This window comes from Rhodobacter sp. Har01 (assembly GCF_020564565.1).
In the GTDB taxonomy this organism is placed as follows: Bacteria; Pseudomonadota; Alphaproteobacteria; order Rhodobacterales; family Rhodobacteraceae; genus Pseudogemmobacter.
The window spans coordinates 221,585-275,875 of the sequence record NZ_JAJCTD010000004.1; the positions used below are offsets into that span (position 1 = coordinate 221,585).

The window sequence follows — 54,291 nt, forward strand, 5'->3', positions numbered from 1 at the left end:
TGAAACCCGGCACGGGCCGCTGGAATACGCCGAGGCGGGGCAAGGTCCGGCCGTCCTGATGCTGCACGGCACCGGCGGCGGCTATGACCAGGGCCTGCTGTTTGCCCGCCGGCTGATCGCGGCCGGGTTCCGCGTCATCGCGCCGTCGCGCTTCGGCTATCTCGGCACGCCCTTCCCGGCCGATCCGGGCCCGGAAGCCCAGGCCGACGCCCTGGCCGACCTGATGCAGACGCTGAAGCTGCCGCGCGCGGCGGTGATCGGAGGGTCCGCCGGGGCGATTCCGGCGCTGGCCTTCGCCCTGCGGCATCCGGGCCGCACAACCGCGCTGGTGCCCGTCGTGCCGGCCAGCTTCGTGCCCGGACGGCCGTCGCCGCCGCCGCCCAATGCCTTTGCGACATGGATGATCGACCGCGGGCTGCGGTCGGACCTGCTGGTCTGGGCCGGGCTGAGGCTGGCCGAAGACCGGATGATCGCCACCCTGCTGGCCACCGACCCCGCATTGGTCCGGGCCGCCTCGCCGGAGGAACAGGCCCGGGTGCGGGCGATCCTGAACGGCATCCTGCCGGTCAGCCTGAAAGTCCAGGGCCTGCTCAACGACGCCCGCTGGGCCGCCGCCCCGCCGGACTTTCCGCTGGCCGCGATCACCGCGCCGACGCTGGCGATTTCGGCCAGGGACGACCGCTTCGGCACCGCCGCAGCGGCCGGGCACATTGCCGCAACGGTGCCGCAGGCCGAGTTGATGATGCTGGAGACCGGCGGTCACGTCTGGGTTGGCCATGACGAACAGGTCATGGCCCGCATCGCCGGCTTCCTGCGGGCGCAAGCCTGAGCTTCAGGCCGGCACCACCATGCCCTTGCCGCGCGCCAGTTCCCGCATCTTGGCCTGCAACTTCTCGAACGCCCGCACCTCGATCTGGCGGATGCGTTCGCGCGACACGCCATAGGCTTCGGACAACTGCTCCAGCGTCACCGGATCGTCGGCCAGGCGGCGCTGCATCAGAACGTCCTTTTCGCGGTCGTTCAGCACGCCCATTGCCTGCGCCAAGAGGGCGCGGCGGGTGTCGAGTTCGTTCTTCTCGGCATAGGCGCCGGCCTGGTCGCTGTCTTCGTCTTCCAGCCAGTCCTGCCACTGCGTCGCGCCTTCGCCGTCGCCGCCCACGGTGGCGTTCAGGCTGGCATCGCCGCCCGACAGACGGCGGTTCATCTCGGTCACTTCGGTTTCCGTCACCGAAAGGTCCTTGGCGATCTGGGCCAGGTTCTCGGGGCGCAGGTCCCCCTCTTCCAGCGCGCCGACCTTGGCCTTGGCCTTGCGCAGGTTGAAGAACAGCTTCTTCTGCGCGCTGGTGGTGCCCAGCTTGACCAGCGACCACGAGCGCAGGATGTATTCCTGGATCGCCGCCCTGATCCACCACATCGCATAGGTCGCCAGGCGGAAGCCCTTTTCGGGGTCGAACCGCTTGACCGCCTGCATCAGGCCGACATTGGCCTCTGAGATCACCTCGGCCTGCGGCAGGCCGTAGCCGCGGTAGCCCATGGCGATCTTGGCGGCCAGACGCAGGTGGCTGGTCACCAGCCGGTGCGCGGCGGCCGGGTCCTGGCGTTCCACCCAGGCCTTGGCCAGCATGTATTCTTCTTCCGGCTCAAGCAGCGGAAACTTCCGGATTTCCTGCATGTAGCGGTTGAGACCCTGCTCCGGGCTTGGTGCGGGAAGATTTGCGTAGGTGCTCATTCGTGCCCCCTTTCAGGCCCCGGTGCCATCAGCCCCCGGGACGCGCGGACCGCGTTACCTATGAATCGCGCCGCCTCATTGCAAGAGGCATCGCACACGCGGCTTAACGCAAGATGACCCATCAGGGTTCCGCTGCAAGCCTGTGTCACCCGTTTCACGCGAATGTCAGAAAGCCTGAGCGTTTTTGTCAGAATGTTTCAGATCGCCACCCGCTCGCCCAGTTCCACCACCCGGTCGCGCGGCAGGTGGTAGAAATCCGTCGGATCGGCCGCAAAGCGGGTCAGCGCGACGTAGAAGCGGTCCATCAGCAGTTCCAGCCCCCGGCCCGTTGCCACCGCCCGCCTGCGGCCCAGGAAGAAGGTCGAGGTCATCACGTCGAACCGCAGGCCCGCCTTGCGCGCATGTCCCATGGCGCGGCTGACATTCGGCGTCTCCATGAAGCCGAAACGCAGGGTCAGGCGCAGGAACGCGCCACCCAGGGCCTCGACGCTGGCGCGCTCCTCGGCGGTGGCATAGGGCACCCGCAGCGTCTCGACCGTCAGGAACACGGTCTGCTCGTGCAGCACCCGGTTGTGCTTGAGGTTGTGCAGCAGCGCCGAGGGCACGATGTCGGGGTCGCCGGTCAGGAAAAACCCGGTGCCGGGGATCACGTTCACCGAGGACCCACGCATCGACCGCACGAAGCTGGCCACCGGCACCGCCAGCTTGTGCACCCGCGCCTTGACCAGTTGCGTGCCGCGCCACCAGGCCCACATCACCAGGCCTACCACCAACGCCGCCAGCACCGGCACATAGCCGCCGTCCATCAGCTTGGTCAGGTTTGACGCCAGGAACACCCACTCGATCACCGCCACCGGCGCGGCCAGCAGCAGCGCCGCCGGCACCGACAGCCGCCCCGAACGCACCAGATACAGCACGCCCAGCACCGTGGTCAGCACCATCGTTCCGGTCACCGCAATGCCGTAAGCCGAGGCCAGCGCCCCCGAGGACCGGAACCCCAGCACCAGCCACAGCACGCCGCCCAAGAGCAGCCAGTTCACCGAGGGAATGTAGATCTGCCCGCTTTGCCCCTCGGCTGTATGCACGATCCGCAGCCTCGGCAGAAAGCCCAGTTGTGCCGCCCCGCGCGCCATCGAGAAGGCGCCCGAGATCACCGCCTGGCTGGCGATCACCGTGGCCGCCGTGGCCAGACCCACCAGCAAGGGCAGCAGGGCGGCGGGGGCCATGGCAAAGAACGAATCCGAAGCTGCCTCGGGATGCGCCAGCACCAGCGCGCCCTGGCCGAGGTAGTTCAGCACCAGCGCCGGGAACACCAGCGCGAACCAGGCCGTCATGATCGGCTTGCGGCCGAAATGGCCCAGGTCGGCGTAAAGCGCCTCGCCTCCGGTCACCGCCAGGAACACCGCCCCCAGCACCACGAAGGCCACGCCGGTGTGGTGGACCAGGAACTGCCCGCCCCAGACCGGGCTGAAGGCCGAGATCACCCAGGGGGTCTCGGCCATGTGCCACAGGCCAAGGCCCGCCAGCGCCAGGAACCAGACCACCGTGACCGGCCCGAACAGCCGCGCCACGCTGGCCGTGCCGCGCCGTTGCCCGAAGAACAGCGCCACCAGGATGCCGATGGTGATCGGCAGGACGTAGCTTTCCATGGCCGGCAGGATCAGTTCCGTCCCCTCGACCGCCGACAAGACCGAGATCGCCGGCGTGATCGCCGCGTCGCCGGCAAACAGCGCCGCCCCGGCGATCGCCAGCAGCAGCACCGGAATCGACCGCTTTCCGGCCGCCAGCCGCACCAGCGTATACAACGCCAGAATGCCGCCCTCGCCCCGGTTGTCGGCGCGCAGCAGGGCGAAGACATACTTGACCGTGACGATCAGGAGCAGCGTCCAGATCAGCAGCGACAGGATGCCCAGCACCTCGGGCGGGCCGGGCTGGGCCACGCCGGTTGCCCGCAGGGCCTCGCGGAAGGCATAGATCGGCGAGGTGCCGATGTCGCCATAAACCACGCCGATGGCGCCCAGCGTCAGCGCAAGATGGCCCTGATGCGCGGCCTCGTCCTGGTGAATGTCGGTCGGTGCTTCGGCTTCGGCCTTCAGGTAGTCGGCAATGTCAAGTGCCTCTTCGTCGAACAGCGGCAGCGACATCTGGTCCGCGATGCGGACAGGGTCGTGAATCATGGAAATCCACCATGAAAGGGAATGGGCAGGGATTGTGTGGGGGGGGGCCGGACCTGCCATGCCCGCCATGAACGGGCGTCCGCAGGCACTGCGTCATCCGGCCATGCCCCCGGGGCAGCAGGGGCGATCGGAAACTCCGACTCCATCACCGGCCGCGCCGGCACAAAGGCATATTGCGACTCTCGCGATACGCTTGCAAGCCAAGGCCCCGAAGGCGTGCCTTTGCGGCCCCCGCGACGCCGAACGGAAAGCCTTAGCCCGCCCCCCGCAAGGCCGCGATCAGCCCCGCCATGTCGGCCGGCAAGGGGGCGGCAAAGTCCAGCCGGGCGCCGGTCACCGGGTGGTGGAACCCCAGCGTCGCCGCATGCAGCGCCTGCCGCGGAAAGCCCATGCCCGCGGCCGCCCCGTCGCCCAGAACCCGCACCGACAGGGTGCGCTTCCCGCCATAGACCGGGTCGCCCAGCAGCCCGTGCCCGGCATGCGCTAGATGCACCCGGATCTGGTGCGTCCGCCCGGTCTCAAGCCAGCACTCGACCAGCGCCGCCTGGTCGGCAAAGCCTTCCACCACCCGCAGCCGCGTTACCGCGTGCCGGCCATCGGGCGGCCAGACCACCGCCTGCCGCTGCCGGTCGGTGCGGTGCCGCGCCAGGTTTGTCGCGATGCGCAGGATGCCCCCCGCCTCGGCGCTGACCCCGCGGGTGCCGCGCAGCCGAGGATCGGTCGCCGTGGGCACGCCATGCACCACCGCCAGATAGTGCCGCGTCACCGAATGCGCCGCGAACTGCGCCGCCAGCCCCTGATGCGCCCGGTCGGTCTTGGCCACCACCAGCAAGCCACTGGTATCCTTGTCGATCCGGTGCACGATCCCCGGCCGCCTGGCCCCGCCGATGCCCGACAGGCTGTCGCCGCAGTGGTGCAGCAGCGCGTTCACCAGCGTCCCGGACGGAGACCCCGGCGCCGGATGCACCACCATGCCCGCCGGCTTGTCGATCACGATCAGATCGGCGTCCTCGTGGACCACCACCAGCGGGATCGCCTCCGGCTGCGCCTCGATCTCGACCGCCGCCGTCCGGCGGATCGTCCAGACCTGCCCCGGCGCCGCCTTTGCCTTCTGGTCGCGCACCACCGCGCCGTCCCGGCTGACCGCGCCCTCTTCGATCAGCCGCGCGATCTGCGACCGCGACAGCGCCGCTGCCTCTGGCACCGCGGCCGCAAGCGCCTTATCAAGGCGGGCAGGCGCGTCGGGGCCCAGCGTCACCGTCACCACAGTCGGCGCCACCCGGGCGTCGTCGTCATCGTCGAAAGGTTCGTCCGCCATGGCCGCTCCCGAAGAGGGCTCGCTTCCGCCCTCGCTCCGCATCCTGAAAGGACTGGTGATCCTGCTCACCGTTTCCATGATCGTCGCCGTCTTAACGGTGGTGTTCCTGCTTGTCACCCGGATGCCGAAGGCCTTCACCAGCCTGCCGAAGCTGCCCGAAAGCGTGGTGCTGCCCGCGGGCGAGACGGCCGAGGCGATCACCTTCGGCAAGACCTGGTTCGCCGTGGTCACCACATCGGGGCGGCTGCTGGTCTATTCCGACACCGGAAAACTTCGTCAGGATGTGACGCCATCCCCTTCGGAAGACTGAGTTTTCCGCTTGGCGTCGCGCCAGCGCCGCCAGTCGGCGGCCGACCGCGCCACCACCTCGCGCACCGCCGCCCCCACCGCCTCGCCCACCGCCGTGTGCAGCCCGGCATAGCGCGCCTCGCCCGGCGGGCAGGCCAGCGCAGTGCAATCGGTGCCGGTGCCGCTGGCAAGGCCGGTCGCCAGCGGCAGGCCCAGTTCGACCAGCGCCGCCGTCCGGGCCTGCACGGCGATGGTCAACGCCTCAAGCTGCGCGGCTTCGGTCAGGGCGGCATCCACCGCCACCAGCAGGTTGATCGTGCCATAGTCCGCCGGGTGCCAGGGCAGCCGCCGCCCCACGCTTTCGGCATTCGAAAGGCCCAGCGTCACCATCGCCTGTGCGGTGACTCCCTCCACCGTGCTGCGGGCCTGATCCCAGGTGCCGACATCGCGAGAGGTCAGCATCCCCACCGCCCCCGGCGCCCGCTGCATCTGCCCGGCGAACCAGCTTTCGGCATCGAACCCGGGGGTCAGATCGGCATTCCGCACCTCGCGCCACAGGACGTGGTCGGTCAGCCGATACCCCGCGCCAAAGGGCGCATGCGACAGCACGCGCATCGGCCGGGCCAGCCGGGCAATCAGCCAGGGCCGCTCAAGCGTGACCGCGATCACCGCACCAGCCCCATCGGCTGGAACACCGGCCCGTCCTCAGTTTCGGCGTGGAAGCCCCTGATTCCGAATACTTCCGCCAGAGTCTCATCGGTCAGCACCGCGCGCGGCGGGCCATCGGCCACCAGCCGCCCCCGATGCATCAGGATCAACCGCGAACAGTGCCGCGCCGCCAGCCCCAGGTCGTGGATCGAGGCGACCACGCCCCGCCCCTCGGCCGCCAGGTCGGCAAAGACCTGCATGGTGCGGATCTGCGCCTCGGGGTCCAGCCCGGCCACCGGCTCATCCGCCAGGAGCAGCGGAGTCTCCTGCGCCAGGGCCCGGGCGATCAGCACCCGCGCCTGTTCGCCCCCCGACAGTGCGGTGGCGCTGCGGTCGCGAAAACTGGTCAGACCCATGCGGACCAGCGCCCGCGTCACCGCCGGGTCGGCGGGGTCGGCCGTGCCGTGCGGGCTGCGGCCCAGCGCCACCAGAACCTCGACGCTGACCGGCCAGGCGATCTCGCGTCCCTGCGGCAGGAAGGCGGCGGCCTTGGCCCGGGCCAGCGGCGGCAGGGCGGCGAGCGACGAATGGCCGGTGCCCGGCAGCAGCCCCAGCGCACCGCGCAGCAGGCTGGTCTTGCCGGCCCCGTTGGGGCCGAGGAGGCCGATGAACTCGCCCGCGCCGATGGTCAGGCTGACGTCGTCGACCACCGGGCACGCGCCGCGACGGATGGTTAGGTTTTCTAACGAAAGCAGGGTCATGCCTCGACCCTCCGCATCCGCCAGATCAGGTGCAGAAAGAACGGAGCACCCACCAGCGCGGTCAGGACGCCCAGCTTGAGGTCTTGATCCGGCGCGACAAGCCGGGTGGCGATATCGGCGGCCAGCAGCATGGCGGCCCCACCCAGGGCCGATGCCGGCAGCAGGCGCGAGGGGCGGGCACCGACCAGCGGGCGCAAGAGGTGGGGCACCACGAGGCCGACGAAGCCGACCGCCCCGGCAACGGCAACGGCGGCGCCAACGCTGGCGGCGGTGCCCAGGATCAGCGTCAGGCGCAGGCGGGGCAGGTTCACGCCCAGCGACTGCGCGGCGTCCTCGCCCAGGGTCAGCGCGTCAAGGCCACGGCCAAGGGTCAGAAGCGCGGCCATCCCGGCGGCCATGAAGGGCGCGGCCAGCCAGACATGGGTCATCGAGCGGTCGGCCAGCGAGCCCATCATCCAGTAGACGATTTCCATCGCCGCAAAGGGGTTTGGCGACAGGTTCAGCACCAGCGAGGTCAGCGCCGAGGTCAGCGCCGACAGCGCGATACCGGCCAGGATCAGCGCCAGCGCCCCGCCACGCGGACCGGCAAGAAGCAGGATCAGCAGCACCGAAAGCCCCGCGCCGGTCAACGCAGACAACGGCAGCGCCAGCGGCAGGGCGGCGGCAAGGCCGGTCTGCAGGGCCAGAACCGCGCCCAGGGCGGCGGATGAAGACACGCCGATAAGGCCCGGTTCTGCAAGGGGATTTCGCAAGTACCCCTGCATCGCCGCGCCGGACAGCCCCAGCACCGCCCCGGCCAGCAGGCCCAGGATCGCGCGCGGCAGACGGATCTCTCGCATCACCAGAACCACGGCGTCGCCGTCGCCCCGGAACAGGGCGCGGAGCGAGTCCCCCAGGCCCAGGCCGGCCGGGCCGATCAGCAGCGAGGCCGCAAAAAGCGCCGCCACCAGCAAGGCCAGGGCCGGCAGGACCGGCTTCATTCCAGCGCCTCGCGGGCGGCCTTCATGCCGGCCACGGCGCGCAGGATATGCGGCGTGCCGCAGACCCAGTCGGCATCGGAACTGGCTGATATTCCAGCCTTTTCGCGAACCTTGGCCAGCGCGGGATGATCCAGGATCTCCTCGGACCGCGAGGCGCCGGGATAGGGCACCGAGGTCACCACCACCTGCGGGCGGGCCATCACCAGACGCTCAAGCGGCAGGATGCCGCCGCCGGTCAGCCCCGCCGTGGCGCCGACGTTCGAGAACCCGGTGTGGGCCAGAACGTCGTTCGCCAGCGTCCCATCTCCGGTGGTGTAGCCGTTCGGATAATACAGCGCGGCGGTCGCCGGGGGCAGGTCGACGGCCAGCGCGGCCAGCCCGGCGGCGAAGTCGGCGGCCAGCTTGCGGGCGGCGTCTTCGCGGCCAAGAGCTTGGCCGACAATGAGAATCTGTTCAGGCACCTGATCCAGCGAGGTCACCGGCGGCACCTGCACGACCCTGACCCCCAGCCGCCGCAGCAGGTCAACCGAGCCAAGCGCGGTGTAGGTTCCGGCCAACACCAGATCGGGGCGCATCAGGAACACCTCTTCGGCGCCGCCGCGGTTGGCAGGGTAGGCCGCGGCCTGATCCACCATCGACGACGACAGCGGGTCCGAGGCCAGCACGCTGACCGAGACCAGTTGCCCGGGGGCGGCCAGCAGCATTGCCAACTGGTCGGTGCAGAGGTTCATCGACACGACGCGGGCGGGGGCCTCGGCCAGCGCCGGGGGTGCCCCGCAAACCATTGCGAGCACTGCGGTCATGGCCAGGACGCCAGGCATCGCCCAGGTCGGCACGGCGTCTTGCAGACGCGGGACAAACGTCAGGCTGTGGCAGCCGCCGTGCCTTGCGTTGGTCATTTTGCCGCCCCCCTGATTCGGCGCCGGGCGAGGCCAGTCCCCGCCCGGCCGCAAATGCCTAGAACTTCGCCTCGACGCCCAGATAGACCGCCCGGCCCGAGGCGGCGTAGCCGTTGACCATCTGATAATCGGCGTCCAGCAGGTTCTCGACCCGCAGGTAGGCCTGGGTCGTGTCGGTCAGGTCATAGGAGACCTGGCCGTTCAGCACGGTGTAGTCGGGCATCGCCACGGCGAGGAAGGTGTTGGCGTCGTTGTCGATGCGCCCCGCCACATGGGTCAGCGTCAGGCCGCCCGAGAGCCGGTCGGACATCTGCGCATCCACCGACAGCGCCAGGTCGTGGTAGGGGACCTGGATCAACCGGCTGCCGTCAGGGCGCCGGCCGTCGGTGTAGGTATAGGCAAGGCCCAGGGTCACGGCGTCCGACACCGGCACGGCCGCGGCCAGTTCCACCCCCTGCCGGGTCGAGACCCCGGGCAGGTTCACCAGCGTCGAGGGTGCGCCGAACTGGTAGGTGATGAGGTTGTCCACATCCAGCCGGAACAGGGTGGCCGACAGGGTGGCCGCGCCGACCTGCTGCTCGATGCCGACCTCGATGCTTTCGCTTTCCTCGGGCTGCAGATCGGGATTGCCGACGAAGGGGAAGAAGCCGGGGTAGTCGCCGAAACGCTCGTCGATCGAAGGGGCGCGGAAGCCGGTGGCATAGGCGGCGCGCAGGGTGGTGCCGTCCGCGGGGCGCCAGGCCAGGGCCAGCCGGCCGGTGGCAAAGTCGCCGAAGCCAGAGTTGTGGTCGCTGCGCAGGGTGGCCGCGATGTCCAGCGTCTCGGATGGGGCCCAGATCGCCTGGGCGAAGACCCCGGCGATGTCGGTCGAGGCGCTGCCGCCGGGCAGGTTGGAATACTCGGCCGTCTCTTCCGACCAGTCGGCGCCGTAGACGAAGCTGAGCGCCGGCGAGACCTGGGTGGTGCCCTGCCACGAGAAGGTGACGCGCCGGCCGCCATATGTGGCGATGTCGCCGGCCTGGTCGTAGCTGCGGTCGGTGTCATAGAGGGCCAGGTCGAAGACGTGGTCGGTGTTGCCGGTCGCCCATTCGGCAAAGACGCGGGCGCCGGTTTCACGGCGGGTCTGGCTGTAGCCGATCAGGTCGCCCAGAACGAAGGCGGGGGTGTAGCCGTCATAATCCTGCGTGGTGTCCTGCGCGAAGACGGCGCCGCCCAGGGTCAGCACGTCGCTGGCCTGGTAGCGGGCCGAGAACGACAGCCGGGTCGCTTCGGCGCCGTCATCCTCGGCGCCGCCGTCGAAGGCGGAATAGCCGTCGGTGCGCAGGCGGGTGGCCGCAAAGGCCAGGTCCAGCCGGTCGGTCTTTTGCGTCAGGCCGTAGGACAGCCTTGCGGTGCCGAAGCTGCCGGCTTCGACCGTGGCGGTCTGGTGCAGGCCCTCCTCGGTTGCGCCCAGCGTGGTGATGGCGATCACGCCGCCGACCGCACTGCCGCCCCAGAGCGCGGATTGCGAGCCGCGCAGAACCTCGATCCGGGAAACGTCGGCGGTCATCAGGCTGCCGAAGTCGAAGGACACATTGGTGCCCGAGGGGTCGGACACGCGGATGCCATCGACATAGACCGCCAGATAGCGGCCGTCGGCGCCGCGCACCCGCAGCGCGGCGGTCGATCCGAAGGGGCCGGACTGCGACAGGCTGACACCAGGCAGGCGCGACAGCGCGGCGGCGACGGTGGTGTCGCGCGACTTCCGCAGATCCTCGGCATCGACGACATCGACCGAGACGCCGGTGCGCAGCCGCTCGACCGCGGTGCGCAGGGCCGAGACGACGATTTCGGCCAGTTCGATGTCCTGTGCCGGGGCGGGGGTGGCAGCAAGTAGGGCAATCAGCGAAACGGCAAGGCGTTTCATCGGGTCTTTCCTTTCCCTTGGGCCGGGTGCGGCCCTGCAAGCGTGGTGTCTTGGGAAAGGGAACCTTTCCGCCGACGGGTGAAGCGTCACCTCTGGCGGACGTCCGCCTGCCGTGGCGCGCCCCGCGCCCCGGAAAGGGTGATCACCTCGGCAGGTCTCCTGGCTATGCGGGTCGTTGCTTTGACGGGCCTTCCCGGTTTCCCAGTGGCGTAGTCCGTCATCGCTCGCCGCTTACAGTTGCGGGGGCAGCCGCGGATTTGCACCGCGTTCCCTTTTCGTCCGGGGTTTGACGCCCGGAACCGAAGGCGCCCTTTGCATAGACCGATGGGCCGCGGTGTCAAGCGGCTGCGCGGCGCCGGCGGGGCGTTTGCGACATGCGCCGTGGCGCGGCGGGGATGGACCCATGGCGCGGGGGCGGCCAGCATGGGGGCGGGTGCAGGGAGAATCGGGATGATCGGCGATCTGGGCGCGACGGATGCCACCGAGCTGGCGGGGCTGGTGGCAAAGGGCGCGGTGACGGCGGATGAGTTGCTGGATGCCGCCCTGGCGGCGGTCGAGGCGCGCAATGGGGCGTTGAACGCGGTGGTGCTGGTGCAGGAGGCGGTCGCCCGGCGGTCGATCCGGGAGGGCTTGCCGGCGGGGCCGTTCCGCGGGGTTCCCTTCCTGATCAAGGACCTGGGGGTTGAGGCCAAGGATTTCCCCTCGCACAACGGATCACGGTTGCTGGCGGACACGCGCTATCCGGGGGATTCGGCGATCTTCGCCCGCATCAAGGCGACCGGGGTGGTGACCTTTGGCCGCACGACCAGCCCCGAGGGCGGGATCGGGGCGGCGACCGAGGCGGCGGTCTATGGCGGGCCGACGCGGAACCCCTGGAACCTTGACCACACGCCGGGCGGGTCTTCGGGCGGCGCGGGGGCGGCGGTTGCGGCGGGGATCGTGGCCTTTGCGCATGGCTCGGATGGCGGCGGGTCGGTGCGGATACCGGCCTCAAGCTGCGGGTTGTTCGGGTTCAAGCCGACGCGGGCGCGGTTGCCGGACGGGCCTTATGCCGGCGAAGGCTGGGCGGGAATGGCGATCGACGGGTTCCTGACCCGGTCGGTGCGCGACACGGCGGTGATGCTGGACGCCTGCGAAGGCGCCGATCCGGGCGCGCCCTACTGGGCGCCGCCGCTGGCGCGCGGCCATGCGGCGGCGATCAGCCGCCCGCCGCGGCGGCTGCGGGTGGGGATCTGCGACACCACGCTGACCGGTGGGCCGATCGACCCGCAGGTGGCCGAGGCGGTGCGGGCGACGGGGCGGCTGCTGGAGGGGCTGGGGCATCAGGTTGTACCGGTTTTGCCCAAGGCCGACGTTCCCGGCATGATGCGGGCCTGGACGGATATCGTCGCGGTGGGCACCGCCCTGGGGATTCGCAGCGCCCTGAAGGGGCGGGCGTTGACGGCCGATCTGGTGGAGGGCGTCGGGCGCGGGGCGGTGGCCCATGCCGAAACCCTGCATCCGACGCGGTATCTCCAGGCGGTGGGGCAGATCCATGCCTTCGGGCGGCAGATGGCGGCTGAGTTCGATCAGATCGACGTGCTGCTTAGCGCGACGCTGGCCGAGCCTCCGGCCAGCGTCGGGCGCTTCGGTCACGCGACCGAGGACTATGTCGCCTATCGCACCGGACCGCAGGGGATTTTCGCCTATTCGCCGTTCTGCGCGGTGTTCAATGCCAGCGGCCAGCCCGCCGCGAGCCTGCCGCTGGGGTGGTCGGCCGATGGGTTGCCCATCGGCGTGCATCTGGCCGCCGCTTTCGGCCAGGATGAACTGCTGATCGCCCTGTGCGCAGAGGTTGAGCGGGCGGCACCCTGGGCGGCGAAAAGGGCGCCGATGGCGGGATGAACGGAAGGAATCGCTTGTAAACAGACAACTGGCCCGCCCAATATGATCAAAAGACATAAGACAGGGGGGTGCGACCGTGGCCGATGAGGTGACGATCTCTGCCCGGAACGTGGTGAAGGCCTTCGGCCAGGGCGCCGCCGCCGTGCGGGCGCTGGACGATGTCAGCGTCGACATCCGGCGGGGCGAGTTCTTCACCCTTCTCGGCCCCTCGGGCTGCGGCAAGACCACGCTTCTGCGGCTGATCGCGGGGTTCGAGATGCCCACCGGGGGCACCATCCTGCTGGATGGCGCCGACATCACCACCCTGCCCCCGAACAAGCGGCCGGTGAACACGGTGTTCCAGAGCTATGCGCTGTTTCCACACCTGACGGTGGCACAGAACGTGGCCTTCGGGCTGGAGATGCTGGGCAAGCCCTCGGCCGAGGTGAAGGCGCGGACGGCGAAGATGCTGGAACTGGTCAAGCTGGACGCGCTGGCAGGCCGCAAGGTGGCGCAATTGTCGGGCGGGCAGCAGCAGCGGGTGGCATTGGCGCGCGCGCTGGCGCCGCAGCCGAAGGTGCTGCTGCTGGACGAGCCGCTGTCGGCCTTGGACCTGAAGCTGCGCAAGGAGATGCAGATCGAGCTGAAGCGGCTGCAGCTTGAGACCGGCATCACCTTCGTCTTCGTCACCCATGACCAGGAAGAAGCCCTGACCATGTCCGACCGGATCGGCGTGATGAGCCAGGGCAAGCTGCAGCAGGTGGGCAGCGCGCAGGACATCTACACAAGGCCGATCAACCGCTTCGTGGCGGATTTCATCGGCGAGACCAATTTCCTGACCGGCACGGCTGAGGCCGGCGGCGTGCGCCTTGCCACCGGCGACGTGATCGCGGTGCAGGGGCTGAAGCCCGCCGATATCGGCCGCCCGCATACGGTGATCGTGCGGCCCGAGCAGTTGCGGCTGGGGCCGGTGGAACCGGGCGCCCTGCCCGCCACCGTCTCGGTGCTGGTCTATTTCGGCACCGACACGCATTGCCACCTGCACCTGAAGGACGGCACCGAGGTCGTCGCCCGGCTGCAAAGCCCGGCCGATGGCGAGGCGGGGCTGAAGCAGGGCGATCAGGTGGGCATCCGCTTCGCCCCCGGCGCGGTGCAGGCGGTGGAGGACTGAGAGATGAGCGCCGCCGAGGAGAACGCCGTCAGACGCAGCGCCCGCAACGGCTGGCTGCTGTCGGCGCCGGCGCTGGTATTGCTGCTTGCGGCGGCGGCGGGGCCGCTCTTGATCGTGCTGGTCTATTCCTTCCTGTCCCCCGGCCAGCACGGCAACGTGGTCTGGGATTTCTCGACCGGGGGCTGGACCGGCATCCTGTGGTCGAAGGACATCTTCACCGACGAATGGGTGCTGGCGGATGCGCATCTGACGATCTTCTGGCGGTCGGTCAGCCTGTCCTTGATGACCACCGCCTTCACCTTCATCCTGGGCTTTCCGACCGCCTGGTTCATCGCCACGCGGCCGCCCCGGCAGCGGGCGCTGTGGCTGTTCCTGATCACCATTCCGTTCTGGACCAACCTCTTGATCCGCACCTATGCGATCAACGAGGTGCTGCGGAAGGAAGGCCTGATCAACGCGGTGCTGCTGAAGCTGGGGGTGATCGAGGCGCCGCTCGACATGCTCTACGGCCCCTTCGCGATCTTTGTCGGCATGACCTATGTCTACCTGCCGCTGATGGTGCTGCCGCTGTTCGCCGCCATCGACCGCTTCGACATGAAGCTTCTGGAGGCGGGCTATGACCTTTATGCCAGCCGGGGCCAGGTGCTGCGCCGGGTGATCCTGCCGATCGTCAAGCCCGGCATCATCGCCGGGTCGATCCTGGTCTTCGTGCCCAGCCTTGGCGCCTATGTCACGCCGCGCGTGCTGGGCGGCGGCAAGCAGATGATGATCGGCAACTTCATCGAGCTGCAGTTCCTGGCCGGGAAGAACTGGCCGCTGGGGGCGGCGCTGTCGATGATGCTGCTGATCATCGTGACCGTCGCCCTGCTGGTCTATGTGCGCTATGCCAACCGGGATGCCGGCCATGGCTGAGCGGTCGTTCCATGTCGCCCGGCTGCCCGGCTTTGCCACCATGGCGGTGCTGGTCTTCATCGCCCTTTACCTGCCGATCTTCACGCTGGTGGCCTATTCCTTCAACGCCTCGAACGCGGTCGGCGTCTGGGGCGGGTTCTCGCTGGACTGGTATGCCAAGGCCTGGGCGAACCAGCAGGTGAAGGATGCGACGGTGCGGTCGCTGATGATCGCCTGTTTCGCGGCCCTGATCTCGACCGTGGTGGCGACCATGGCCGCGCTGGGCACGACACGGCGGCAGGCGTTCCGGGGCCAGACCTTCATCTATGTGATGATCAACCAGCCGCTGATGGTGCCGGAAATCGTGACCGCGGTGGCGTTGATGATCCTGTTCGGGCTGGTCAAGCAGGCGACCGGCATCCATGGCCTGGGCTATCTGGTGCTGGCCCATGCGGCCTTTTGCGTGCCTTTCGCCTATCTGCCGATCCGGGCGCGGCTGGAAGGCATGGACCTGACGCTGGAGACGGCGGCGGCGGACCTTTACGCGACGCCCTGGCAGACCTTCCGCCGGGTCACCCTGCCCTTGCTGGCGCCGGGCATGATCGCCGGGGCGATGCTGGCCTTTGTCATCAGCCTGGACGACGTGGTGATTACCGAGTTCGTGAAGTCGGGCGGGCAGGATACGCTGCCCACCTACATGCTGGGCCAGCTGCGCCGCCAGCTGACCCCCGAGATCAACGCGGTTTCCACCATGCTGCTGGCGGTGACCGTGGTTCTGCTGACCGCGTTCTTCCTGCTGACGCGAAAGAAAGACTGAAAAACCAACCGGGAGAAAGACGATGAAAAGACTTCTGACCGCGACCGCGCTCTTGACGGCGACGACCGGGCTTGCCTCGGCCGAGGGGGTTCTGCAGCTGTACAACTGGGGCAACTACACCAGCCCCGAGTTGCTGGCCAAGTTCGAGTCGGAGACCGGAATCAAGGTCACCGTGACCGACTATGACAGCAACGACACCGCGCTGGCCAAGATCGAGGCCGGCGGGCATGGCTTCGACCTGGTGGTGCCCTCGGCCAACTATGTGCCGATCTTCGCCGAGAAGGGGCTGACGGTCGAGCTGGACCTGTCGAAACTGCCGAACCACGCCAACATCGCGCCGGAATGGATGACCGTGCCGTGGGATGAGGGCCGCAAGAACTCGATCCCGTGGCAGTGGGGCTCGACCGGGGTCGCCGTGAACACATCGGTCTATGGCGGCGACATCAACACGTCAGCGGTCTGGCTGGAAGTGCCAGACGAGTTGAAGGGCAAGATCAACGTCGTGCCCGAGATGATGGATGTGGTCTCGCTGGCGACCTTCTACTACGGCGGCGAGGCCTGTTCGGAAGACCTGGAAGTGCTGAAGAAGGTGCGCGACGGGCTGATCGCGGCCAAGCCGAACTGGATTTCCATGGACTATGGTGCGACCGAGAAGCTGTCGAACAACGACTGGGCGGCGAGCGTGAACTGGAACGGCAGCTCGATGCGGGCGCGGCTGGCGAACCCGGACGTGGCCTATGGCTATCCGAAGGAAGGCTATGTGCTGTGGATGGACAGCGCGATGCTGCTGAAGGACGCGCAGAACGTCGAGGAGGCCTACACGTTCCTGAACTTCATCATGGTGCCGGAGAATGCGGCGATGATCAGCGCCTTTGCCCGCTATGCCAACGGGATTTCGGGGTCGGACGCCTTCATGCCGGACGACATGAAGACGGCGCCCGAGGTCGTGGTGCCGGAAGAGTTCAAGGCGGCGGGGCATTTCCTGCCGACCTGTTCGGAGAAGTCGCGCGAATACATGACCGCGATCTGGACCGAGCTGCAGAAGTGACCGGGCCAATCTGAATGAGTCCCGGGGCCGCGAGCGGCCCCGGGACGTTCCCTTGAGTGGCGCGGGCCTTCGCCCGCGCGCGGCGGGGGCGCTTCGCCCCCCGCACCCCCAGAGAGTATTTGAAAAAGGGCAAGCCATGCTGGAGTGGTCTGCGTCCGAGCTGTCGCGTGCCATCCATGCGCGGAAGGTGGCGCCGTCGGAGGTGATGGCGGTTCATCTGGATCGGGTGGCGGCGGTCAACGGCGCGGTGAACGCGCTGGTGTCGCGGCGTGATCCGGACGAGGTGATGGCCGAGGCGAGGGCGCTGGACGGGCAGGAGCCGAAGGGCTGGCTGCACGGGATTCCGCTGGCGTTGAAGGATCTGGTGGCCACCAGGGGCTTGCGGACGACCTGGGGGTCGCCGCTGTTTGCCGATTTCGTTCCGGCGGCGGACGACATTCTGGCGGCGCGGATGCGGGCGGCGGGGGCGGTCATCACGGCCAAGACCAATGTGCCGGAATGGGGGCAGGGCTCGCACAGCTTCAACCCGGTGTTCGGGGTGACACGCAATCCCTATGACTTGTCGCGCAGCGCGGGCGGGTCTTCGGGCGGGGCGGCGGCGGCGCTGGCGGCCCGGATGCTGTGGGTGGCGGACGGCAGCGACATGATGGGGTCTTTGCGCAACCCGGCGGCGTTCTGCAACGTCTACGGCTTTCGGCCGAGCTGGGGGCTGGTGCCCTCGGACGCCGAGGGGGACACCTATCTTTCGACGCTGGCGACCGAGGGGCCGATGGCGCGGACGGTGGAAGACCTGGCGCGTTTCCTGGGGGTGATGGCGGGCGAGAACCCCGAGGTGCCGTTTCCGCGCGCGGTGCCGGACCTGTTGACGGGCCTGGACGCCGGCGTGAAGGGCTTGCGCATCGGCTGGCTGGCCGACTGGGGCGGCGCCTACCCGATGGAGCCGGGGATTCTGGACCTCTGCGAGGCGGCCTTGCGGGGCCTTGAAGACATGGGCGCGGTGGTCGAGGTGCTGGCGCCGCCGTTTCCGGCCGAGGCGCTGTGGTCGTCCTGGGTGACCTTGCGGGCGATGCTGAATGCGGGCGGCAAGCGGGCGCTGGCGGAAGACCCGGTGAAGCGGGCGCAGACCAAGCCCGAGACGATCTGGGAGATCGAGCAGGGGATGGGGCTGAGCGCGCAGGCGGTCTACGAGGCCAGCGTGATCCGCAGCCGCTGGCACGCCCATGCGGCGCGGCTGTTTTCCCGCTTCGACGCGGTGGTGCTGCCCAGCGCACAGGTCTGGCCTTTTCCGGCAGACTGGCGCTGGCCGCAGGAGATTGCCGGGCGGACGATGGACACCTACCACCGCTGGATGGAGGTCGTCGTCCCGGCCAGCCTGATCGGCCTGCCGGCGCTGTCGGTGCCGGTGGGGTTCGGGCCAGAGGGCCTGCCGATGGGCCTGCAGATCATCGGCCGGTCGGGCGCCGATGCGCGGGTGCTGGCCATCGGCCAGGCCTGGCACCGCGCGTCCGGCTGGCCACAACGCCGGCCGCCGCCGTTGGCGGCAGGCTGACTGGGCCTTGGCCGGGCCTCAGGTCGGCACCCAGAAGTTGCGGGTCGCCGCGGTGTCGAAGTCGAAGCCAAAGGCGTCGATGTCGGCGGCATACCAGTCGGCCACGATCTGGATCGTCTGCGGCGTGTACACCGCGCGCCAGTCGAACCGCCCCGACGTGTTGCGCCGCGGCGGCGGCGCGGTGCCCAGGTAGGCGGTAAGGTCCTGGTCCAGGTGTTCAAGCCGCAGCACGTCGGCACGGATCGCCCCGTCGGCATCGGTCACGTAGTCGAATTGCGGATACCAGCCGCGGATCGCCCGGTGCCAGTAGAACGGCCGGCCACCCCAGACATGCCGCTCTTCCAGAAAGCCCTCGAAGGTCTCGGCGCAATAGCCCGCGGGCGAGTTGCCCTGTTCAACCGCCAGCCGGCCGAAGCGCCAGCGCGAGACGGTGCGGGCCCAGGGGTTGCGCACCACGGCGAAGGCACGCAGCCGGGCGGTCACCTTGGGGGCGACATCGCGCCAGCGGGCATGCTGGTAGCCGTGGTGTTCGCCGTTGGCGTCCATCGTCGCGCGCAGCGCCCGCACATAGGCGCGGCTTTGCAGGAGCCAGGGGTCGGCGGGCAGGATGCGGCCTTGCAGGCCGGGATGCTTGCGCAGGCTGACCCCGGCGTTCTTGGGGATGTGCAGGAACAGATGCGTCGGATGGCCGAACTGCCAGGTCAGGACGTTGCGGACTTCGCGCAGCGAGGTCATGCCGGGCCTTTCTCTGCGCCGGCCGGGCGCAGTTCGATCCGCCGGGTACCGGGGCGCAAGGCGGCCAGCCCCATCCAAAGCTGCCGGGCGACCCGCCGCAGCCGATGCCGCAGGCTGCCGCGGGCCGGCCTCGGGACCGAGGAAATCGCGCTGGCCACCGCGATCGGTGGGGTCAGACCGTAGCGCGCCGCCATGTCGATCTGGATCGCCTGCGCCGGCGCCGCCTGCCAGCGCAGAAGGCCCGGCGTCTCGACCGGGACGGCATCGGCCAGGGCGGGAACGCGGTCGGCCCGCGCCAGCAGCTTGCGCGCGCCCTCGGGCCACAGCAGGCAGGCCGCGGCACCGGTGCGATCCAGCCACAACCGCCGCAGCCCCGGCACCTGCGGATGCGTAGCGCCCAGCAGCTTTCGTCGGCCGCGGGTTTCAAGGCTGAGGTGTTCGATCCCCGCCAGTGCCGCCGCCTGCGCCGCAAGCGCCGCCGCGCCGGGCATCAGCCAGGCGTCGTCCTCCAGCACCAGCACCGGCTGGCCCAGGGCGATCACCCGCCGCCAGGCCGCGCGATGCGACATCAGCGTCGCCATCTCGACCGCGCGCAGCGGGCGCTGCCAGCGGTTCCAGCAAGGATCGTCGGCGGGCGGCGACAGGTCGGCCACGGTGACGGCGGGGACCACCTCAAGCTCCAGCCCCAGCCGGGCGGCCTGATCGCGCTGAAACGCCAGGCGGGCGGTCTCGGCCGGCAGGTTGATGACCAGAGCCCGCAGCGGCATCGGCCTAGCCGCCGAAATCGCCGGAGAAGACGCGCAGATAGGCATCGACCACGGCGTCCTTGCTGAAATACGCGGCCAGCCGGTCGCGGGCATTGGCGACGAAGCCGGCGGCCAGCGCAGCGTCGTCGCGGATGCGGGCCAGCCCGGCGGCAATGGCGACATCGTCGTCCAGCGCGGTCACGATGCCGTCGATGCCGTCGCGCATGTACCAGTCGGGGCCTTCCGATCGGGTCGCGACCGAGGGCACCCCGGCGGCCCAGGCTTCAAGCAGGGTATTGCCCAAGGGTTCGTGGCGCGACGGCATGACGAAGGCATCCGCGGCGGCGATCAGGTGGATCGGCTCGGCCACCCAGCCGGCAAAGCGCACCCGGTCGGCAATGCCCAGATCGCGCGCCAGCGTTTCGAGCGCGGCGCGTTCGCGTCCCTCGCCCAACAGCCAGAGCCAGGCACCGGGCAACCGGGCAACCGCGCGGATCAGCACGTCAAAGCCCTTGCGCTGCACGAAGCGGCCGCTGGCCGCCACCAGGAAGGCGCCCTCGGGCGTGGTCAGGCTGGCGCGCGACACCGGCACCGCCGCCACCTCTCGGGCAAAGTTCGAGATCGTCAGCACTGGCTTTTTCCAGCCCAGGTCGCGGCAGCGGCGGGCGATGCCGGGAACATTGCCGACCAGCACGTCGCATTGCCCGAAATGCTTGAGGTTCTCTGGAAAATCACCCATGCGGGCAAGTTTCACCACGCCCGGCCAGGGGTGCATCAGCCGCCCGGCCCGTGGCATCCAGGCCATTGCGGCATCGGGGCGCCAGCGCCGCACCAGCGCATTCACCTGCAGATGCGCCAGCAGCGACACCGGCGAGATGCGGCTGAAGTTGTTGCGGATCACCGGGCCCAGGGCGGCAATGTCGGCCTCCCAGCTGCGACCGGGGCGGATCACGAAGCGCTGTTCCACCCCGCGCGCGGCCAGCGCCTGGGCAAGATTGACGAAGAACCGCTCGGCCCCGCCTTCCTTGCCGAAATGGAAATGCAGCACACGGGGCGCAGTCATGCCTGCCAGCCCTCGGCGCGGCGGTGGCGGGCCAGCGCCCGACGGTAGCGCAGCCCGTAAAGCAACCGGTGCAACGCCTGCCCCAGGCCGCCGCGGCGCCCGTCGCGCCGGGCCCGGCCGATGGTGCCGGTCACCGTCTGCTGATCGCCCAGCACCACCGGCGGCGGCAGCACCAGCGCTACCCGCAGGCCGGTCTCCCAGACGAATTTCTGGTCTTCGTCCACCGGGCGGAAGAACGGCCGTGCGCGGGCCGCAAGGCGGGCAGCGGCGGCGCGGGTCAGGCCATAGCCGATCAGGCAGGTCGGCACCCGGTACGGAATGCCGATCCGCACCCCCGGCGCCAGGTCGCGCGCCGCCCCCAGCGGCACCGCAGGATCAAGGGTGAAGAGCTTGACCATGTCCCAGTCGCCGGTGGCATCGGTGGACAGCGCGGTCATCACCCGGGCCAGGTCAGAGGTGGCGTCGAAGTCATCCTCGAAGACAAAGCCGCCCGGCGCGTCGCCGGCGGCGATCTGCTCCCAGGCGGCGATGTGCGACAGATAGCAGCCGATCTCGGCCGGGACCAGCGGCTGGCGGCCGTCGCGGGCATTGCGGGCGGCGTCGTAGGCGGCGGCGATCTCGGCCGGGCCCAGCTTCCAGCCATTCACCGCGTCGATCCGCCGGAAGGCCACGCCCTGCCCGCCCAGCACGCCGCTGACCGCCGCAAGGCGCGCGGTGTTGTCGGCCAGGTTGATGACATAGGCCGGCCACATCGCCTAACCCGTCCGGCTGAGGCGGATGTTCTTGTGGATGCGCCCGGCGTCCCGAAAGCCGCGCGCGCAGACGCTGTCGATCATCGCCCGGGTCGCCGCTTCGCCCACGATGTGGGGGTGCAGCTCGACGATGATCTCGCGCAGGCCCGAGAGGTTGGCCGCCTGCAGCAGGTCGATCTCGGCGCCTTCCACGTCCATCACCAGGACGGTGGCCTGCTCGTCCTTCAGCACCCGGTCGATCGCGTCGCTTTCGACCGTCACCTTCTGGGCCTGCAGCCCACGGTCGTAGATCGACGACGAAACCACGTTCTCGTTGCGGAAGAAGCTTATCGGAGCGCCGTCCACCGTCACCGCGCGCAGGCGCAGCCGGGGCTCCATGCCGTTCAGGGCGAAGTTCTCCCGGATCACCGGCTCCAGCGCGGCGTTGGCCTCGAACGAGGTGACGTTGCCGGCGCCGGCCAGCTTGTTGCACAACAGGCTGACCACGCCGACGCCGGTGCCCACCTCGACCACCTTGTCGCCGGGGCGCAGCGCGGCGCGCACCAGCACCCGCTCGGGCGCCTCGTACGAACCCTTGATGATCGCGGTGGCGACCGAGCGGTGCATCTTCGCGGGGTCGCAGACCAGGCGCAGCCCGTCCAGCGTGGTGGTCTTGCGCCCTGCCAGGCGGTGCCAGAACAGCCGCAGGCTGCGCAGCGGCGACTTCGGGGCCTCGGGGGTCTGGCTGGTTTCGGTCATCATTTGGCTCCGATCATGAACCAGCCCGGCGAGGTGCCGCAGATGCTTTCGCCGCGGCGACCCGAGATGGTGTCGCCTTTCAGCAGCAGCTTGGCGGTCAACACGTCCAGCAGCATGGCCAGGTGAAGCCGCGCCCGCGGAAATGGGCCATACAGGCCCGGCACCACGGCCACGGTGGTGCGGCGGCCCCAGACCAGCGGCATCAGCCGCAGCGCCGAGAATCCGGCACGGGAAAACGTCTCGCGCCACCAGCTGGGCGTGGCGCGGGTATAGTCGTCGGGGTGGCCATGGATGCGGAACATGAAGGGCACGATGACATGCATCTTGCCGCCCGGTTTCACCACCCGGAACAGTTCGCGCACCACGGCGATGGGATCGTAGATATGCTCCAGCGTATTGAAGCAGATCACCGCGTCGAAGCTGTCGTCGGGAAACGGCAGCGGCTGGCCGGGCTGGACCAGATGCGTCGGCTCGATCTTGGGGTCGATGTTGACGGATTCGATTGTGGCCCCCGGTGGCAGCACCTTGAGGTAGTTGGCCCGCTGGCCGCCGCCCATGTCCAGCACGCGGCCCGAAAGCTGCAGGGTGGACAGCAGTTCGTATTCCATCATCCGCAGCACCGACAGCCCGGGGAAAGCCGTGGTGATGTGCCGCCAGCGCGCCAGCGTGGGTACCGGGGGGGGCACGTAGGTGTAATCCATCGCGACAGGACTTCCGGAACGGGATGCGGTCGCCCTCTACTAGCGGCCTGACCCGGCCCCGCCAAGGCAAAACATGCCGGTCTCGGGGTCGGGCGGATGTCGGGCGCGGGGATGTCGGGCGCGGGGATGTCGGGGGGATCAGGCGCCAGGGGCGGCCAGCAGCTTGCGGTAAAGGCCGATCAGCGCCTCGGCCTCGGCGTGGATGTCGAAGTGCCGCTCGACATGCCTGCGGGCGGCCTGGCGAAAACGGTCCAGCCGGGCCGGATCGGCCAGCAGCGCCGCAACCGCCTGTTCCAGCGGTGCGGCCGAGCCGGCGGCGACGACGAAGCCGGTCTCGGCCTCGGCCACCAGTTCGCGAAAGGCGCCGACGTCGGCGGCGACCACCGGCACGCCGCAGGCCATCGCTTCGAGCGGGGTCAGGCCGAAACCTTCCCAGCGTTGCGGCGCAACATAGACGTCCAGCGCGCGAAAGCAGTCCGGCATGTCCCAGACCGGCACCTCTTCGCGAAACAGGATGCGGGATGCAAGCCCGGCGGTGCGGACCTGGTCCTTCAGCCCGGCCAGAAAGTCCTGGTCCTTGGGCAGGGCGCGGCCGATCACCACGGCGTTCAGCGCCGGGAAGGTTCGGCTCAGCGCAATGGCGGCGGCAACGAAAAGATCCGTGCCCTTTTGCGCCCGGATCCTGCCGTAGCAGCCGATCAGCAGCCCCTCGGGCGGCAGGTCCAACCGCGCGCGCAGGTCGGCACGAGCGGCGCGGTCGGCGGCAGGGGTGAAGGTGGCATTGTCGATGCCATGGTAGATCACCTGCGCCGGTCGCTCGAGATAGGCCGCGGTCTTTTCCGAGGTTGCCACGACCACATCCATCCGCCGGATCAGCCAGCGGGTCAGCCCGGTGTGCCGACGCTGCGAGGCCGAGGTGAAGACGAACCGCAGCCGCTTGCGCAAGAGCCGCGCCAGCGCCAGCCCCGCCAGCATCTCGACATTGCGCCGCGCATGCCAGACCCGCCAGCCCGAGGGTCCCCGCCGCGACATCGTCAGCAGCGCCCGAAGCGGAACTTGCGGAATCCCGGGCGGCAGCGCCGGAGCCACCGCAGCGATGCGGATCGCCTGCGCCTGCAGCGGCACCAGCCGGACCACGGTGGCCGTCACCCCCGAGAGCCGGCGCTTGAAGTTCGGCACCAACACGTCGATGTCATCGACCGATACCGGCGGCCGGGGCTGCGCGGCAGCGGGCGCAGCGGCGGGCGTTGCCAAGAGCGGCGGCGGCGCCAGCAGCGCCCGGATCGCCGCCAAAACCGCCGCGGTGGCCGAATCTCCCTCGGCCAGCACCGCCCGCGCGGCCTGCACCTGGCGGATACGCCTCGGCTCGTCCTGCAACTGGCGCAGCGCCGTGGCGATCTGGTCCTCGGTGGTGGCCGCCAGCGCCGCGCCCGCCGCGTCAAGCCGCGCATAGATGCCGGCAAAGTTGAACACATGCGGCCCGTGGATCACCGCACAGTCCAGCAACGCCGGCTCATAGGGGTTGTGGCCGCCGACCGGCGTCAAAGAGCCGCCGACAAAGGCCACGGGGCACAGCCGGTACCACAGGCCCATCTCGCCCAGGGTATCGGCGATATAGACTTGCGTCCGCGGCCCCGGCAGCCCGCCGGCCGAGCGCAGCGCGACCGAGTGTCCACCGGCCACCAGCGCCGCCGCGAGCGCAGGGCCGCGGTCGGGGTGACGCGGCGCGATCACCAGAAGCGGCGCCTGCGGACCAGAGCCGAAGGCGCGGGCCTGGGCCTCGACCAGCAGCGTCTCTTCGTCCGCATGGGTCGAGGCGGCCAGCCAGCACGGACGGTCACCCAGCCGCGCCCGCAGATCGGCCAGCGCCTCGGGTGCGGTCGCGGGGGGGGGCAGGTCTTCCTTGAGCGATCCGGTCACGGCCAGCCGGTCCGCGAGCACGCCGATTTCTCGCATCAGCGCGGCGGCGGGCTCTTCCTGCACCAGGATCGCCCGGAACGGCGACAGCAGCGCCCGCGCCAGCCGCGGCCAGCGCCGCCAGCGCGCCGCGGTCTTGTCCGAGACGCGGGCATTGACCAAGAGCATCGGGATGCCGCGGCGGCTGGTCTGCTGCAGCAGACGCGGCCACAGCTCGCTTTCGGTCCAGACCGCCAGATCGGGGCGCCAGTGGTCCAGGAAGCGGCCCACGCCCGGGCCGGCGTCGTAGGGCGCGAACTGGTGCCGCACGCGGTCGGGCAGCCGGTCTGCCAGCAGCCGGGCCGAGGTGACGGTGGTGGTGGTCAACAGGACCTGCACCTCTGGCTCGGCGTCCAGCAAGCTCCGGATCAGACCCTGCAGGGACAGGCTTTCGCCCACGCTGGCGGCGTGGAACCAGATCAGCCTGCCGGGCGGGCGGGGTGCCGAGGCGGTGCCGAAGCGTTCCTCGCGCCGGGTGGGGTCTTCCTTGCCGGCTTTCAACCGCCGGGCCTGAATCCAGCGATAGGCCGGCGTCGCCACCGCGCTGGCGGCAAGATAGGCCCACAGGATCGGGGTTCCGGCCGTCATGCCCGCCGGCTCCGTATCAGCATCGCCTGGCCCCGCCCGTTGTGCATTGCCCAAGGCTATCGGGATGGACGGGCGGCCTCAAGGGTGGGGAGGGCCGGCATCGCCTGAGCGTCGGAAATTGCGCCTTGGCCCCCGGATCGGTTTCGGCTTCGGGTTCTGCTTCAGGGTCGAACGGACGCTGGTGTCGCCGGGCGTTCCAGCGCCCGGAACGACGGCCCTATCGGCTGGCGGACGGCAAGGATCGGCAACGGCAGCGCGTCGTGGAGCAGCGCCGCGTCCGCGGCAGTCAGCGCGGCACCGGCCGGCTGGCCCAGGAACCGCAGCCGGCCGTCGCGCAGGATCAAACCGGCACGGAACACCTCGCCAGGGCCGAAATGGTCCGGGATCAGGATGACCGCCCGGCGCTCGGCCCGTGCCAGGTCCGGCGCGGCCAGGACGGTTCGTTCGAACGGGGCCCTGGCGGAGACCCGCTGCAGGTCGGCCATGAGAAAAGGTCGATGAACAGAGCCGCCCCAAGTCGTCATGCACCTTGCGCACGCTCCGGGCCGAAGGGGGACGAGGACCGGCTTTGGTTGGCCGCAAGGGACGGGCCCGGCACGGCGAGTGCCGGCCGAGGGGGGCTTCGGAAACGCGGGAAGCGGCTTTCTCAGTCCGGCCCCATCTCGGCCCCAACCTGGCCCGGCCTCGGGCCAGGCGCGAAGGGATAGCGCGCCAGTTCGTCGTGGCGCGCGCCGCGCGGGCCGAGGTGGCTGCGCCACAGCACCATGTCCTGCACCATCCAGGGGCCGGCAGAGAAGGCGAACCCTTCGGCGACGGCGCGTTCCAGCCGCGCGGTCGCGGCAAAGTCGGGCGGCGGGAAGCGGCCCAGGGTGACGTGAGGGACAAAGCGGCGGTGCTCGAGCCTGATGCCGGCCAGATGGGCGGCCCGTTCGGCGGTGGCCTGCAGGCCGATCAGCGGCCCGGACGGTGCCACCCCGGCCCAGGCGGCCCGGGGCCGGGCGCCGCCGAACAGGCCAAGGCCTTGCAGAGAAAGCGGAAAAGCGGCGACCCTCAGGGTGGCGAAGGCGTCGTGCGCGGCCTCCAGCGCGGCATCCGGCTGCTCGCCCAGGAACACCAGCGTCAGGTGAAGGGTCTCGGGTGCCACCCGGCGCGGCAAGGGCAGCAGGGCCTGCTGCAGCGCCAGCGCCGACCGCACCGCTTCGGGCAGAGCAAGGCCGAGAAAGGCACGGATCATCGTTGCCTCAGCCAACCCAGGCGATCCGCGATCTCGGGGCGGATCGGGCCTTCGCGGGGGTCGTCCAGCAGCCGGTCCAGCAGCGAAGGGTCGGGGTCGGGGCGGCCCGGGCGGCCCCAGGACAGCGCCGCAAGCACCTCGCGCCCGTCGGGCGGCAGGCGGTCGGGAAGGTCCTGACCCGACAGCCAGCCCCAGATCGCCGTCCAGAGCCGGCCGACCGACCAGGGGTTGTAGCCACCGCCACCCAGCAGCAACAGGCGCGGCGACAGCGGGCGCAGGCCGGCCAGCGCCTCAAGATAGGCCCGGTTCGACAGGCACAGGCGCGACAGCGGGTCCTCGTCCAGGCTGTCGGCGCCGCATTGCACGACCAGCGCTTCGGGGGCGAATTCGGCCACCCGCGGCAGGATCAGGCCGTGGAGCACGGCGCGGGCTTCACTGTCGTTATAGCCGTTCGGCACCGGCAGGAAGAAGCCCGAGCCGCCGGCCGTGTCGGTGAGACGGCCGGAAAACGGCCAGCGCCCCTCTTCATGCACGCTGATCATGCGGACGCGAGCGTCGCCGGCGAAGGCCGCCTCGACCCCGTCGCAGTGATGCGCGTCAAGGTCGACATAGGCCACACGCGACAGGCCCGCGCCCAGCATCGCCTTGATCCCCAGCACCACGTCGTTGAGGTAGCAAAAGCCGTTGGCGCGGTCGGGCAGGCCGTGGTGGGTGCCGCCGCCCGGCACATGGACGGCTCCGGTGGCGGCACGGGCCAGCGCCTCGGCCGCCCAGAGGGTGCCGCCGGCCCCGGTGGCGGGGCGACGGAACATCTGCGCGAAGACCGGGTTCGACAGCGTGCCCAGGCCATGGCGGGCGCGGACTTCGTCGCTGACCCGGCCCTCGGCTTCGGCGGCCTGCAAGGCGGCGAGGTAGTCGTCGCTGTGGAACGCGCGCAGCGCCGCCGGCCTGGCGCGCGGGCTGGGCTGGAAACGCTCTGGCGGCAGCCAGCCCAAGGCGCGCGCCAGGTCGATGACCGTCGAGACTCGGGGCACCCGTAGGGGATGCGCCGGCCCGTAGGACGAGCCGCGGTAGATGTCAGAGCCGACTAAGACCGGCCCGACCGCCGACTGCCCGACCGGCCGCCCGGGTTTCAAGGCAGCAGCGCTTCGATCCGGCGGCGGATCGCACCTTGCGGATTGGCGCCGGCCCCCCAGGTGTCGACGACCTGACCCGCGGGACCGAGCAGGACCTTGTTGAAGTTCCACCCCGGTTCGAAACCGTGGTCGTCCTTCAGCCAGGCATAGAACGGATGCGCCTTGGCGCCCGTCACATGGGTGATCTCGGTCATCGGCAGCGTCAGGTCGAAGTTCGCCACACAGTAGTCCTTCACGGCGGCCTCGCTGTCCAGTTCCTGCGCGAAGTCGTCAGAGGGAACGGCAAGGATGCGAAGGCCCTGCGGCCCCAGTTCGTCATGCAGGTTCTGCAGATCATCGAATTGTCCGGCAAAGCCGCAGAGCGAGGCGGTGTTGACCACCAGGACCGGGTGGCCGGCCCAGTCGTCCAGGTCGATGGTGCCACCGTCGATCGCGGCAAAGGTGAAGCCGGCCGAGGCGACGGCGGGCAGGGTCAGGGCGGTCACGGCGGTCAGGGCACCGAGCAGGGCGAGGCGGGGCATGGCGGATCTCCTTTCGGGGGATGAACAGAAGATAAGCCGCGCAACAACTGCGTCAAATCCCCGCGAATCGCGTGCAACAGGCTTGTCGCAGCCAGCAAGGGCATGAGACACTGGCAAACAGGGCAGAGCATCCCCGCGCGTCGGGGCCAAAGAGAAGACAGCGTGGACATGACCGACCAGAGTGCCATCGAAGCCGCCGGAAGCGCGGCGGCGGTCCCGCAATACGGCGCGCTCTGCTGGCGCATGCACGGCGGCAAGGCGCGGGTGCTCTTGGTGACGAGCCGGGACACCGGGCGCTGGATCATCCCGAAGGGCTGGCCGATGGCGGGCTTTGTCCCGGCGATGGCGGCGGCGCAGGAGGCCTGGGAAGAGGCCGGCGTCGAGGGCCGGGTCGATGGGGCGAGTCTGGGCGTCTACAGTTACCTCAAGCTGCGGCCCGCGGCCAAGGACGTGACCTGTGCAGTCGAGGTGTTTCCGTTGCGGGTGGACCGGCTGCAGCGCCGCTACCCGGAACGCGGCGAGCGGCGGCGCAAGTGGTTCGCACCGGAAAAGGCGGCACGCAAGGTCGGCGAGCCGGAGCTGCGGGCGCTGATCCTGGCCTTCGGCGAAGCGGCAGAGCAAGCGGCCGCCGGGGCTTGAACGCGGCGGCCGAACCCCTGGGCGCGCTGCGTCGCGCCCGCAGCGAGACGACGGAACGGACGAGGCGATGATCCGATACGCGCTGACCTGCAAGGCCGGCCACGGTTTTGAAAGCTGGTTTGCTTCTGCCGAGGCCTATGCGGCACTGGCCGGCACCGGCCAGCTGGCCTGCCCGGTCTGCGGCCTGCGGCAGATCGAGAAGGCGCTGATGGCGCCCTCGGTGCGACCGGCACGGACCGCCGAGTCGGCAGCGGAAGAGCGGCCGAAGCTGGGCCTGCCGGCCACCGAGCTGGAGACCGCGCTGGCCGAATTGCGGCGGCAGGTCGAGGCGAACTCGGAATATGTCGGGATGAACTTCGTCGCCGAGGCCCGCGCGATTCATGACGGTGCGGCGCCGGAACGCTCGATCTACGGCGAGGCACGGCCCGATGAGGCGAAGCGGCTTATCGAGGACGGCGTGCCGGTCGCCCCCCTGCCCTTCCGCCCCGCCCGCAAGACCAACTGACCGGCGGTGAAGCAGCGGAGCGGCGCAAGGGCGCCGCAAGCCCTTTGCCTCGTCGTCGCCTTGCAGGCTCCTCCTCGGGCGCGGGGGCGCTGCCCCCGTCTTCGCGTGCCGCGAAGACTCCCCCGGAGTATTTGTCAAAGGGCAATTGCAGCTTGCCCTTTTTGAAATACTCCCGCCGGAGGCATGCCCGGCCGATGCAGGGAGCCACGCCACAGCAGAAGCGTCGCGTCGATGCTGGGCGGCCGAGCCGGTTGCGCGCTTGCGCGCAGAGGCGAGAGGAAAGGCCTGCGGCCGCGCCCTCTTTGGGGCGCGACCGCTCCATTTGAAAACGCCGGGTTGGTGCCGGGTCAGTAGATGTAGCGGATCTGTTCGGTCCAGAACCGCTCCATCCGCTTCAGCGACCGGTTGATCTCATCCATGCCGCTGGCATCGACCAGCCCGCGTTTCTCGATCCCTTCCGAGTGGCGGGCGAACAGCTCGCCCACCAGGCCGCGCACCCGGCGGCCCTTTTCCGTTAGCCGCACCCGCACCGACCGGCGGTCGATCTCGGACCGCTGGTGGTGCATGTAGCCCAGTTCGACCAGCTTCTTCAGGTTGTAGCTGACGTTCGAGCCCTGGTAGTAGCCGCGCGACTTCAGCTCGCCCGCGGTCACCTCGTTCTCGCCGATGTTGAACAGCAGCAGCGCCTGGACCGAGTTGATCTCGAGGATCTGCAGCCGTTCGAATTCGTCCTTGATCACGTCAAGGAGCAATCTGTGCAGGCGTTCCACCAGCGACAGGTTGTCAAGATAGCAGGAGAGGAACGCTTTCTGCGACCCGTCGAGTACTGGTTGATGGATGGACATTCCATGCTCCGCCTGTGTCAGACAGGAGCAGAATCAGCACAAACCAGAAACATTCCGTAAACTCGCGAGAGTTTCGCTTCAATTGCCTTGCGTCAGGCGGGTTGTCGCAAAGACGGTGATCCGCTTCAACAGCGGTGCGATCCAATCGGGCGGCACAGCCGAACCCATGGTCCAGGCCATCAGGTCCTGGTCGTTCTCCTGCAGCAGCCGGTCGAAGAGATCCAGTTCCTCGAGCGTCATCGCGGCCAGATGGGCATCGGCCCAGGGCCCCAGGACCAGGTCCATCTCCTTGGTGCCGCGGCGCCAGCTGCGCATGGCCATCCGCTTGAGGCGTGCCTCCGCCGTCTCGACCATGCCGCACCCCTTCCTGCTTGCCCCGCCTGACCCGTCACCCTAAGACAGGGCGCCACCCTTGACCACCGCCCGAAAGGACGCAACCCATGGCCTTCCTCTCCGACACGCTGGCCCGTGTGAAACCCTCGCCCACCATCGCGGTCACCTCGAAGGCGGCGGCGCTGAAGGCAGAGGGTCGCGACGTCATCGGCCTGGGCGCGGGCGAGCCGGATTTCGACACCCCCGAGCATATCCGCGAAGCGGCGAAGCGCGCCATCGACGCCGGGAAGACGCGCTATACCGCGGTGGACGGCATCCCCGAGTTGAAGGCCGCGATCTGCTCGAAATTCCTCAGCGAGAACGGGCTGACCTACACGCCGGCGCAGGTCTCGGTCGGCACCGGCGGCAAGCAGATCCTCTACAACGCGCTGATGGCGACCTGCAATCCGGGCGACGAGGTGATCATCCCCGCGCCCTACTGGGTCAGCTACCCCGACATGGTGCTGCTGGCGGGCGGCACCCCGGTGCCGGTGGTGGCGACGCTGGAGACCGCCTTCAAGATCACCCCCGACCAGCTTGAGGCCGCGATCACCCCGCGCACCAAGTGGTTCATCTTCAACTCGCCGTCGAACCCCACCGGGGCAGGCTATTCGCGCAGCGAGCTGAAGGCGCTGACCGAGGTGCTGATGCGCCACCCGCAGGTCTGGGTGATGTCGGACGACATGTACGAACACCTGGTGTTCGATGATTTCACCTTCTGCACCCCGGCCGAGGTGGAACCGGGCCTTTATGACCGCACGCTGACCTGCAACGGCGTCTCCAAGGCCTTCGCGATGACCGGCTGGCGGATCGGCTATGCCGCCGGTCCGGTGTCGCTGATCAAGGCGATGGGGACGATCCAGTCGCAATCGACCTCGAACCCCTGCTCGATCAGCCAGTGGGCGGCGCTCGAGGCCTTGTCCGGTCCGCAGGACTTCCTGCCCGGCTGGCGCGCGGCCTTCCAGGCCCGACGCGACCTGGTGGTGTCGATGCTGAACCAGGCCGCAGGGGTCACCTGCCCGAAACCGGAAGGGGCGTTCTACGTCTATCCCGACATCTCGGGGGTGATCGGCAAGGCGACGCCGGGCGGCACCGTGCTTACCAACGACGAGGTCTTCGCCACGGCCCTGCTGGAGGAAACCGGCGTCGCCGTGGTGTTCGGCGCGGCCTTCGGTCTTTCGCCGAACTTCCGCGTCAGCTACGCTACCGGCGACGAGGTGCTGCGCGAGGCCTGCGCCCGCATCCAGCGGTTCTGCGCCTCGCTGGTCTGAAAGGGCGGCGATGGCGGGCGATCTGCCGGACTATTACTTCCGCATCCGCGAGAATGGCGCGGCCGTATTCAAGGTCGATACCGAGAACCGCCAGCGCCGGATCGAACTGGTCGAGATCGCGGCGGTGAACGTCAGGAACGGCAACGTCAAGCCGCATGGCGAGACCAAGCTTGCGGCCGCGGACCTGGCGGCGATCGAGGACTGGCTGACCCGGCGGCGCAAGCTGCTGGAGGCACGGGATGTCGATGACATCCTGCGCGCGGTGGATCACCTGAACCTGACCACGCAATGGGTGCAGGCGAAGGCAACCAATGCGCAACTGGACCAGGTGACCGACGCGCTCTTGCTGGCGATGCACGACCTGCGCTCGGTTCTGGTCCGCAAGAAGGCCGAGCGTCTGACCCGGGACGAGGCGTCCGGGTAGGCTTGTCAAGCGGAGCGGCGCAAGAATGCGCCGCAAGCCTTTCCTCTCGCCTCTGCGCGCAAGCGCGCAACCGGCTCGGCCGCCCGGCATCGACGCGACGCTTCTTCCGGGGCGTGGCTCCCGGCATCGGCCGGGCATGCCTCCGGCGGGAGTATTTCAGAAAGGGCAAGCTGCAATTGCCCTTTGACAAATACTCCGGGGGTGCGGGGGCTGGCCCCCGCGTCCTGGCGGGATCGCAATCGGCGTTGGCTCAGATCTGCTTTTCGGGCATCTGGACGACCAGGCCGTCCAGCGCCGGAGTCACCTTGAGCTGGCAGGTCAGGCGCGAGCGGACGGGGTCGGGCTGCCAGGCGAAGTCGAGCATGTCCTGCTCCATCGCGTCCTTCTTGGGCAGTTTGTCCACCCAGGCCGGGTCGACATAGACGTGGCAGGTCGAGCAGGCGCAGGCGCCGCCGCAATCGGCCTCGATCCCCGGGATGCCGTTGTCGCGGGCGCCTTCCATCACGGTCAGGCCGTTGCGGACCTCGACCTCGTGCCGTTTGCCGCCGTATTCCACGTAGGTGATCTTCGCCATCGCCGTTCCTTCAGGTCCTGCCTCGCCGCGCCGACATAGGACGATTCCGCGCGCTTTGCCAAGGCCCGGAAATGTTCTACATCTGTTCGCATGACCCGTGACGCGCCCCGCTTTGCCGACTGGATGGCCCCGCTGCCCTTGCCGGGCAGCTGGCCGCGCCCGCCCGCCGCGCTGCCCGCCGAGCGGCTGGTCGAACCACCCGCCGGCGCCAGGGTCTGCGTGGCCGGGCTGGTGCTGGTGCGCCAGCGGCCCGGCACCGCCAAGGGCGTCATCTTCCTGACGCTGGAGGATGAGACCGGGGTCGCCAACGTGGTGGTCTGGGCCAATGTCTACGAACGCTTCCGCCGTGCCGTCATCGCCGGGCGGCTGTTGCGCGTCACCGGCAAGCTGCAGCGCGAGGCCGGCGTGGTGCATGTCGTGGCCGAATTGATCGAGGACCTGTCGCCGATGCTGGACCGGCTGCTCGACCCCGGCTTCCGGCCCGACGGCACCCGGGCGGGTGATCAGCCTTGAGGACCGCCGTTTCGTGCCCCGAAAGCCACGCCCAACCCTGACGTGTGCCACCCCGGCTTTCGCTGGCCCGGCCCTGCCGCTATCCTGGCTGCAACGGACCCGGACCAACCCGGGCCTCGACAGGCCGATGACCCAGATCCGACGCTTCCTTGCCGCGACCCTGCCGCTGGCGCTGGCCGCCTGCGTCGGCGGTGCTGCGCCGCAGGCCCCCAGCCGCGGCGATTTCACCGCCGAACTGATCGACCTCAAAGGCGATCCCGGCCCGCCCCCGGGGCCGAAAGGCGCCTGCTGGCAGGCCGACATCCGCCCGGCGGTCATCGAGACGATCAGCGAACAGGTCCTTGTCGCCGCCGAGACCACCGACGCCGATGGCCGGACCACGCCCGCCGTCTTCGCCACCGAGACCAGCCAGCGCATCGTGCAGGACCGCGGCACGGTCTGGTTCCGCGCCCCCTGCCCGGCCGACATCACCCCGGATTTCGTCGCCACCCTGCAGCGGGCGCTCAAGGCCCGCGGCCTGTATCTTCTGCCGCTGACCGGCAGCCTGGACGCCCCCACCCGCTCCGCCATCCGCCGCTACCAGCGCGAGCGGGGGCTGGACAGCGACCACCTGTCGCTGGCCGCCGCGCGCGACCTGGGGCTGGTGGCGGCCGCACCCGGCGCACCCTGAGGCAGCCCTGAGGCATGCAAAAGGGCGGTCGGGTTCCCCCGGCCGCCCGAACACCGTGCATCGTCCCGGACTCAGTCCTCGATCGACAGCGCCAGGAAGCGCGGATCGCCGTTGCGGCGCACCAGCAGCAGCAGCGACTTGCGCCCGGCCTCGCGCGCCTCGGCGATACGGTCCTCAAGATCCTTCAGCCGCACCACGCGCTGCTGGCCCGCCTCGGTGATCAGGTCGCCCTCGCGCAGGCCCTTGGCATAGGCCTCGGAGTCGGGATCGACCTTGGTCACCAGAAGCCCGCTGTCATCCGGTGCCAGCCCCAGCTGGCCACGCGTCTCATCGGTCAGCGGCGACAGCGTCAGGCCCAGGATGTCCAGCGACTGCGGTCCCTCCGGGCCGGCGGCCGCGGCCGGAATGGCCAGCGCCTCGGCTTCCTCGCGACGGCCCAGCGTCACTTCGACGGTCTGCGTCTTGCCATCGCGCAGCAGCACAAGCTGCACCTTTTCGCCCACCGCCGCATCGGCCACCAGGCGCGTCAGATCGCCGGCATCCCCGATCGGCTGCCCGGCGAACTGGGTGATCACGTCGCCGACCTCGATCCCGGCCAGCTTGGACGGACCATCCATCACCGTGGTCACCAGCGCGCCCGCGCCTTCGGCCAGGCCCATCGATTCAGCGATGTCGGGCGTCACGTCCTGGATCGACACGCCCAGCCAGCCGCGCCGCGTCTCGCCGAATTCCTTCAGCTGGTCGACGACCTTGGTCACCACGTTCGAGGCCATCGAAAAGCCGATCCCGATCGAGCCGCCGTTGGGCGACAGGATCGCGGTGTTCACCCCGATCACCTGGCCATCCATGTTGAACAGCGGCCCGCCCGAGTTGCCGCGGTTGATCGCGGCGTCGGTCTGCAGGAAATCGTCGTAGGTGCCGGACAGTTCCCGGTTGCGGGCCGAAACGATGCCGGCACTGACCGAGAAGCCCTGGCCAAGCGGGTTGCCCATGGCCACCACCCAGTCACCCACCCGCATCAGGTCGGAATCGCCGAAGCTGACGAAGGGCAGCGGCGTGTCGCTTTCCACCTTCAACAGCGCGATGTCGGTCTTGGGGTCGGTGCCCACCAGCTTGGCGGGCAGTTTATTGCCGCCGAAGAACTCGATCTCGATCTCGTCGGCGCCCTCGATGACGTGGTTGTTGGTAACGATGTAGCCGTCCTCGCTGATCACGAAGCCCGAGCCCAGCGCTTCCGAGCGCTGCGGGCCCTGCGGCCCGAGATCGGGGAACAGGTCCTCGAAGGGGCTGCCCTCGGGCACCAGCGGGCTACCGTCCATCGGGCCGGACACGGTGGCGCGGGTGGTTATGTTCACCACCGAGGGGCTGATCTTGTCGGCCAGTTCGGCAAAGCTCTCGGGCGCGCCAAAGGCCAGCACCGGGGCGGGAACCGAGACCGCAAGGCCGGCGCTCAGCGCAACGGCCAGAAGCGATGCGGTGTTCAGGGAACGGAAAAGCGTCATGCGAGCGCGGGACACGGGCTTGGTCTCCTTATGCGTGTCGGGCCGCGGTCCGGTCGGAAGGGGTCCGGCGGCCGCTGCGGACTTGAGACAACAGTTAGGAAGGCCCGCGCGCAATGCAAACCCTGTCGCGCAGTTTCAACCCCATGTGATCGGCGCGTCAACTGGCCAGCCAGCGGGCCAGCCAGACCAGCAGCACGCCCACCGCCAGCGCCGCAAGGCCCAAGAGCCGCCGCGTTTCGCGCGGCATCGCGGAAATCAGGCGCATTGCCTCTTCCATGCGCGAAGGGGCCAGCGCAAGCGCCAGCCCCTCGACCGCAAGCACCAGCCCGATGGCCAGCAGCACCGTGCTCATGGCGCGGGCGCGGGTGCGGGTGCGGGTGCGGGCGCGGGCACCTCGCCGGAAACCGGCGCCGTGTCGCTGCCGAGGTAATCGAAGAAGGTGCTGTCGGGGTTCAGCACGATGCTGGAATTGCCCCCTTTCAGCGCCGTCTCATAGGCCAGAAGCGACCGCGTGAAGGCGAAGAACTCGGGGTCCAGGCCATAGGCCTCGGCCAGGATTCGGTTCCGTTCGGCATCGGCTTCGCCGCGCACCACGTCGGCCTGCCGGCGGGCATCCGAGGTCAGCTCGACCACCTCGCGGTCCGCCGAAGCGCGCACCCGCTGCGCGGCCTCGCCACCGCGGGCGATCTCGTCGGCCGCCTCGCGCTCGCGCTCGGCCCGCATCCGGGCAAAGGTCGCGGCCAGGTTCTGTTCGGGCAGGTCGGTGCGGGTCAGCCGCACGTCGATCACATCCACCCCCAGAGCCGCGCCTTCGCGCTTGGCGATGGTCAGGATCTGGTTCATCAGCGCGTTGCGGTCCTGGCTCAGCACCCGGTCCTGGGTGGCGTTGCCCAGCACTTCGGGGATCGCCTGGGTCAGGATGTTGTTCAAGAGGACCTGCGCCCGGTCTTCGCCGCCGCCGCCCACTGCCTGGCGGAAGGCCACCACGTCGGTGATGCGCCAGCGGGCGAAGGCGTCAACCACCAACCGGCGGTCACTGAGAAGCGTCACCTCGATCGGGGCGGTCTGCAGGCCCAGGATGCGGTCCTCGTAATAGACCACGTCCTGGATGAAGGGCACCTTGAAGCCAAGGCCGGCAACTTCCTTGACCTGTTTCACGTCGCCGAACTGCAGCACCAGCGCCTTCTTGCGCTCGTCCACGATGAACAGCGAGGACAGCACGGCGACCAGGATCACGAAGATCACCGGCAGGATGTAGATCGCGCGCATCAGTTGGTTCCTCCTGCAGCCGCTGCCGCACCGCCGCTTGACCGGATCATCTCGTTCAGCGGCAGGAAGGGCACGACGCCCTGCCCGGCGCCATCGACACCGCCCGAGACGCCGTCAAGGATCACCTTGTCGATGCCGCCCAGCACCTTTTCCATGGTCTCGAGATACAGCCGCCGGCGGGTCACTTCCGGTGCCTTGACGTATTCGGCAAAGACCGACAGGAAGCGCGCCGCCTCACCCTGGGCCGAGTTCACCGCCTGGGCGCGATAGGCCTCGGCGTTTTCCAGCACCGAGGCCACCTCGCCGCGAGCCCCCGCGGTTACCCGGTTGGCGTAGGCGTCGGCCTCTTTCTCAAGCCGGTCGCGTTCCTGCTGCGCCGCCTGCACCTCGCGGAAGGCGTCGATCACGTCGGCCGGCGGCTGCGCGCGCTGCAGGTTGACCCGGATCACGTTGATCCCGGCGTTGTAGCTGTCCAGCGTCGCCTGAACCGCGGTGCGCAGGTCGGACGAGATCACGCCGCGGTCGCGGTTCAGGATCGGCGACAGCTCGCTGCGGGCGATGATGTCGCGCATGGCACTTTCGGACACGGCGCGGATGGTGCCCTCGGGGTCGGCCAGGTTGAACAGGTATTTTTCCGGGTCCGAGATGTTCCAGACCACCTGAAAGCCGATGTCGACGATGTTCTGGTCGCGCGTCAGCATGAGGCCGACATCGGCGCCCTGGCCGGTGCCGATCTCGGTGTTGCGTTCGCCGGTGACCAGAACCTTTTCATAGGTCACCACCGGCCAGGGCGCGAAATTCAGGCCCGGCTGGCCGACGCCCGAGCTTTCGCCCAGGAACAGTTCGACGCTGCGTTCCTCCTGGTTGACCTGGTAGAACGACATGAAGCTCCAGGCCGCCACAAGCGCCAGGGCGCCCAGCGCCAGGCCGCGGCCGGAAAACAGCGGTGAGCCGCCCTCGGGCGACGGGCCGCGCGGCCCATTGCCGCGGCCCCGCCCGCCCATCAGGACGCGCAGCTGTTCCTGCCCCTTGCGCATGATCTCGTCGATCTCGGGGATCTGCGGGCCGCCGCCTTCGCCGGGCCGCCGCGGGCCACCGCGCTTGTCGTCGTCGTTGCGGCCACCGCGCCCGCCGTTGCCGTCATCGTCGCCGCCTCCGCCGCCCCAGGGGCCGCCGCTTCCCGCCATGAACCTGCTTCCTCTCTCGTCCGTTGCGCCTGACTTGTGCATCCGCGACGGAAATTCAAGCGCAATCAGCCGGTCCGCACAGGCTTGCGCATCGTGACCAGTTCCTCGGCCATGGTCGGATGCACCGCAACCGTGCGGTCGAAGTCTTCCTTGGTCGCCCCCATGCCGATGGGGATGGCCGCCAGTTGGATCATTTCGCCCGCCCCGGGGCCGACGATGTGGCAGCCCAGAACGCGACGGCTGGCCTGGTCCACGATCAGCTTCATCAGCACCCGCTCGGGGCGCCCGGCGAACTGGGTCTTCATCGGCCGGAAGGCCGCGGAATAGACCTCGATCGGGCCTTTCTCGCGCGCCGCCTCTTCGGTCAGGCCCACTGTGCCCAGCTCAGGCTGGGTGAAAACGGCGCTGGCGATCAGGCTGTGGTCAAAGCGCGTGGGAACGCCGCGGAACACGGTATCGGCGAAGGCGTGCCCCTCGCGGATGGCGACCGGGGTCAGGTTGACCCGGTTGGTCACATCGCCCACGGCATAGATCGAAGGCACCGCGGTCTGGCTGAAATCGTCCACCACCACCTCGCCCTTCCGGCCCAGTTGCACGCCCAGAGCCTCCAGTCCCAGGCCCGCCGAATTCGGCCGCCGGCCGGTCGCGTACAGCACCAAGTCAAATTCCCGTGCGCTGCCGTCGGTGGCCACGGCGCGGATGCCGCCGGGGCCGCGCTCAAGCCGCATTACGTCGGTGCCGCAATGAATAGCGATGCCAGCCTCCTGCATGGCATTGGCGACATGGCCGCGGGCCTCGTCGTCAAAGCCGCGCAGGATCTGCGCGCCGCGGTAGTATTGCGTGGTGGCCACGCCCAGCCCGTGCAGGATGCAGGCGAATTCACTGGCGATGAAGCCGCCGCCCACCACCAGCGCGCGGCGCGGCAGGGCGGGCAGGTGGAACATTTCGTTCGAGGTGATGGCCAGCTCGGCGCCCGGAATGTCGGGCACGAAGGGCCGCCCGCCGGTGGCGACCAGGATGTGCTTGGCGGTGATCCGCTCGCCGGTGGCCAGCCGCACGGCATGAGCGTCCTCGATCACGGCACGGGTGTCGTGGAGGGTGACCCCTGCGCCGCGCAGGGTGCCGCGATAGGCGTTCTCCAGCCGGTCAAGCTCGGCCTCCAGCGTGGTGCGGAAGCGGCTCCAGTCGAAGCTGCCGGCCTGCACCTCCCAGCCATAGGCGCGGGCGTCGGCGATCTCGGCAGGGAACTCGCTGGCATAGACCATCAGCTTTTTCGGCACGCAGCCGCGGATGACGCAGGTGCCGCCCATGCGCGATTCCTCGGCCAGCGCCACCCGGGCGCCGCCCTCGGCGGCCGCAATGCGTGCCGCCCGGACCCCGCCCGAGCCGCCACCAATGACAAAAAGATCAACGTCGAAGGTCATGCCCCGGCTCCGTTGTCCCTGGTCCCGGCACACCTAAGGGATTGCACCCGGTTTCGAAAGGCTGCCACAACCGGAGGCGCGAAAAAAGCCGACACCCGGCGTCCTGGCCCGGGCCGCAGCCAGACTTGGCCGGCCGGTCGTGGCCAGGCAGCAGCGCTGGCCGTGGCCGGCCGCTGGCGGGATGTGGACTGCGGTCGAATGGAATGCGTCCGCGCGGTTGCCTTCGGTCTTGCAGGGTCTTCGGCGTTGCCGACCTGCGGGGCGTGGGGCGCGCCCTATTCCAGATCGGCGAAGATGTTGTCCGGGGGGGCAAGAGGAACCTGGTCATCCTCGACCCGGCCGGTGTTGATGTCGCGCACACTGACGCGGCCATCGGGCTGACCGATCACCACGATGTCGCAGATGTCGATGAAGAGGCCATTTTCGACCACGCCGGGGATCTGGTTCAACACCAGCGCCAGTTGCCGCGCGTTGCCGATGCGCTTGAGGTGCAGGTCCAGGATGTGGTTCGATTCATCGGTCAGCAGCGGCCGCTCGCCGTTCATCCGCAGGCTGACGTCACGGCCCAGCACATCCATGCTGACCAGTGTTTCTTCGACCAGCGCCTTGGTGGTGCGCCAGCCGAAGGGGATCACCTCCACCGGCAGCGGAAAGGCGCCCAGCTGCGCCACCTCCTTGGCGGCATCGGCGATGACGATCATCTGGTCGCTGGCGGTAGCGACGATCTTTTCCTGCAAGAGCGCCGCGCCGCCGCCCTTGATCAGGTTGAGGTTGGAATCGAATTCATCGGCGCCGTCGATGGTCAGATCCAGCCACTTGACCTCATCCAGCGTGCGCACGTCCAGTCCCAGGCTGGCGGCCAGGTCTGCCGTGCGCCGGCTGGTCGCCACGCAGGTGACGCGCAGGCTTTCGTCACGCACCCGCTCGGCCAGGCAGCGCACCATCCAGGCCGCGGTCGAGCCGGTCCCAAGGCCCAGCTTCATGCCGTCCTCGACGAAATCGACCGCCCGCTTGGCGGCCGCGAACTTGGCCTTGTCGATGGGGTTCAGATCGGCGGGCATCGGCACACTCCCCCTTGGGCGTCATGGTGATCGCCTGCGGGATTAGCGCAAAGGCCCGCGAAGGGCAAAAAGCTTTTGCCTTTGCGTCAGACGAACAGAACGAGTCCGGCCATGACCGAGACGAGAACGAAAAGAGGCATCAGCGATTCTCCTGTTGAAACCTGTCTTGCCACAGTTTTGCCGCAATTAGTTAAGCGCAAGAAAACGCGGCTGTCCAAGGATTTGAAACTGGTCCATGAGCGGCACCCGATTGCCGTTTCCAGAACAGGACAAATCGGCCGTCTTCTGGCAGACTGTCGCCAGACCATGGGGTGTCTGCATGCTTGCGCTTCATTCCGCGCCGGATTCGGCGGCAACAATCGTGCGGCTCGTCTGCGCCGCCGCGCGGATCGAGCTTGCGCTCCGCGCGGTCGGCCGGGCGCCGGACGCGCTTGAAAGCCAGGCCTTTCGTGCCCTGAACCCCACCGGCACGATTCCCGTGCTGGAAACGCCGCAGGGGCCGGTGTCGGAAACCGGCGCCACCCTGCTGTGGCTGTCGGACGCGCATCGCCTTGGGCCGGGACCGGCCGACGCCGGTCGCCCGGCCTTCCTGAAATGGCTGTTCTTCCTGTCGAACACCGTCCATGCCGACCTGCGCCAGCTGGTGCGGCCCTGGCGCTATGCCCCAGTCGAGGCCGAGGCCGGTCAGGTCAATCTGGCCGCCGGGCGCTTCCTGGCCGCGCTGGGCCTTGTCGATCAGGCGCTGCGGCAGCAGCCGGCGCTGTTTCCGCAGTTGGGGCCGCTGTCATGCTACCTGCTGATGCTGTGCCGCTGGGCAGCGCAATACCCGCTCGATCACCCGCGCTGGTTCCACCTGACGGCCTTCCCCGCCTTGCAGGCCCATGCCGAAACCGCCGAAACCAGGTCTGAAGTGCAACAGATCGCGGTTGAAGAGGAGCTGGGCGCCCGGCTCTTCACGGCACCGCCCGCGGCGCCGCCGATTCTTTTCCGCTGAGCGCGGTCCGGGACGCCGCGCGAAACGCGCGGAATGTCGCATTCCGCTCTTGCGCGGCGGGCGCGGCACCGCATGTTCGGGACAACCCGGGAGAAGCGCATGTTCCTGTCCGTCTTCGACATGTTCAAGGTGGGGATCGGCCCCTCGTCCAGCCACACCATGGGCCCCATGGTGGCCGCGGCGCGCTTCCTTGAAACCCTGCGCGCCTCGCCGTTCCATCCGCGCGGGCTGAAGGCCAGCCTGCACGGCTCGCTGGCGTTCACCGGGGTGGGGCATGCGACGGACCGGGCGACGATCCTCGGCCTCGCGGGCTTTGCGCCGGAAACCTATGACGCCGACAGGGCCGAGGCGGCGCTGGCGCATATCCGCGAGACGAAGACCATCGAACCCGCGGGCCTGCCGCCGCTGCACTTCGACCCGGGCGCGGACCTGGTGTTCGACTACGGCCCCGCGCTGCCCGGCCATGCCAACGGCATGATCCTGCGGGCCACCGACGCCGAAGGCGACGTGATCCTGCAAGAGACCTATTACTCCATCGGCGGCGGCTTCGTGCTGACCGCAGCCGAACTGGCCCAGGCGGGTGAGGCCAGGGGCCAGGCCCGCGCCGCGGTGCCCTGGCCCTTCGAGACCGCGGCCGAGATGCTGGACATGGCAAGACGGTCCGGCCTCTCCATCGCGGCGATGAAGCGGCAGAACGAGTTGCGCTTCCGATCGGCCGCGGATCTGGACCGCGGGCTGGCGCGCGTCTGGGAGGTGATGGACGCCTGCATCTCCCGCGGCATGACCGGCGAGGGCATTCTGCCCGGCGGGCTGAAGGTGCGCCGGCGGGCGAAGGGCATCCACGATGCGCTGATGGCCGAACGCGGGCTGAACCTCGTCGCACCACATACCATCAACGACTGGATGAGCATGTATGCCATGGCGGTGAACGAGGAGAACGCCGCCGGCGGCCAGGTTGTGACCGCACCCACCAATGGCGCGGCCGGCGTGGTGCCGGCGGTGATCCGCTACTGGCTGGACCATGTGCCCGGCGCCTCGGCCACGCGGGTGGGGGAATTCCTGCTGACCGCCGCAGCGGTCGGTGGGTTGTGCAAGCACAACGCCTCGATCTCTGGCGCCGAATGCGGCTGCCAGGCCGAGGTCGGCAGCGCCGCGGCGATGGCGGCGGCAGGCCTCTGCGCAGTGCTGGGGGGCACGGCGGAACAGGTCGAAAACGCCGCCGAGATCGCGCTGGAGCATCACCTGGGCATGACCTGCGACCCGGTGAAGGGCCTGGTGCAGGTGCCTTGCATCGAGAGAAACGGCCTGGGCGCGATCAAGGCGGTCTCCGCCGCCTCGCTGTCGTTGCGCGGCGACGGCCAGCATCTGGTGTCCCTGGACGCCTGCATCGAGACGATGCGGCAGACCGGCCACGACATGCACGAGAAGTACAAGGAAACCTCGCTGGGCGGCCTTGCGGTCAATGTCCCGAACTGCTGACCCGGGGTGATTCAATAGCGCGCCTTGCGGCGCAAGTCTTCTGTCTCGTCGTCGCGCGCTCCTCCTCGGGCGTTGGGGGCATCCTGCCCCCAAACCCCCTGGGGGTATTTCCGCCAAGATGAAGGCCGAGCAGCTTCATCTTGGCGGAAATACCCCCGCCGGAGGCCCCGGCCGATGCCCGGCGCCAGGCCGAATGTCATGCGTCGCGCCGGGGCCGGGCGGACCCGAGCCGGTTGCGCGCTTGCGCGCAGAGGCGAGAGGAAAGCTGTGCGGCCGCGTCTTTCGCGGCCGCTCCGTTTCGATACCGCCCCTTCCCCCCGCGCACGGCATCCGTTATGGGGTCGGCGCAATTCCGTGCAGGGAAGGACCTCCGTCAAATGGCCAATGTGGTTGTCGTGGGCGCCCAGTGGGGCGACGAGGGCAAGGGCAAGATCGTCGACTGGCTGAGCGAGCGGGCCGACATCGTCGCGCGCTTCCAGGGTGGCCACAACGCCGGCCACACGCTGGTGATCGACGGCGTCACCTACAAGCTGTCGCTGCTGCCCTCGGGCATCGTCCGCGGCGGCAAGCTTTCGGTCATCGGCAACGGCGTCGTCCTTGACCCCTGGGCGCTCTTGTCGGAAATCGACAAGCTGGCCGGCCAGGGCGTCACCGTCACCGCGGAAACCCTGCTGATCGCCGAGAACACGCCGCTGATCCTGCCCGTTCATGGCGAGTTGGATCGCGCGCGCGAGGCACAGAACAGCGTCGCCAAGATCGGCACCACCGGCCGCGGCATCGGCCCCGCCTATGAGGACAAGGTCGGCCGCCGCAGCATCCGCGTTGCCGACCTTGCCGACGAGGCCACGCTCGACACCCGCATCGGCCGCTTGCTGACCCACCACAACGCCCTGCGCGCCGGCCTTGGCCTTGACCCGATCGACGCCGCCGCGCTGAAGGCGCAACTGCTTGAGGTGGCGCCGAAAATCCTGCCCTTCGCCAAGCCGGTCTGGAAGGTGCTGACCGAGGCCCGCCGCGCCGGCAAGCGCATCCTCTTCGAGGGCGCGCAAGGCAGCCTGCTGGATGTCGACTTCGGCACCTACCCCTATGTGACCTCGTCCAACACCCTGGCCGGCATGGCCGCCACCGGCACCGGCCTTGGCCCGACCTCGATCGACTTCGTCCTTGGCATCGTCAAGGCCTACACCACCCGGGTCGGCGAAGGCCCCTTCCCGACCGAGCTGTTCGACGCCGACGGCGACCGTCTGGGCGAGCGCGGCCGCGAATTCGGCACCGTCACCGGGCGCAAGCGCCGCTGCGGCTGGTTCGACGCCGTGCTGGTGCGGCAGACTTGCGCCACCTCGGGCGTCTCGGGCATCGCCTTGACGAAACTGGATGTGCTGGACGGCTTCGCCACTCTGAAGATCTGCACCGGCTACCTGCTGGACGGCGAAAAGCTGGACTACCTGCCCACCGCCGCCAACCTGCAGTCCCGCGTCACCCCCGTCTACGAAGAGATGGAGGGCTGGAGCCAGTCCACCGCCGGCGCGCGCAGCTGGGCCGACCTGCCCGGCGCGGCGATCAAGTATGTCCGCCGGATCGAGGAACTGATCCAGTGCCCGGTGGCGCTGCTCTCGACCAGCCCCGAGCGCGACGATACGATCCTGGTGACCGATCCTTTCGCCGACTGAACCGCCGCTTGTCGGCCCTGACCGGCCGATGATCGCCCCCGCTGGGAAACCCGCTGATGGCCCTGAGCTACCGCACCCGCAAACGCCTTGCCCTGCTGATTCTGGTCGTCGGCATGCCGCTTTATGTCGTCGCCGCGGTCACCCTGGTGAACTGGGCCGATGCGCGCTGGGGCCGGCTGCCGATCTGGGCCGAGGTCGCCGTCTACCTGACCCTCGGCCTTCTCTGGGCGCTGCCGTTCCGCTCTGTCTTCCGCGGCGTCGGTCAGGCCGACCCCCAGGCGGCAAGGGAAAAGGCGAAGGGGCCCGGCCCCTCCGCCTGATCCGGTTGTCCAGCCGGGCCTTCAGCCGGCGATCTTGCGCGCTTCCGCCAGGTAGGTCGAGGTGCGGGGCAGCGCGTATTGGCCGCGCCGAACCTTCTCGATCCGGCCTTCCCGCAACATCGCGCCAAAGGTGCGCAGACCGTCCTCGCGGCTGACGTCGCCCATCTGGCCGGCGGCGATCCGGCGCATCAGCAACGGGCGGGTGAAGTTCTCGCGCCGTTCGATGCAGATCGCGTAGGCGGCGGCCGCTTCCAGAAGGTCGGGAAGCGCGGTCGCGCCCAGCCGGTCGGCGAATTCCGCAAAGCTGCGGCTGTCCGCGAAGGCGCCCTCGGCCGTCGGTCCGGGCCGCGACTGGTCGCCCGCGTCCTCGTCCTCATGGGCGTCGGCCTCTGCGACCACCGGCGTCGGGGTGGCCAGAACCGGCGCAAGCAGCGTCGGCGCCGGCAGCATGGCTTCGTCCTCGTCGTCCTCGGCGATGGCTGCGCCTGCCGCCGCCATCATGCCCGACACGCCGGCAAACCGGCGCGGCCGCACCGGCGCCACCGGGGTCGTCGGACCCGGGCGGTCGATGCGCTGTTCGGACACCAGAACCAGCGGCGCCGGTCGATCCGGGGTCACCGCGGCCGGACGCAGCGGCAGCGGGCGCCGCTCGACCGAGGTCTCGGCCGGACGCGGACGCACCGGACGCACCACCCGGGCCAGGTCGGCCCGATAGGGATCGGCGCGTTCCTCTTCCGAGGGCTGCGACACGCCGGCCAGCCGGTCCGCGACCGTGGCCGCCACGGCCGCCTTCAGGTGCTGGATGGCCGACAGCCGGCGCTGGTTCTCTTCGACTGCCATCTCGTCGTCGGTCTGACGCATCAGCCGCGCCACATCCGGCTCGCCCTCGACGGCCGTCGGCACGGACACAGGCGCCGGCGCCGGTTTCGGGTCGTCCAGCGGCAACGCATCGGCGCGGCGGATCTTGATCACCCGCGCCCGCGCTCGCTGCGCCTTTTCCATCACGTCCACGGCATGCCGGGCCGCCTCGACCAGGGCCTGCGTCTCATCCGGCGCCGGCTCTGCCTCGGCCTCGGCCGCTGCGGGCGGGCTTGCCTCGACCGGCTGGTGAGACAGGCCCTCGGCCTCGTCCTGCAGTTCGGCGGCCAGGTCTTCCGGAAGGGAATCGTCCAGTTCCGCCGCCGTCATCGCCGCGGGCACCTCTGCCTCCGGCAGGTCCGACAGGTCATAAAGCGAGTCGTCCAGGTCCGGATCGACGCGCTCGGCAAAGGGATCGGCCGCGAAAGACCCAGCCACGGGCGCTTCGGTCCCCGCACGCTCGGCGGCGGCTTCGTCCTCAAGCCAGGCGCCGTCTTCGGCTGCCTCCGGCACGCTTGCCGCAGCCGCCCAGGAAGCCACCGCGGGCTGGTTGGCAGGGTCCGTCATCGTCTGCGGAAACACCTCTTCGCCGCCCGCCAGAGTGGCGATCAGGCTGTCCAGCACGGCATCGTGGTCCGCCTGCAGCGAACTTCCCATGACCTCCTGCGCCGGTGCCGGGGCCAGACCGGGCGCATCGAACCCCTCTTCGACGAAGTCGGGCGCAAAGGCCTGCGGTGCGTCAGAGGCTTCCGGTTCCGGCCAATCCTCGGCCTCGGTCGCGACCCCTTGCAGGGCGTCATCCTCGGCCGCGGGTTCGGCCAGGCTGTAGGCCAGGTCCGGCAGATCGGGCGCAAACGCGGCCTCAGGCAGCGCCGAAACCTCGATCGCAGCCGCCTGCTCATCCTCGAAGGGTTCGGCGGCAAGCCCCGGCATCAACGGCACGACAACGCCGCCGGGCGCAAATCCAGGCGCCGCCGAGCCAACGGCCTGGCGCAGACGGGCCAACTTGGCCGCCACGCCCTCGGGCATGGCCGAAAGCAGGACCGGACGGTCCGGCTGGGGCTGCGGCGCAACGAAGGGCTCAACCTCTGCCTCAAGGTCCTCGAAGGCCTCCGGCGCGGCCGCATCCTGAAGGGCGTGACTGTCCAACTCGACAGAGGCGGGCGCGGCCATCGCTTCGGCCAGGGCCGCGGACAGTGGCGGCGCCTCGGGCTCCGCAACCGCTGCGGCCACAGGTTCCGGATCGACCGGGGCCGCGACGGCGGCCACCAGAGACGTCACCGGCGGCGCGGCTTCGGCCGGCGTCGGCTCGGCCGCCACCTCGGCCGGGGCCGGGGCAACCGGAGCTTCCGCGGCAGGCGGGGCCTGGGGCGGAATCGCAGCCGCGGCAGCTGCGGTCGGCAGACCGATCGCCTCACCCGCCCGCAGCACCACTCCGTTGTCCTGCATCCGGGCCTCGACCCGGCGCTGAACCTCGCGCTCGGCGATCTTGTGCAGCATCGCCGCGTCGGGTTGCGGCGGCTCGGCGCCGAAGTAGCGATCCTCTGCAGCGAGGTCGCGGAAATACTCCGCAATCGCCTTCATCGTGTTGAAGGGATCATCGAAGCCTTCCAGCGTGCAGCTGAAGGTGCCATAGGAAACCGTCAGGATCTTGCTTGCACCGATCATGGATGCAGACCTCTCACTTCCGCTCTGCCGGAAACATTGCCCGGCGACTGTTCGAATCCATGGACAGACAAGGGTAATTTGAAGGATTGATTGTGGCCCCACCGCATGAAATTTGCCTTAATTCGAACAGTATCACCATGAAATCGCCGATTGTCCAAGCCGTTGAGGGGGTCACCCTGGTGGGCGGAGGCCCGGTTCCAACGCGCGATCTCGCGCGGGCGCGCGCGCGAGCCCCGGTGGTGGTCGCGGCCGACGGTGGGGCCAACCGATTGTTGCCGATCCGTGTCCAACCACAAGCTGTGATAGGCGACCTCGATTCGATCTCGGACGCGGCGCGGGCGGCGATCCCCGCTGACCGGCTGCATTTCCTGCCCGATCAGGCCACCACCGACTTCGACAAGGCGCTGCGCTCGATCGAGGCGCCGTTCATTCTGGCGCTTGGCTTTGCCGGCGCCCGAATCGACCACGGGCTGGCGGTGATGAACACATTGGTGCGCCATGCGAATCGGCGCTGCCTGGTGCTGGGGCCGCGCGACCTGGCCTTTGCCGCCCCGCCGGAGCTGCACCTGCAGCTGCGCCCGGGCGATCCGCTGTCGCTGTTTCCGCTGGCGCCGGTGCGGGGGGAAAGCGACGGGCTGGACTGGCCCATCGCCGGGCTGGCCTTCGCGCCGGACGGCTTCATCGGCACCTCGAACCGGGTCTCGACCGGCCCGGTGCGGCTGGCCTTCGACCGCCCCGGCATGATCGTTATCCTGCCGCGCAACCGGCTGGATGCCGCGATCACGGCCCTGCGGGGGCCTCTGCCTCGGCCGAGGCCGCCCGGTCCCGGTGCGCCAGCCGCTCCCGGTGGATGATGTACAGGCCCGAGGCGACGATCACCGCGATGCCGGTCACGGTGATCCGGTTCGGCAGGTCGTCGAAGATCAGATAGCCCATCAGCACGGCCACCACGATCTCGAAGTAATGCAGCGGTGCCAGCGTGGCCGAGGGCGCGAATTTCAGCGCATAGGTCATGCAGATGTGGCTGACCGCGGCCCAGAAGCCGACGCCGAACAGCCACAGCCAGCCCAGGCCCTGCGGCCAGATCGGGTCAAGCGCGGGCAGCGCGCCGCCGTCGAAGGCCAGCATCACCGGCAGGCACAGGGCCAGGCCGGTCCAGCTGGTGTGAAACTGCATGGCCACGGGGTGCATGTAGACCGAGATGGCGCGAGTGACGAGCATGTAGAAGGCGAAAAAGACGGCCGTGCCCAGCGGCCACAGCGCGACCAGACCGAACACGGCAAGCGAGGGCTGGATCACCATCAGCGCGCCGCCAAAGCCCACCAGGCAGGCGGCCAGGCGGCGCGGGCCGACATGGTCGCCAAAGATCAGCGGGCCAAGCAGCAGCAGGATGAACGGCTCGACAAAGGCGATGGCCAGCGCATCGGCCAGCGGCATGACGGCAATGCCCGAGACGAAGGAAAAGGTGGACAGGATAAGGAATACCGCGCGCAGCGTGACGAAACCCAGCGCGCGGCGGTCCAGCCGCAGGGACAGGCCCATCGCCAGCACCACCGGCAGCATCAGCGCGCCCTGCACCACAAAGCGCGCCGTAGTGATCTGGCCCACCGGCAGGCCGGCCTCGGCGGCCAGCTTGGACGAGACATCCAGAAGCGGGGCCAGCACGCAGAAGGCCAGCATCAGCAGGACGCCGGGAAGGATGCGGTCTGTGTTCATCCGCCCATGGCTAGCCGGCCCCCGACCGCGCGGCCAGTCCGAAAACGACACGCGTCCCGGGCCAGCCGTCGTGATCTTGCTGGGCGCCTTGCGGCGCAAGCCCTTGGTCTCGTCGTCGCGCTTGCGCGCTCCTCCTCAGCGGCGGGGGCCAGCCCCCGCACCCCCGGGATATTTGGGGACAGATGAAGCGAACGTTCGGCTTTCATCTGTCTTCAAATATCCCCGCCGGAGGCATCCCCGGCGAATGCCGGGTGCCAGGCCACAAACGATGCGTCGCATTGATGCCGGGCGGCCGAGCCGGTTGGCGCGCTTGCGCGCCTGAGGCGAGAGACTGGCTTGCGGCCGCGCTTGCGCGGACGCTCCACTGCGCTGGCGCCCTTGCACGGAGGGCCGCTTCCGCCTAGATAGCCGCATCGGCCGCGAAGGACCCACCGCATGGAAACCGTCATCCTTACCGTCCACCTGATCCTGGCGCTTCTGCTGATCGGGGTGGTTCTTCTGCAGCGCAACGAAGGCGGCGCGCTGCTGTCGGGCGGCGGCAACATGCAGGCCCGCGGCCAGGCCACCGCCCTGACCAAGCTGACCTGGGTCTTTGCCGCGGCCTTCATCGCCACCTCGATCACGCTCACCGTGCTGGGGACGCGCGGCGCGGGCACGGGTTCGGTGGTCGATACCGCCGCCCCCTCCGCCCCGGCCTCTGAGGCACCGGCCCCCGTCGTTCCCGGCGCCGATCTCCTGCCCCCTGGCCCGGCCGATGCACCCGCCGCACCGCCCGCCCCCGCCCCGGCCCCCGCCCCTGCCCCTGCGCCCGCCTCGGGTGACGGCTCGGGCGACAGCAAGCCCGCCCCCTGACCACAATCCTTTGACGGGACTTGCCCACCGCCGACAGCATCTTGCGGCGACCGGTTGCGCATGAGCGCGCGCAACGTTATACCCCAAATCCCGTGGTGCCGCGATTCCACCTGCCCCGAATCGCGCTGTTTGACACGGGAGTCCCGCCTTGGCGCGTTACATCTTCATCACCGGCGGCGTGGTTTCCTCCCTCGGCAAGGGCCTGGCCTCCGCCGCCCTCGGCGCTCTCCTCCAGGCCCGCGGCTACACCGTCCGCCTGCGCAAGCTTGACCCCTACCTGAACGTCGACCCCGGCACGATGTCGCCCTTCGAGCATGGCGAGGTCTTCGTCACCGACGACGGCGCGGAGACCGACCTTGACCTCGGCCACTACGAACGCTTCACCGGCGTCTCGGCCCGCCAGACCGACAGCATCTCCTCGGGCCGCATCTACTCCAACGTCCTCGAAAAGGAACGCCGCGGCGACTACCTGGGCAAGACCATCCAGGTCATCCCCCACGTCACCAACGAAATCAAGGACTTCCTCCGCATCGGCGACGCCGAGGTGGACTTCATGCTGTGCGAGATCGGCGGCACCGTCGGCGACATCGAGGGCCTGCCGTTCTTCGAAGCCATCCGCCAGTTCATCCACGAACGCCCGCGCGGGCAATCCATCCTGATGCACCTGACGCTCTTGCCCTACCTCGCGGCCAGCGGCGAGCTGAAGACCAAGCCCACCCAGCACAGCGTCAAGGAACTGCAATCCATCGGCCTCGCCCCCGACGTCCTGGTCTGCCGCTCCGAACACCCGATCCCCGACCGTGAACGCGAAAAGATCGCCCTCTTCTGCAACGTCCGCAAGGACCACGTCATCCCCGCCTACGACCTCAAGACCATCTACAACGCCCCGCTCGCCTACCACAAAGCCGGCCTCGACCAGGCCGTCCTCGACGCCTTCGGCATCACCCCGGCGCCGAAACCCAACCTCGCCCGCTGGGAAGACGTGATGGACCGCCTGACCCACCCGGAAGGCGAGGTCCGCGTCGCCATCGTCGGCAAGTACACCCAGCTGGAAGACGCCTACAAATCCATCGCCGAGGCGCTGACCCACGGCGGCATGGCGAACCGGACGAAAGTCCGCGCCGAATGGATCGACGCCGAGATCTTCGAACGCGAAGACCCCGCGCCCTGGCTTGAGAACTTCCACGCCATCCTGGTCCCCGGCGGCTTTGGCGAGCGCGGCACCGAGGGCAAGATCAACGCCGCCCGCTATGCGCGTGAAAAGAAGATCCCCTACCTTGGCATCTGCCTCGGCATGCAGATGGCGGTGATCGAGGCCGCCCGCACCCTGGTCGGCCTCAAGAACGCCGGGTCCGAGGAGTTCGACCACGAAGCCGGCGCCAAGCGCTTCATCCCCGTCGTCTATCACCTCAAGGAATGGGTTCAGGGCAACCACACCGTCACCCGCAAGGCCTCGGACGCCAAGGGCGGCACCATGCGGCTGGGCGCCTACACCGCCAACCTCAAACCCGGCTCGGCCGTGGCCCGCATCTACGGCACCACCGTGATCGAGGAACGCCACCGCCACCGCTACGAGGTCGACATCCAGTACCGCGACCAGCTCGAGGCCTGCGGCCTGGTCTTCTCGGGCATGAGCCCGGACGGCAAACTGCCCGAGATCGTCGAGGTCAAGGACCACCCCTGGTTCATCGGCGTCCAGTTCCACCCCGAGCTGAAGTCGAAACCGTTCGCCCCGCATCCGCTGTTTGCGGATTTTGTAAGGGCGGCGGTGGAGGTCTCCCGCCTCGTGTAGGGTGCGTGATCGCACGCACCGCACCTGGTGCAACACCGTTGCCCGAAACGGCGCCCCCGCGTATCCTGCGGCCATGCCCACGGTTTTCCACCACGACGGCTTTCGCTTCTTCTTCTATTCGAATGAGGGAAACCCCCGCGAGCCCGCCCATATCCACGTCATGGGCGAAGGCGGCGAAGCGAAGTTCTGGCTACGGCCCGAGGTCGCCGTGTCGGACAGCCAGGGGCTAACCGCCCGCACCCTGCGCCACCTCGCCTCGGTGGTGGAAGAGCGGCGCGAAGATATCGAAAGGGCATGGCATGACCATTTCACCTGAGCGCGTCAGTTTCGACGAAGACAGCATGTGGGTCGCCCTGTCGGACGGTCGGATGCTGGGTGTGCCACTGGCCTGGTTCCCCCGCCTGCTCCACGCCACCCCGGCCCAGCGCGCCGCCGTGACCCTTTCGCCGATGGGCCTGCATTGGGAGGCGTTGGACGAGGATATCTCGGTGGCTGGCCTGATCGCCGGGAGAGGGGATATGAGCGGGGTGGGGAAGGTGGCGTGAGCGACGTGCGGTTCCACCCCGAGCTGAAGTCGAAACCGTTTGCCCCGCACCAGTTGTTTGCGGATTTTGTCAGGGCGGCGGTGGAGGTGTCGAGGTTGGTGTGAGGGCATGACGTCCATAGTTGAGCAGAATCTGCCTTCCTCTCTTCTTCGAGCTTTGGGAGCCTACACTCAGACTTGTGCGCACATCGAGTTGCACACGGCTGTGCTAATTTTAGAGATCGAGAAATACCACCGTGTAGCCCCTTTCACAAAAGATGTGTCTTTTCCAGTCCTTCGAAAGCTTACTGCTGGAAATTTACTTAAGAGGCTCAAGAGAACATTGGAGTCGTGTCAGCCGACACCCAAACATAGATTCGATGAACTGGTTGGAAGACTCGAAGAAGGCAAAGATGGTCGGGATATTGCCGTCCACGGTGCATTCTATTTTGATCAAGCGAAACAGAGCTTTCGGGTAAACTTCTTTAAGAAAGTTGGCGATTTATTGGTCGAAGAGCAGACCGAAATTGATAGCGCCCTAGTGGTTTTACACCAAGTTGAGGCCGATAGCATCTACGTGGAAATCCTGGAACTTATTGATTTGGTAAGGTCAGGTGCCGCGTGACAGGCTACCGAGCAGTAGGGTGCGCTTAAGCGCACAATCTATCCCCACGCCCGCGCCCCGTCAGATTTGCCCAAAGCAAATCTGACCGCGCCCGAACCGCCCCCACGGGGCGGGCGCGACTGGGGTCGCACCCCAAGAGCCCCGTCGGTTCGGGCGCGGTCAGCTTTGCTCCCCGGCGGAGGGGCTGCGGACAGCGGAGAAGAGCCTGCAGCATCAGCGCCCGGCCCGCGAAGGCTTTCGCGGGCGCGACTGGGGTCGCACCCCAAGAGCCCCGTCGGTTCGGGCGCGGTCAGCTTTGCACCCCGGCGGCGGGGATGCGGACAGCGGGCAAGAGCCTGCTTCATCAGCACCCAGCCCGCGAAGGCTTTCGCGGGCGTTCGGGGCCGAAAACAGTCCACTGGACTGTTTTCTCCCCGCGCGAAGGGCGCGGGGCCGCCCCTCACCCCTTGCGGCCTGCCCCGCGCCCCTGCTAGGCCGGGCCATGCTTTCCTACCAGCACGCCTATCACGCCGGGAACCTGGCCGATGTCCACAAGCATGCGCTCCTTGCGTGGACGCTCGACTACCTGATCCGGAAGGACAAACCCCTCAGCTACATCGAGACCCACGCCGGCCGCGGCCTCTACCGGCTGAGCGGCGCCGAGGCCGAAAAGACCGGCGAGGCGACCAAGGGCATCCTCGCCCACGAAAACTGGTTCCCCGAGGACCACCCCTACGCCCGCGCGCTTCACGATTGCCGGGCGATGAACGGGGCCGACAGCTACCCCGGCTCCCCGCTCATCGCCGCGCTGACGCTGCGGGAAACCGACACGATCCACCTGGGCGAGTTGCACCCGCAAGAGCACGCCGCCCTTGTCGCGGCGTTAACCCCGTGGGGCGCGAACGTTTACAAGCGCGACGGCTTCGACTTGGCCTTGGCTCTGACGCCCCCCACTCCGCGCCGCGGCCTGCTGCTCTGCGATCCGTCCTATGAGGTGAAGGACGATTACGACAAAATTCCCAAGTTCTTCAGCCTGTTGGCCCGCAAATGGAACGTCGGGACGCTGGTCCTGTGGTATCCGATCCTGGCCGGCCATCCGCACAAGACCATGCTCAAGGCGCTGCAGGCCCAGCATCCCGACGCCCTGACGCATGAGGTCAGCTTCCCCCCCGCGCGGCCCGGCCACCGGATGGAAGGCTCGGGCCTCTTCACCGTCAACCCGCCCTATGGCCTTGACGCGGAAGCGAAATCCTTGACGGCCTTGTTCAGGGCCCTGCGCTGATCCAAAGTCACCGCATGTTCGAATCCCTCCTCCGCGGCCTTATGGCCCCCGCCCCCGCCCGC

At 69.0% G+C, this 54,291-nt stretch carries 56 protein-coding genes, 1 pseudogene and 1 riboswitch (2 of these 58 only partly in view); of the genes and pseudogenes, 26 read left to right on the plus strand and 31 right to left on the minus strand.

Translation table 11 applies throughout. The features are described 5' to 3' along the window. Positions 1–829, plus strand: partial view of an alpha/beta fold hydrolase gene (locus tag LHP98_RS11810; RefSeq protein ID WP_227252735.1) — the 3' portion only. The gene continues 137 nt to the left of window position 1, outside the view; 829 of the gene's 966 nt are visible here — the last part of the coding sequence; its start codon lies beyond the left edge, outside the window; it ends in the stop codon at positions 827–829. A gap of 3 nt (positions 830–832) precedes the next feature. Here the strand turns inward: LHP98_RS11810 and rpoH are convergent, their stop codons facing one another. From rpoH to LHP98_RS11825, 3 genes are all read right to left on the minus strand, one after another. Next, positions 833–1,729, minus strand: a complete 897-nt coding sequence (gene rpoH / locus LHP98_RS11815; RefSeq protein WP_227252736.1) for an RNA polymerase sigma factor RpoH — start codon at positions 1,727–1,729, stop codon at positions 833–835. Between the two features lie 197 nt (positions 1,730–1,926). Continuing rightward, positions 1,927–3,906: a potassium transporter Kup gene (locus LHP98_RS11820; protein ID WP_227252737.1), complete on the minus strand. Its 1,980-nt coding sequence runs from the start codon at positions 3,904–3,906 to the stop codon at positions 1,927–1,929. Between the two features lie 253 nt (positions 3,907–4,159). After that, complete coding sequence (locus LHP98_RS11825; protein ID WP_227252738.1) at positions 4,160–5,224, minus strand: RluA family pseudouridine synthase; 1,065 nt, start codon at positions 5,222–5,224, stop codon at positions 4,160–4,162. On the opposite strand from LHP98_RS11825, the gene LHP98_RS11830 reads away from it, so the two are divergent. Next, complete coding sequence (locus LHP98_RS11830) at positions 5,223–5,534, plus strand: DUF6476 family protein (protein ID WP_227252739.1); 312 nt, start codon at positions 5,223–5,225, stop codon at positions 5,532–5,534. The genes LHP98_RS11825 and LHP98_RS11830 overlap by 2 nt on opposite strands. Here the strand turns inward: LHP98_RS11830 and LHP98_RS11835 are convergent. The 5 genes from LHP98_RS11835 to LHP98_RS11855 form a co-directional block, all read right to left on the minus strand. Next, positions 5,501–6,181, minus strand: a complete 681-nt coding sequence (locus tag LHP98_RS11835; RefSeq protein ID WP_319638946.1) for an adenosylcobinamide amidohydrolase — start codon at positions 6,179–6,181, stop codon at positions 5,501–5,503. The genes LHP98_RS11830 and LHP98_RS11835 overlap by 34 nt on opposite strands. Further along, positions 6,178–6,921, minus strand: a complete 744-nt coding sequence (locus tag LHP98_RS11840) for an ABC transporter ATP-binding protein (protein ID WP_227252740.1) — start codon at positions 6,919–6,921, stop codon at positions 6,178–6,180. The genes LHP98_RS11835 and LHP98_RS11840 overlap by 4 nt, the downstream gene beginning before the upstream one ends. Next, the gene (locus tag LHP98_RS11845) at positions 6,918–7,901 is read right to left on the minus strand and encodes a FecCD family ABC transporter permease (protein WP_227252741.1); all 984 of its coding nucleotides are present in this window, start codon (positions 7,899–7,901) and stop codon (positions 6,918–6,920) included. The genes LHP98_RS11840 and LHP98_RS11845 overlap by 4 nt, the downstream gene beginning before the upstream one ends. Next, positions 7,898–8,704, minus strand: coding sequence for an ABC transporter substrate-binding protein (locus tag LHP98_RS11850; RefSeq protein WP_227252941.1), 807 nt, complete (start codon positions 8,702–8,704; stop codon positions 7,898–7,900). Before LHP98_RS11850 ends, LHP98_RS11845 begins: the two co-directional genes overlap by 4 nt. 154 nt (positions 8,705–8,858) lie before the next feature. Then, positions 8,859–10,706, minus strand: a complete 1,848-nt coding sequence (locus LHP98_RS11855) for a TonB-dependent receptor plug domain-containing protein (protein ID WP_227252742.1) — start codon at positions 10,704–10,706, stop codon at positions 8,859–8,861. Between the two features lie 131 nt (positions 10,707–10,837). Continuing rightward, positions 10,838–11,025: riboswitch (cobalamin riboswitch) on the minus strand. Positions 11,026–11,156: 131 nt separating this feature from the next. Between LHP98_RS11855 and LHP98_RS11860 the strand changes: the two genes are divergently transcribed. The 6 genes from LHP98_RS11860 to LHP98_RS11885 all read left to right on the plus strand — a co-directional run bounded on the left by LHP98_RS11860 (position 11,157) and on the right by LHP98_RS11885 (position 18,045). Next, positions 11,157–12,590, plus strand: coding sequence for an amidase (locus tag LHP98_RS11860; protein WP_227252743.1), 1,434 nt, complete (start codon positions 11,157–11,159; stop codon positions 12,588–12,590). A 76-nt stretch (positions 12,591–12,666) separates the two neighbouring features. Then, on the plus strand, positions 12,667–13,740 hold the full coding sequence (locus LHP98_RS11865) for an ABC transporter ATP-binding protein (protein ID WP_227252744.1): 1,074 nt from the start codon (positions 12,667–12,669) through the stop codon (positions 13,738–13,740). Between the two features lie 3 nt (positions 13,741–13,743). Beyond that, the gene (locus tag LHP98_RS11870; protein WP_227252745.1) at positions 13,744–14,652 is read left to right on the plus strand and encodes an ABC transporter permease; all 909 of its coding nucleotides are present in this window, start codon (positions 13,744–13,746) and stop codon (positions 14,650–14,652) included. Then, on the plus strand, positions 14,645–15,448 hold the full coding sequence (locus LHP98_RS11875; protein WP_227252746.1) for an ABC transporter permease: 804 nt from the start codon (positions 14,645–14,647) through the stop codon (positions 15,446–15,448). Before LHP98_RS11870 ends, LHP98_RS11875 begins: the two co-directional genes overlap by 8 nt. A 22-nt stretch (positions 15,449–15,470) precedes the next feature. Then, on the plus strand, positions 15,471–16,496 hold the full coding sequence (locus LHP98_RS11880) for an extracellular solute-binding protein (RefSeq protein ID WP_227252747.1): 1,026 nt from the start codon (positions 15,471–15,473) through the stop codon (positions 16,494–16,496). Between the two features lie 136 nt (positions 16,497–16,632). Next, complete coding sequence (locus LHP98_RS11885; protein WP_227252748.1) at positions 16,633–18,045, plus strand: amidase; 1,413 nt, start codon at positions 16,633–16,635, stop codon at positions 18,043–18,045. Positions 18,046–18,063: 18 nt separating this feature from the next. Here the strand turns inward: LHP98_RS11885 and LHP98_RS11890 are convergent, their stop codons facing one another. The 12 genes and pseudogenes from LHP98_RS11890 to LHP98_RS11945 all read right to left on the minus strand — a co-directional run bounded on the left by LHP98_RS11890 (position 18,064) and on the right by LHP98_RS11945 (position 28,215). Further along, positions 18,064–18,780 (minus strand): sulfotransferase family 2 domain-containing protein, encoded by a 717-nt coding sequence (locus LHP98_RS11890; RefSeq protein WP_227252749.1) that lies wholly within the window; start codon positions 18,778–18,780, stop codon positions 18,064–18,066. Further along, a complete protein-coding gene (locus LHP98_RS11895) occupies positions 18,777–19,547 on the minus strand; it encodes a glycosyltransferase family 25 protein (protein WP_227252750.1) in 771 nt (256 codons plus the stop codon). The genes LHP98_RS11890 and LHP98_RS11895 overlap by 4 nt, the downstream gene beginning before the upstream one ends. Before the next feature lie 4 nt (positions 19,548–19,551). Continuing rightward, positions 19,552–20,589 carry a glycosyltransferase gene (locus LHP98_RS11900; protein ID WP_227252751.1) on the minus strand — a complete coding sequence of 346 codons (1,038 nt, stop codon included), beginning with the start codon at positions 20,587–20,589 and terminating at the stop codon, positions 19,552–19,554. Further along, positions 20,586–21,341 carry a glycosyltransferase family 25 protein gene (locus tag LHP98_RS11905; RefSeq protein ID WP_227252752.1) on the minus strand — a complete coding sequence of 252 codons (756 nt, stop codon included), beginning with the start codon at positions 21,339–21,341 and terminating at the stop codon, positions 20,586–20,588. Before LHP98_RS11905 ends, LHP98_RS11900 begins: the two co-directional genes overlap by 4 nt. A gap of 3 nt (positions 21,342–21,344) precedes the next feature. Beyond that, positions 21,345–22,079 carry an FkbM family methyltransferase gene (locus tag LHP98_RS11910; RefSeq protein ID WP_227252753.1) on the minus strand — a complete coding sequence of 245 codons (735 nt, stop codon included), beginning with the start codon at positions 22,077–22,079 and terminating at the stop codon, positions 21,345–21,347. Then, positions 22,079–22,780 (minus strand): class I SAM-dependent methyltransferase, encoded by a 702-nt coding sequence (locus tag LHP98_RS11915; protein ID WP_227252754.1) that lies wholly within the window; start codon positions 22,778–22,780, stop codon positions 22,079–22,081. The genes LHP98_RS11910 and LHP98_RS11915 overlap by 1 nt, the downstream gene beginning before the upstream one ends. Before the next feature lie 138 nt (positions 22,781–22,918). Next, the gene (locus tag LHP98_RS11920; protein WP_227252942.1) at positions 22,919–23,971 is read right to left on the minus strand and encodes a glycosyltransferase family 4 protein; all 1,053 of its coding nucleotides are present in this window, start codon (positions 23,969–23,971) and stop codon (positions 22,919–22,921) included. Positions 23,972–24,688: 717 nt separating this feature from the next. Beyond that, positions 24,689–25,324, minus strand: a pseudogene (locus LHP98_RS11925) (3-deoxy-D-manno-octulosonic acid transferase); the annotation flags it as partial. Between the two features lie 161 nt (positions 25,325–25,485). Next, positions 25,486–25,809, minus strand: coding sequence for a hypothetical protein (locus LHP98_RS11930; RefSeq protein ID WP_227252755.1), 324 nt, complete (start codon positions 25,807–25,809; stop codon positions 25,486–25,488). A 161-nt stretch (positions 25,810–25,970) separates the two neighbouring features. Beyond that, entirely contained in the window at positions 25,971–26,558 is a 588-nt protein-coding gene (gene thpR, locus LHP98_RS11935; protein ID WP_227252756.1) for an RNA 2',3'-cyclic phosphodiesterase, read from the minus strand. Then, entirely contained in the window at positions 26,555–27,694 is a 1,140-nt protein-coding gene (locus LHP98_RS11940; RefSeq protein WP_227252757.1) for an acetoin utilization protein AcuC, read from the minus strand. Before LHP98_RS11940 ends, thpR begins: the two co-directional genes overlap by 4 nt. Next, positions 27,691–28,215 (minus strand): glutathione peroxidase, encoded by a 525-nt coding sequence (locus tag LHP98_RS11945; RefSeq protein ID WP_227252758.1) that lies wholly within the window; start codon positions 28,213–28,215, stop codon positions 27,691–27,693. The genes LHP98_RS11940 and LHP98_RS11945 overlap by 4 nt, the downstream gene beginning before the upstream one ends. A gap of 168 nt (positions 28,216–28,383) precedes the next feature. Here LHP98_RS11945 and LHP98_RS11950 point away from each other — a divergent pair, with 168 nt between their 5' ends. Both LHP98_RS11950 and LHP98_RS11955 read left to right on the plus strand, forming a co-directional pair. Then, positions 28,384–28,854 (plus strand): NUDIX hydrolase, encoded by a 471-nt coding sequence (locus tag LHP98_RS11950; RefSeq protein ID WP_227252943.1) that lies wholly within the window; start codon positions 28,384–28,386, stop codon positions 28,852–28,854. A 67-nt stretch (positions 28,855–28,921) separates the two neighbouring features. Further along, positions 28,922–29,359 (plus strand): DUF1178 family protein, encoded by a 438-nt coding sequence (locus tag LHP98_RS11955; protein WP_227252759.1) that lies wholly within the window; start codon positions 28,922–28,924, stop codon positions 29,357–29,359. A 347-nt stretch (positions 29,360–29,706) separates the two neighbouring features. On the opposite strand, the gene LHP98_RS11960 is transcribed toward LHP98_RS11955, so the two are convergent. Together LHP98_RS11960 and LHP98_RS11965 are read right to left on the minus strand one after the other, a co-directional pair. Next, positions 29,707–30,204: a MarR family winged helix-turn-helix transcriptional regulator gene (locus LHP98_RS11960; protein ID WP_227252760.1), complete on the minus strand. Its 498-nt coding sequence runs from the start codon at positions 30,202–30,204 to the stop codon at positions 29,707–29,709. A gap of 78 nt (positions 30,205–30,282) precedes the next feature. Next, entirely contained in the window at positions 30,283–30,558 is a 276-nt protein-coding gene (locus LHP98_RS11965) for a succinate dehydrogenase assembly factor 2 (RefSeq protein ID WP_227252761.1), read from the minus strand. Between the two features lie 86 nt (positions 30,559–30,644). On the opposite strand from LHP98_RS11965, the gene LHP98_RS11970 reads away from it, so the two are divergent. Both LHP98_RS11970 and LHP98_RS11975 read left to right on the plus strand, forming a co-directional pair. Then, the gene (locus LHP98_RS11970) at positions 30,645–31,847 is read left to right on the plus strand and encodes a pyridoxal phosphate-dependent aminotransferase (protein WP_227252762.1); all 1,203 of its coding nucleotides are present in this window, start codon (positions 30,645–30,647) and stop codon (positions 31,845–31,847) included. Positions 31,848–31,857: 10 nt separating this feature from the next. Beyond that, positions 31,858–32,271, plus strand: coding sequence for a hypothetical protein (locus tag LHP98_RS11975; protein WP_227252763.1), 414 nt, complete (start codon positions 31,858–31,860; stop codon positions 32,269–32,271). A gap of 250 nt (positions 32,272–32,521) precedes the next feature. Here LHP98_RS11975 and LHP98_RS11980 read toward each other — a convergent pair whose 3' ends face one another. Beyond that, positions 32,522–32,845 (minus strand): 2Fe-2S iron-sulfur cluster-binding protein, encoded by a 324-nt coding sequence (locus tag LHP98_RS11980; RefSeq protein ID WP_227252764.1) that lies wholly within the window; start codon positions 32,843–32,845, stop codon positions 32,522–32,524. 90 nt (positions 32,846–32,935) lie between these two features. Here LHP98_RS11980 and LHP98_RS11985 point away from each other — a divergent pair, with 90 nt between their 5' ends. Beyond that, positions 32,936–33,358 carry an OB-fold nucleic acid binding domain-containing protein gene (locus LHP98_RS11985; RefSeq protein ID WP_227252765.1) on the plus strand — a complete coding sequence of 141 codons (423 nt, stop codon included), beginning with the start codon at positions 32,936–32,938 and terminating at the stop codon, positions 33,356–33,358. A 127-nt stretch (positions 33,359–33,485) separates the two neighbouring features. Next, entirely contained in the window at positions 33,486–34,028 is a 543-nt protein-coding gene (locus LHP98_RS11990; RefSeq protein WP_227252766.1) for a peptidoglycan-binding domain-containing protein, read from the plus strand. Between the two features lie 71 nt (positions 34,029–34,099). Here the strand turns inward: LHP98_RS11990 and LHP98_RS11995 are convergent, their stop codons facing one another. The 6 genes from LHP98_RS11995 to rpiA all read right to left on the minus strand — a co-directional run bounded on the left by LHP98_RS11995 (position 34,100) and on the right by rpiA (position 40,471). Continuing rightward, a complete protein-coding gene (locus LHP98_RS11995; RefSeq protein WP_227252944.1) occupies positions 34,100–35,530 on the minus strand; it encodes a DegQ family serine endoprotease in 1,431 nt (476 codons plus the stop codon). 157 nt (positions 35,531–35,687) lie between these two features. Next, complete coding sequence (locus tag LHP98_RS12000) at positions 35,688–35,882, minus strand: DUF2065 domain-containing protein (RefSeq protein WP_227252767.1); 195 nt, start codon at positions 35,880–35,882, stop codon at positions 35,688–35,690. Further along, positions 35,879–36,802 (minus strand): protease modulator HflC, encoded by a 924-nt coding sequence (hflC, locus tag LHP98_RS12005; protein ID WP_227252945.1) that lies wholly within the window; start codon positions 36,800–36,802, stop codon positions 35,879–35,881. The genes LHP98_RS12000 and hflC overlap by 4 nt, the downstream gene beginning before the upstream one ends. After that, positions 36,799–37,986, minus strand: a complete 1,188-nt coding sequence (gene hflK, locus LHP98_RS12010; RefSeq protein WP_227252768.1) for an FtsH protease activity modulator HflK — start codon at positions 37,984–37,986, stop codon at positions 36,799–36,801. Before hflK ends, hflC begins: the two co-directional genes overlap by 4 nt. Before the next feature lie 65 nt (positions 37,987–38,051). Next, positions 38,052–39,410, minus strand: coding sequence for a glutathione-disulfide reductase (gene gor / locus LHP98_RS12015; protein WP_227252769.1), 1,359 nt, complete (start codon positions 39,408–39,410; stop codon positions 38,052–38,054). A gap of 275 nt (positions 39,411–39,685) precedes the next feature. Beyond that, the gene (rpiA, locus tag LHP98_RS12020) at positions 39,686–40,471 is read right to left on the minus strand and encodes a ribose-5-phosphate isomerase RpiA (protein ID WP_227252770.1); all 786 of its coding nucleotides are present in this window, start codon (positions 40,469–40,471) and stop codon (positions 39,686–39,688) included. A gap of 319 nt (positions 40,472–40,790) precedes the next feature. On the opposite strand from rpiA, the gene LHP98_RS12025 reads away from it, so the two are divergent. The 4 genes from LHP98_RS12025 to LHP98_RS12040 all read left to right on the plus strand — a co-directional run bounded on the left by LHP98_RS12025 (position 40,791) and on the right by LHP98_RS12040 (position 44,934). Further along, the gene (locus LHP98_RS12025) at positions 40,791–41,465 is read left to right on the plus strand and encodes a glutathione S-transferase family protein (RefSeq protein WP_227252771.1); all 675 of its coding nucleotides are present in this window, start codon (positions 40,791–40,793) and stop codon (positions 41,463–41,465) included. Positions 41,466–41,564: 99 nt separating this feature from the next. Beyond that, positions 41,565–42,944 carry an L-serine ammonia-lyase gene (locus LHP98_RS12030; RefSeq protein ID WP_227252772.1) on the plus strand — a complete coding sequence of 460 codons (1,380 nt, stop codon included), beginning with the start codon at positions 41,565–41,567 and terminating at the stop codon, positions 42,942–42,944. A gap of 377 nt (positions 42,945–43,321) precedes the next feature. Beyond that, entirely contained in the window at positions 43,322–44,614 is a 1,293-nt protein-coding gene (locus LHP98_RS12035) for an adenylosuccinate synthase (RefSeq protein ID WP_227252773.1), read from the plus strand. A gap of 56 nt (positions 44,615–44,670) precedes the next feature. After that, the gene (locus LHP98_RS12040; protein WP_227252774.1) at positions 44,671–44,934 is read left to right on the plus strand and encodes a DUF2842 domain-containing protein; all 264 of its coding nucleotides are present in this window, start codon (positions 44,671–44,673) and stop codon (positions 44,932–44,934) included. Between the two features lie 21 nt (positions 44,935–44,955). Here LHP98_RS12040 and LHP98_RS12045 read toward each other — a convergent pair whose 3' ends face one another. Further along, a complete protein-coding gene (locus tag LHP98_RS12045; protein ID WP_227252775.1) occupies positions 44,956–47,460 on the minus strand; it encodes a hypothetical protein in 2,505 nt (834 codons plus the stop codon). Positions 47,461–47,597: 137 nt separating this feature from the next. Between LHP98_RS12045 and LHP98_RS12050 the strand changes: the two genes are divergently transcribed. Beyond that, positions 47,598–48,314, plus strand: a complete 717-nt coding sequence (locus tag LHP98_RS12050) for a thiamine diphosphokinase (protein ID WP_227252776.1) — start codon at positions 47,598–47,600, stop codon at positions 48,312–48,314. Here LHP98_RS12050 and LHP98_RS12055 read toward each other — a convergent pair. Continuing rightward, positions 48,241–49,176 carry a DMT family transporter gene (locus tag LHP98_RS12055; RefSeq protein ID WP_227252777.1) on the minus strand — a complete coding sequence of 312 codons (936 nt, stop codon included), beginning with the start codon at positions 49,174–49,176 and terminating at the stop codon, positions 48,241–48,243. The genes LHP98_RS12050 and LHP98_RS12055 overlap by 74 nt on opposite strands. Before the next feature lie 435 nt (positions 49,177–49,611). Between LHP98_RS12055 and secG the strand changes: the two genes are divergently transcribed. From secG to LHP98_RS12090, 7 genes are all read left to right on the plus strand, one after another. After that, complete coding sequence (gene secG / locus LHP98_RS12060; RefSeq protein WP_227252778.1) at positions 49,612–50,028, plus strand: preprotein translocase subunit SecG; 417 nt, start codon at positions 49,612–49,614, stop codon at positions 50,026–50,028. A 148-nt stretch (positions 50,029–50,176) separates the two neighbouring features. Next, the gene (locus LHP98_RS12065; RefSeq protein ID WP_227252779.1) at positions 50,177–51,820 is read left to right on the plus strand and encodes a CTP synthase; all 1,644 of its coding nucleotides are present in this window, start codon (positions 50,177–50,179) and stop codon (positions 51,818–51,820) included. 73 nt (positions 51,821–51,893) lie between these two features. Then, positions 51,894–52,136 carry a DUF4160 domain-containing protein gene (locus LHP98_RS12070; RefSeq protein WP_227252780.1) on the plus strand — a complete coding sequence of 81 codons (243 nt, stop codon included), beginning with the start codon at positions 51,894–51,896 and terminating at the stop codon, positions 52,134–52,136. After that, positions 52,120–52,365, plus strand: a complete 246-nt coding sequence (locus LHP98_RS12075) for a DUF2442 domain-containing protein (RefSeq protein WP_227252781.1) — start codon at positions 52,120–52,122, stop codon at positions 52,363–52,365. Before LHP98_RS12070 ends, LHP98_RS12075 begins: the two co-directional genes overlap by 17 nt. Positions 52,366–52,473: 108 nt before the next feature. After that, on the plus strand, positions 52,474–52,968 hold the full coding sequence (locus LHP98_RS12080) for a hypothetical protein (RefSeq protein ID WP_227252782.1): 495 nt from the start codon (positions 52,474–52,476) through the stop codon (positions 52,966–52,968). 481 nt (positions 52,969–53,449) lie between these two features. Then, entirely contained in the window at positions 53,450–54,229 is a 780-nt protein-coding gene (rlmJ, locus tag LHP98_RS12085) for a 23S rRNA (adenine(2030)-N(6))-methyltransferase RlmJ (protein ID WP_227252783.1), read from the plus strand. 14 nt (positions 54,230–54,243) lie between these two features. Then, positions 54,244–54,291, plus strand: the start of a protein-coding gene (locus LHP98_RS12090; RefSeq protein ID WP_227252784.1) for a TerB family tellurite resistance protein. The gene runs 393 nt beyond the window's last position; only the first 48 of its 441 coding nucleotides appear in the window; its start codon is at positions 54,244–54,246; the stop codon falls past the right edge of the window.

Bases quoted from the DNA above. Each gene is read 5' to 3' on its own strand.
- rpoH (WP_227252736.1), bottom strand. From the start codon at position 1,729: ATGAGCACCTACGCAAATCTTCCCGCACCAAGCCCGGAGCAGGGTCTC.
- LHP98_RS11820 (WP_227252737.1), bottom strand. From the start codon at position 3,906: ATGATTCACGACCCTGTCCGCATCGCGGACCAGATGTCGCTGCCGCTG.
- LHP98_RS11830 (WP_227252739.1), top strand. From the start codon at position 5,223: ATGGCCGCTCCCGAAGAGGGCTCGCTTCCGCCCTCGCTCCGCATCCTG.
- LHP98_RS11825 (WP_227252738.1), bottom strand. From the start codon at position 5,224: ATGGCGGACGAACCTTTCGACGATGACGACGACGCCCGGGTGGCGCCG.
- LHP98_RS11840 (WP_227252740.1), bottom strand. From the start codon at position 6,921: ATGACCCTGCTTTCGTTAGAAAACCTAACCATCCGTCGCGGCGCGTGC.
- LHP98_RS11845 (WP_227252741.1), bottom strand. From the start codon at position 7,901: ATGAAGCCGGTCCTGCCGGCCCTGGCCTTGCTGGTGGCGGCGCTTTTT.
- LHP98_RS11850 (WP_227252941.1), bottom strand. From the start codon at position 8,704: ATGACCGCAGTGCTCGCAATGGTTTGCGGGGCACCCCCGGCGCTGGCC.
- LHP98_RS11855 (WP_227252742.1), bottom strand. From the start codon at position 10,706: ATGAAACGCCTTGCCGTTTCGCTGATTGCCCTACTTGCTGCCACCCCC.
- LHP98_RS11860 (WP_227252743.1), top strand. From the start codon at position 11,157: ATGATCGGCGATCTGGGCGCGACGGATGCCACCGAGCTGGCGGGGCTG.
- LHP98_RS11870 (WP_227252745.1), top strand. From the start codon at position 13,744: ATGAGCGCCGCCGAGGAGAACGCCGTCAGACGCAGCGCCCGCAACGGC.
- LHP98_RS11875 (WP_227252746.1), top strand. From the start codon at position 14,645: ATGGCTGAGCGGTCGTTCCATGTCGCCCGGCTGCCCGGCTTTGCCACC.
- LHP98_RS11880 (WP_227252747.1), top strand. From the start codon at position 15,471: ATGAAAAGACTTCTGACCGCGACCGCGCTCTTGACGGCGACGACCGGG.
- LHP98_RS11885 (WP_227252748.1), top strand. From the start codon at position 16,633: ATGCTGGAGTGGTCTGCGTCCGAGCTGTCGCGTGCCATCCATGCGCGG.
- LHP98_RS11890 (WP_227252749.1), bottom strand. From the start codon at position 18,780: ATGACCTCGCTGCGCGAAGTCCGCAACGTCCTGACCTGGCAGTTCGGC.
- LHP98_RS11895 (WP_227252750.1), bottom strand. From the start codon at position 19,547: ATGCCGCTGCGGGCTCTGGTCATCAACCTGCCGGCCGAGACCGCCCGC.
- LHP98_RS11900 (WP_227252751.1), bottom strand. From the start codon at position 20,589: ATGACTGCGCCCCGTGTGCTGCATTTCCATTTCGGCAAGGAAGGCGGG.
- LHP98_RS11905 (WP_227252752.1), bottom strand. From the start codon at position 21,341: ATGTGGCCGGCCTATGTCATCAACCTGGCCGACAACACCGCGCGCCTT.
- LHP98_RS11910 (WP_227252753.1), bottom strand. From the start codon at position 22,079: ATGACCGAAACCAGCCAGACCCCCGAGGCCCCGAAGTCGCCGCTGCGC.
- LHP98_RS11915 (WP_227252754.1), bottom strand. From the start codon at position 22,780: ATGGATTACACCTACGTGCCCCCCCCGGTACCCACGCTGGCGCGCTGG.
- LHP98_RS11930 (WP_227252755.1), bottom strand. From the start codon at position 25,809: ATGGCCGACCTGCAGCGGGTCTCCGCCAGGGCCCCGTTCGAACGAACC.
- thpR (WP_227252756.1), bottom strand. From the start codon at position 26,558: ATGATCCGTGCCTTTCTCGGCCTTGCTCTGCCCGAAGCGGTGCGGTCG.
- LHP98_RS11945 (WP_227252758.1), bottom strand. From the start codon at position 28,215: ATGCCCCGCCTCGCCCTGCTCGGTGCCCTGACCGCCGTGACCGCCCTG.
- LHP98_RS11950 (WP_227252943.1), top strand. From the start codon at position 28,384: ATGACCGACCAGAGTGCCATCGAAGCCGCCGGAAGCGCGGCGGCGGTC.
- LHP98_RS11955 (WP_227252759.1), top strand. From the start codon at position 28,922: ATGATCCGATACGCGCTGACCTGCAAGGCCGGCCACGGTTTTGAAAGC.
- LHP98_RS11960 (WP_227252760.1), bottom strand. From the start codon at position 30,204: ATGTCCATCCATCAACCAGTACTCGACGGGTCGCAGAAAGCGTTCCTC.
- LHP98_RS11965 (WP_227252761.1), bottom strand. From the start codon at position 30,558: ATGGTCGAGACGGCGGAGGCACGCCTCAAGCGGATGGCCATGCGCAGC.
- LHP98_RS11970 (WP_227252762.1), top strand. From the start codon at position 30,645: ATGGCCTTCCTCTCCGACACGCTGGCCCGTGTGAAACCCTCGCCCACC.
- LHP98_RS11975 (WP_227252763.1), top strand. From the start codon at position 31,858: ATGGCGGGCGATCTGCCGGACTATTACTTCCGCATCCGCGAGAATGGC.
- LHP98_RS11980 (WP_227252764.1), bottom strand. From the start codon at position 32,845: ATGGCGAAGATCACCTACGTGGAATACGGCGGCAAACGGCACGAGGTC.
- LHP98_RS11985 (WP_227252765.1), top strand. From the start codon at position 32,936: ATGACCCGTGACGCGCCCCGCTTTGCCGACTGGATGGCCCCGCTGCCC.
- LHP98_RS11990 (WP_227252766.1), top strand. From the start codon at position 33,486: ATGACCCAGATCCGACGCTTCCTTGCCGCGACCCTGCCGCTGGCGCTG.
- LHP98_RS11995 (WP_227252944.1), bottom strand. From the start codon at position 35,530: ATGACGCTTTTCCGTTCCCTGAACACCGCATCGCTTCTGGCCGTTGCG.
- LHP98_RS12000 (WP_227252767.1), bottom strand. From the start codon at position 35,882: ATGAGCACGGTGCTGCTGGCCATCGGGCTGGTGCTTGCGGTCGAGGGG.
- hflK (WP_227252768.1), bottom strand. From the start codon at position 37,986: ATGGCGGGAAGCGGCGGCCCCTGGGGCGGCGGAGGCGGCGACGATGAC.
- gor (WP_227252769.1), bottom strand. From the start codon at position 39,410: ATGACCTTCGACGTTGATCTTTTTGTCATTGGTGGCGGCTCGGGCGGG.
- rpiA (WP_227252770.1), bottom strand. From the start codon at position 40,471: ATGCCCGCCGATCTGAACCCCATCGACAAGGCCAAGTTCGCGGCCGCC.
- LHP98_RS12025 (WP_227252771.1), top strand. From the start codon at position 40,791: ATGCTTGCGCTTCATTCCGCGCCGGATTCGGCGGCAACAATCGTGCGG.
- LHP98_RS12030 (WP_227252772.1), top strand. From the start codon at position 41,565: ATGTTCCTGTCCGTCTTCGACATGTTCAAGGTGGGGATCGGCCCCTCG.
- LHP98_RS12035 (WP_227252773.1), top strand. From the start codon at position 43,322: ATGGCCAATGTGGTTGTCGTGGGCGCCCAGTGGGGCGACGAGGGCAAG.
- LHP98_RS12040 (WP_227252774.1), top strand. From the start codon at position 44,671: ATGGCCCTGAGCTACCGCACCCGCAAACGCCTTGCCCTGCTGATTCTG.
- LHP98_RS12045 (WP_227252775.1), bottom strand. From the start codon at position 47,460: ATGATCGGTGCAAGCAAGATCCTGACGGTTTCCTATGGCACCTTCAGC.
- LHP98_RS12050 (WP_227252776.1), top strand. From the start codon at position 47,598: ATGAAATCGCCGATTGTCCAAGCCGTTGAGGGGGTCACCCTGGTGGGC.
- LHP98_RS12055 (WP_227252777.1), bottom strand. From the start codon at position 49,176: ATGAACACAGACCGCATCCTTCCCGGCGTCCTGCTGATGCTGGCCTTC.
- secG (WP_227252778.1), top strand. From the start codon at position 49,612: ATGGAAACCGTCATCCTTACCGTCCACCTGATCCTGGCGCTTCTGCTG.
- LHP98_RS12070 (WP_227252780.1), top strand. From the start codon at position 51,894: ATGCCCACGGTTTTCCACCACGACGGCTTTCGCTTCTTCTTCTATTCG.
- LHP98_RS12075 (WP_227252781.1), top strand. From the start codon at position 52,120: ATGACCATTTCACCTGAGCGCGTCAGTTTCGACGAAGACAGCATGTGG.
- LHP98_RS12080 (WP_227252782.1), top strand. From the start codon at position 52,474: ATGACGTCCATAGTTGAGCAGAATCTGCCTTCCTCTCTTCTTCGAGCT.
- rlmJ (WP_227252783.1), top strand. From the start codon at position 53,450: ATGCTTTCCTACCAGCACGCCTATCACGCCGGGAACCTGGCCGATGTC.